Source organism: Desulfovibrio aminophilus DSM 12254 (assembly GCF_000422565.1).
Lineage (GTDB): Bacteria > Desulfobacterota > Desulfovibrionia > Desulfovibrionales > Desulfovibrionaceae > Aminidesulfovibrio > Aminidesulfovibrio aminophilus.
In genome coordinates this window covers 34,803-89,741 of sequence record NZ_KE383876.1, presented here as the reverse complement: position 1 = coordinate 89,741, position 54,939 = coordinate 34,803, and the positions used below count along the sequence as shown (strand labels likewise).

Sequence of the window (54,939 nt, the reverse complement as noted above, 5' to 3'; positions counted from 1 at the left end):
GGTCCGTGTCGTAGTCGATGGTCGCCTCGGGCAGGGCGAACTGCACGGCCGTGCTGTGGATCACGTCGCCGAAGAGGAGCAGGCCCTGGCCCTGGGAGCGGGCCCGGAAGCCGCAATGGCCCGGGGTGTGGCCGGGCAGGGGCTCGGCCGTCAGGCCCTCGGCCGGGATCTCGCCGGGGCCGAAGGGCTTCCACTTGCCCAGCCCGGAATAGGCCTCGGCCAGCGCCCGCAGGGCCAGGAGGGAGCGCTTGCGCTGTTCCGGGGCCGAGGCGAGCCGCTCGTCGCTCAGCCAGTAGTCGGCTTCGGCCGTCGCGGGCCGCGCCACGGCGTTGGGGAAGAGCGGCATGCCGTCCGAACCGGTCAGGCCCAGGACGTGGTCCGGGTGGAGGTGCGTCAGGAGCACGGTGTCCACCTGCCCCGGCTCGTAGCCCGAGGCGCGGAGGTTGGCGGGCAGCAGCCCGGCCCGGGGGCCCAGGGCGGTTCCCCCGCCCGCGTCCACCAGAATGAGGTTGCGGCCGGTGTTCAGGAGAAAGGCGTTGATGGCGGTGGGCTCCCCGACCTTGGGGTCCAGGCCCGCGTCCTCCATGAGGGCGGCCAAACGATCCGGGGGCGCGCCGTGGAGGATCTCCGGCCGGATCAGCCCGGCCCCGTCGTAGAGGGCCGTGACCTCGACGTCGCCCACCTGGAGGCGGAAGAAGCCCGGGGCCTGGCCCGGATGCTTGGGCGGAACCTGGGCCAGGGCCGGGACGAGGGGCAGGAGCTGGGCTGCGGCCAGCGCGGCGGCGGCGCGCAGGAAATCGCGTCGGCTGGGCATGGTGGCCTCCTCTCGCCGGGCGGCCGTGGCCGGGCCCGGGCACTTCCATACGAAGCTAGACCAGGCGCGGCCGGGGCGCAAGCGGAGGAAGAGGATGCCGGGGAGCGGAAATCGCCTCTTGACGCCCTTTTCCTGGACAATTCCGCTGAAAAATGCCCATAGTCGGGCCGTCTTTCCCCCTCATTCGCGGAATGGAACGTCTCACCCAAGGAGGCTCCATGCAACGACCCCCGTTCGACCGCGACCAGCGCCTCGCCTTGCTCGCCGACATGCTTCTCATCCGGGCCTTCGAGGACCGCGTCGCCAAACTGGCCCACGAGCAGGGCCGCCTGCCCGGAATGCAGATCACCTGCCACGGCCAGGAGGCCGTCGCCGCCGGGGTGGTGCGGGCCCTGACGCCCGAGGACGTCATCGTCACCAACCACCGCAGCCACGGCCACCTGCTGGCCCGGGGCGTGGACCCGAACGCGCTCATGGCCGAGATCATGGGCAAGCGCGACGGCCTCAACCGGGGCAAGTCCGGCACCCTGCACCTGGCCGACCCCTCGCGCAACGTGCTCATGACCTCCACCGTGGTCGGGGCCGCGCCGCCGCTGGCCGTGGGCGCGGCCTTCGCCCAGCGCTACCGGAACGAACGCGCCGCCACCTGCGTCTTCTTCGGCGACGGCGCGGCCGCCGAGGGCAGCGTGCACGAGGCTATGAATCTGGCCGGGGTCTGGAAACTGCCCGTGCTCTTCGTCTGCGAATCCAACTGCTGGGCCGGGGCCCAGGCCCACAAGGAACACTGCCCCATCGGCCGGATCGCGGATCGCGCCGCGTCCTACGGCATGACGGGCGAGGTGGTCGACGGCAACGACGTGGAGGCCGTGCATGAGGCCGCGCTGGACCTCCTGGAGGGCCGCCGCGCGGGCGAGGGCCCGGCGCTGTTGGAATGCCGGACCTACCGGATGCACGGCCACGGGGAGCACGACCCGCAGCACTACGTGGACAAGGCCGAGCTGGCCGCCTGGGCCGCGCGCGACCCCATCGGCCGGTACGCCGAGGTTCTGCTCCGCGGCGGGTTCGTGGCGTCGGCGGCCGAGATGGACGGTCTGCGGAGCCGGGCGGCGGCGGTCGTGGACGCGGCCGTGGCCTTCGCGGACGCGAGCCCCTATCCGCCGCCCGAGGAGGCCCTGGAGCACGTGTACGTCAACCCCATCGCGCGGGAGGTCTGAGACATGACCGTGAAGAGCATGGGACAGGCCGTGGCCGAGGCCCTGGGCCTGGCCCTGGAGATGGACGAGGGCGTGTTTCTGGCGGGCGAGGGCATCGGCACCTCCATCCACGTCAACCCGCATCTGCCGACCTTCGGACTCCTGGAGCGCTTCGGCCCCCGGCGGGTGCGCGACACGCCCGTGAGCGAGGCCGCCATCGCGGGTCTGGCCGTGGGCGCGAGCTGCATGGGGCTCAAGCCCGTGGTGGAGGTGATGTTCTTCCCCTTCATCACCCTGGCCTCGGACATGATCGTGAACCACGCGGCCAAGCTGCGCTACCTGAGCGGCGGGCTGTCGAGCTTCCCGCTCACCGTGCGGGTCAAGTCCGGCGCGTTCTCGGCGGGCTGCCAGCACTCGCACCACCTGGAGGCCTGGCTGGCCCACGTTCCGGGGCTGAAGGTCGCCTATCCCTCCAACCCGGCCGACGCCAAGGGCCTGCTCCTCTCGGCCATCTTCGACCCCGACCCCGTGGTGGTGATCGAGGAGATGCCGCTCTACTGGAGCATCCACGCCGAGGTTCCCGAGGGCGACCAGCGCGTGCCCCTGGGCAAGGCGCATATCGCCCGGCTGGGCGCGGACGCCACCCTGGCGACCTATGGCGGGGCGGTGCACGTGGCGCTCAAGGCCGCCGAGACGCTGGCCGAGGAGGGGGTGTCCCTGGAGGTCGTCGACCTGCGCAGCCTGCTGCCCCTGGACACGGCCACGGTGCTGGATTCGGTGCGCCGGACCGGCCGGTTCCTGGCCCTGCACGACGCCACGCGTTTCTGCGGCTTCGGCGCGGAACTCGTGGCCACGGTGGCCGAGGCCTGCCACGGCGAACTGAAGGCCCCGCCGCGCCGCATCGCGGCCCCGGACATCCCGGTGCCCTTCACTCCGCCGCAGGAGGCCTTCTACAAGCCGTCGGCGGAGGCGGTGGCCCGGGCCGTGCGCGAGCTGGTCCGGGGGTAGGGGAAATTGATGATTGTTATGGGACTTGGGCTGGAACAACTGTGATTTCTAGCTTGTTGCCAACAAGTGGTGCGGGGATTTGAACGGAAGACAGGGGAAAAGGTTTAGCTGCGAATTGCAGAATGCAGATATCAAATATTCCGCTGCAATGGACAGAGGATTTGTATGGGAAACAAGAAGCCAAGTGCAGAACAATTTGAAAAATTTAAATATTTTATAAGAATAGATAAGGATAGGAGAAAGAAAATAATTAAAGAGCTTCAGCTTGCTGTACAGAAGCCGCCAGTAAGTGATGAAATTTTAAAGAGGATTGAGTGGCTTGGTCCAACAGAAATTGAAGATGTTTTACGAAGTCATCCTGGGCACATTTTAGATGAGGCAATAAAAAGTATATTTATTGCGCTTGATATTTTTAATCGTTCATGGCGCGATCTGTGTAATGCAATAAATGAATTTAATTCGTTTTCTTGCGAAAAAAAATTTTCGCACCGGGAAAATAAGAATAAAATATTAGATATTCAGTCAAATGTGATGAAAGAGATATTTTGCATTTCATCTTCTGCATTAGCGCTTATTGCTGCTTCGCAAAAATTTGAATCAAAAATGTTTGTCAAAGGTTATCGTGAAAAAATTGAATCAAGATTTATAAATAATAAAGAGCATATATTTATAAAAGAATTACGCAATAACTTAAATCATGGATGCATAAAAGAAGCTGAATGGTGTATATCATATCGTGAAGGAGAAAAAGCAACCTCTTTTAGATTTTCAACGAAGGAATTGCTTTATGAAGGAGAATTCAACTCGTTGGCAAAAGATTACATTAAGTCTTGCGGAGAATATATTGATGTCAAACTCTTGTTTGATTCTTATGTGCAAAGCATAAATAGTTTATATTCCTGGCTAAAAGGCAATATTAATAATACACATGGAGAGCTAGCGGATTATAAACGTTGCATTGCTGCACATAGAACGAATTCTATACGTTGTTTTTGGCAGATGCTTTTTGTTCAACAATTTATACCTAGTAAAATTGATCCATATAAATATTTAGCAGATTATTTGTCGGATACTGAATTAGCTGAGGTTAGTGCGTTGCCACATAGGTCTAAACTGCAAGTTGATAGAATAATAGAAATAGTCGATAAGTATAACGCATGTAATGATGAAATTCGCTTGTTAGTATATCAGTTGTTTGGGCTTTAACGCTGGTTATATTGTTTGCTGTTTATGAAATGCAGTTTTTATAATGGTCGCTGATTTCGTTGGGGGAAAGATTATTTTGTTTTAGCGAAGCCTCTTCACCAATAATAAGCTTGGTCCGAAGGAGCGTCGGGGAGCGTCCCGAGCGCCAACGAAAAAGCCCCCGGATCGTTCCGGGGGCTCGTTGGTTTCTGGTGGCGTCCCCAACCGGATTTGAACCGGTGTTATCGGCGTGAGAGGCCGACGTCCTAGGCCACTAGACGATGGGGACACGCGACTTTCTGGTGGGCCGTACTGGGATCGAACCAGTGACTCTCTGCTTAAAAGGCAGATACTCTACCGTCTGAGTTAACGGCCCGCTCAAAAAGGAAACCTTGGATACCCGAGGCGGCGCTTCCCTGTCAAGAACTCATTTCCCCGGGCTGGGCGATTTTTTGGAATCGGCTTGCAATATGCCGGTATATCACCATTTTTTTTATTTTTCTTGCAATATTTTTCCGGCGTGCTAAAATACCCGCTCCGATCCCGAATGTATCGTTCACAAGGAGACGACCATGACCCGGAAAGACCGCACCGAAGGCATCTACAGCCGCCGCGAGGTGCTCGACGACTCGGAGCGCAGGCAATATTACCAGCTCCAGCTCAAGGAGCTGCTCTCCTACGCCTACCGCTACTCCGAGGACGTGAAGAAGCGCTTCGACCGCGCCCAGTTCAACGTGGACAAGTTCAAGACCCTCTCCGACCTCAAGCACATCCCGATCATCAAGAAGAAGGAACTCATCTTCCTTCAGAGCATGGGCCCGCGCCTGGGCGGCCTGCTGACCAAGGACCTCGGCGAGCTGCGCCGCGTGTTCCTCTCCCCCGGCCCGATCTTCGATCCCGAAGACCGCCATGAAGACTACTGGGGCTGGACCGAGGGCTTCTACGCCTGCGGCTTCCGCTCCGGCGACCTCGTGCAGCTGACCTTCAACTACCATCTGGCCCCGGCGGGCCTCATGTTCGAGGAGCCGCTCAAGAACCTGGCCTGCGCCGTGGTGCCCGCCGGTCCCGGCAACACCACCAACCAGCTGGAGATCATGCAGAAGCTGCGCGTGACCGGCTACGTGGGCACGCCCTCCTATCTCATGCACCTGGCCCAGAAGGCCGAGGAGATGGGCCTGTCCCTGCGCAAGGATCTCTTCCTGGAAGTCTGCTTCGTCACCGGCGAGAAGTTCTCCGAGAAGATGCGCACCCTCCTGGAGAAGAAGTTCGACTGCATCATGCGCCAGGGCTACGGCACCGCCGACGTGGGCTGCATCGGCTACGAATGCTTCCACAAGAACGGCCTGCACCTCTCCAACCGCGCCTTCGTGGAGATCTGCCACCCCGACACCGGCATTCCGCTCAAGGAAGGCGAAGTCGGCGAGATCGTCGTGACCGCCTTCAACAAGACCTATCCGCTCATCCGCCTGGCCACCGGCGACCTGGGCTACATCGACTCCGCGCCCTGCCAGTGCGGCCGCTCCAGCCCGCGCCTGGGCTCCATCGTGGGCCGCGTGGACACCACCGCCCGCATCAAGGGCATGTTCGTCTACCCCCACCAGGTGGAGCAGGTCATGGCCCGTTTCGAGGAGGTCAAGCGCTGGCAGATCGAGGTCACCAACCCCGGCGGCATCGACGAGATGGTCCTTTCCATCGAGGCCGGAAACTTCAAGCGCGAGGACGAGATGCTGCATCTCTTCCGCGAGAAGATCAAATTGCGCCCCGAGCTGAAGATCCTGGCCCCGGGCACGCTTCCGCCTCAAATTCGACCGATCGAGGACAAGCGCACCTGGGACTAGCCGGCTTCGCCGGGTTATGGAAAGCCCCCTGCGGGGGACTCCAGAAAGCAAAAGGCGGGAGAGGGCGACCTCTTCCGCCTTTTCGTCTTCCTGCCCCGCCCCCCGGCTTCGTCGCCGCCTTCGGCGGTTCATGGAACGGCCAGGAGGCTTTCGTCTTTCCGCAACAGGGGCCGAAGGCCCCCGAAAGGCGGACGCGAGATGTGTTTTCACGAGCCAGGCAGGGGCAAGTCAGGTCCGGCCCGGAGTATGGACACGACATGCGCCGCGACTCTCCAACTCTGAATCGGGAGTGAACCGCCCCTTGCCTTGTCGTGAAAACATGCGAGTGGACGTCCCCCATTTTCGCGGAGCCGCCTTCGGTTGTTTCCAGAACCGCCGAAGGCGGCTCCCGTCTCTCGTCTTTCCATGAACCCCCGAAGGGGGTTGTGCGGCGGCGATTTTCGCCTATGCTGCAAGCATGTTCCGCATCCGCCGCATCCACGACGACACGCTGCCCCAGGACCGCGAGGCCATCGCCACGGCCCAGTCCATCCTCCGCGAACAGTTCCAGCTCCTGAGCCGGGAGGAGATCGAGGAGCTGCCCGGCCTGCTGCGCGACCCCGTGGGCCACGGCTTCCGCACCGTGCTCTTCGTGGCCGACGTGCGCGGCAAGGTCCAGGGCTTCGCCCTGCTGATGCACTTCCCGGACCTGCGCTTCTGCTACCTGGACTTCATCTCCGTGCCCAAGGCCATGACCAGCCGGGGCCTGGGCGGGGCGCTCTACGAGCGGATGCGCCAGGAGGCCCGGGCGCTCAAGTCCTGGGGCCTGTTCTTCGAGTGCCTGCCCGACGACCCCGCGCTCTGCGCCGACCCGGGCGCCCTGGCCCAGAACCGCGCCCGGCTGCGCTTCTATGAGCGCTACGGGGCCCGGCCCGTCGCGGGCACGGCCTACGAGACGCCGCTCAAGCCCGGCGGCGACTGCCCGCCCTACCTCGTGCTCGACGCCCTGGGGCGGGAACGGCCCCTGTCCGGCCGCGCGGCCCGGCGCATCGTGCGCGCGATCCTGGAGCGCAAGTACCGGGACGTCTGCCCGCCGGAATACGTGGACCTGGTGGTCCGCTCCTTCCGCGACGGGCCCGTGGCCCTTCGGCCGCCGCGCTACGCCGCGCCCGCGCCCGCCCCGGCTCCCGGTCCGGCCGTGCCCCCGGACTTGCGCATCGCCCTGGTGGTCAACGACCGCCACGAGATCCACCACGTGCGCGAACGCGGCTACGTGGAGGCCCCGGTGCGCGTGAGCCGCATCCTGGAACCCCTGCGGCGCTCCGGCCTGTTCGAGGAGATTCCAGCGCGCCGCTTCCCGGACGCCCGGATCAAGGAGGTCCACGACGCGGACTACGTGGACTATCTCAAGCGCGTCTGTCTGCGCATCCCGGCGGGCCGCTCGGTCTATCCCTACGTCTTCCCCATCCGCAACCAGGCCCGGCCGCCCCGCGACCTCCCCGTGCGCGCGGGCTACTACTGCATCGACACCTTCACGCCCCTGAACCCCAACGCCTGGCGCGCCGCGCGCCGCGCCGCCGACTGCGCCCTCACCGCCGCGGCCGCCGTGGCCGACGGCCGACGCCTGGCCTACGCCTTGGTCCGGCCGCCCGGGCACCACGCCGAGCGCCGCAGCTTCGGCGGCTTCTGCTACCTGAACAACTCCGCCCTGGCCGCCCAGCACCTCTCGCGCCTGGGCAGGGTGGCCGTGCTCGACCTGGACTACCACCACGGCAACGGCACCCAGCACATCTTCTATTCCCGCGCCGACGTGCTCACCGTGAGCATCCACGGCCACCCGAGCTTCGCCTATCCCTACTTCAGCGGCTTCCGCGAGGAGCGCGGCGAGGGCCTGGGCCTGGGGTTCAACCGCAACTTCCCCCTGGGCGAGCGCGTGGACGGCCGCATGTACCGCAACGTGCTCCGCCGCGCCCTGGACGTGGTGCGGGCCTTCAACCCGGTCTTTCTCGTGCTGGCCCTGGGCCTGGACCCGGCCAAGGGCGATCCCACCGGCACCTGGACCCTCAGCGCCCGCGACTTCCTGGCCAACGGCCGCATGGTCGCGGAGCTGGACCTGCCCACCGTGGTCGTCCAGGAGGGCGGCTACCGCACCCGCTCCCTGGGCTCCAACGCCCGCCACTTCTTCCAGGGCCTCTCCGCCCCCTTCGGGGGTTCATAGCCGCCTTCGGCGGTTTATAGAAAACCGAAGAGGAACAGCGCCTTTCCGTGAATGGGGCCGAAGGCCCCCCCTTCGGGGGTTCATGGAAAGGCCAGGAGGCTCTCGTCCCCTGTCTTTCTGAAAACCGACGAAGTCGGCGGCAAAGCCGGGCCGAAGGCCGCAACGAAGGGGGCTAGGCGGGAAGGGGTTTCGGCATTATGATGTTCCTCACGGCCGGGGACGAGATCCCGATCCGCGGCCGGAGGCGAAACGCCGCTACTGGAGAACATCATGAACCGCTCATCGTCCCGCGTCCCCGTCCTGCTCGGCTTCCTCTTCTGTCTCGCGCTGCTGGCGGGCTGCGCCGCGAAACAGACCCACAAGCCCCTGGGCGTCACCTTCGTGCCCACGGACGGCGAATTCATCGCCCGGGACGGCTCCCGCCTGAGCCTTGGCCAGGTCATGGCCCTGGCCGCCGACGCGGACTACGTGCTCATCGGCGAAGGCCACAAGAACCCCTGCGACCACACCGTGCAGCAGCAGATCGCCTGGGCCCTGGCCCAGGGGCCGCGTCCCCCGGCCATCGGCCTGGAAATGGTCGCCGCCGACCGCCAGGGCGTGCTGGACGCCTTCAACCAGGGCCGACTCGGCGTGGACGACCTGTCCGGCCGCCTGGACTGGGACGAGCGCTGGGGCTATCCCTTCGAGCTCTTCGAGCCCCTGTTCCACCTGGCCAAGGACAAGCATCTGCCCGTGGCCGCCCTGAACGCCCCGCCCGAGATCGTGCGCAAGGTCGCCCGCGAGGGCCTGGACTCGCTCACCGACGAGGAGCAGGGCATGATCCCGGCCTACATCATCCGCCAGCCCGCCGAGCAGGAGGCCTTTCTCAAGGAGGTCATGCTCGGCCACGAAGGCAAGGACGCCAAGGACCCCGAGCAGGTGGACCGCTTCTTCCTGGTCCAGAGCCTGTGGGACACCCAGATGGCCGCCCGGGCCGTGTGGATGCGCCGCGAGTACAGGCGGCCCGTGCTCATCATCGCGGGCGCGGGACACGTGGACTTCGGCTGGGGCATCGCCCAGCGCCTGAACGTCCTGGACCGGGGCGCGGCCGTGGTCAGCCTGACCCCCTGGCGCGGCGTGGAGAACTTCGAGCCCGGCGTGGCCGACGCCTTCTTCTACTGCCCGAACATCTACACCAGCCGCATGGGCATGACCCTGGTGGAAGGCCAGGGCGGCGTCACCGTCAGCGAGGTCCGGCGCGGCTCCCGGGCCGACACGGCCGGACTGCGGCCCGGCGACGTGCTGGAGGCCTTCCAGGGCAAGCGGATGCGCAGCCTCATGGACCTGCACAAGGCCGGGCAGCGCGCCCACAAGGACGACGCGCCCCTGGTCCTCACCGTGCGCCGCGACGGCGAAGCCGTGCGCATCGACCTCGGCAGGCTCGGCCAAGGCGGGACGAAGTAGGGACACAGCCCCGAAAGCCCGGCCGGGCGGATTTTCGCCTTTCTGGAAACAGCCGAAGGCGGCGGCGCGCTCGTCCCGTGCAATCCCGCGCCGCGAAGGGCCTGTGAAAACACAAAAAGAAAGGCGGGAGATGCTCTCCCGCCTTTTTGGTTTTCCATCGCGGGTCGAAGGCCCCCGACTTGTGTCTTCTGAAGACCGGCGCAGCCGGCTAGGCGTTTTTCATCTGGTCCACGAGGCGCTGGAGTTCCTGGGCCATGGAGGCCAGTTCGGCCACTGCCTGGGCGGACTGGTTCATGGCCTGGGCGGTCTCGGCCGCGATGCGGTTGACCTCCTCGGTGCCCCGGCTGATCTGTTCGCTGGCCGCAGACTGCTCCTCGGAGGCGGTGGCGATGGCCCGGACCTTGTCGGCGGTGGACTCGACGCGGCCCACGATGTTGGTCAGGGCCTTGCCCGCCTCTCCGGCCAGCTCGGTGCTCTTGCCCACGGCCTCGCCGGAGGCTTCCATGCTCTTGATGTTCTGATGGGTGCCGGTCTGGATGCCGGATACCGCCTCGCCCACTTCCTTGGTGGCGGTCATGGTCTTCTCGGCCAGCTTGCGGACCTCGTCGGCCACGACCGCGAAGCCGCGTCCGGCGTCGCCCGCGCGGGCGGCCTCGATGGCCGCGTTCAGGGCCAGGAGGTTGGTCTGGTCCGCGATGTCGGTGATGACGTTCATGATCCGGCCGATGCCCTCGGCCTGTTGGCCGAGGTCGCCGAGGCTCACGCGCATGCGTTCGCTCTGGGTGTGGACCTCGTTGATGGCCGCGATGACGTTGTTCACCACGTCCGCGCCGCGCTGGGCCTCCTCGCGGGCGCTGTCCGCGTCTCCGGCGGCCTCGGAGGCGTTGCGGGCCACCTCCATGACCGAGGCGTTCATCTGCTCCATGGCCGTGGCGGACTCGGAGGTGCGTTCGCGCTGGTTCTCGGTGCCCCGGCTGGATTCCTCGATCTGGGCGGCCAGTTCCTCGGAGGCCGAGGTCACGCGCTCCACGATGGTTTCGATGCGCCGGGCCGCGTCCAACATGCCCTCGCGCTTGGCCTGCTCGGCCTGGCGGCGGGCGGCCTCGGCCTCGTCGGCCGCGACGCGGGCCTTGCGGGTCATCTCCTCGGCCTCGCGGGTCTTGGTGTTGGCCGTCTCGATCATGTCCTTGAGTCCGGCGACCATCTTGCGGAAGGCGTCGGCCAGGATGCCGATCTCGTCCTTCTGGCGCACGCCGATGTCGCGGTCCAGGTCGCCCTTGGCCACGGCCTCGGCCCCGGCCACGAGGGTGTTGACCGGGTTCACGATGGCGCGGGAAATGAGGAACACGGCCAGGATCACGAAGAGCACGCCGCCCACGCCGAGGATCAGGAGCAGGCGGGTCAGGGCGTCGGCGTTCTCCATGACGCGGGCCTCGGGGATGGTCACGCCGAAGCTCCAGGTGGTGTCCGTGTCGCCGATGCGGATGGGCGTGAGCACGTGCAGCATGACTCCGGCCGGGGTCTCCTGGCGGAAGCTGTAGGGACGTCCGGCCTTCACGGCCTCCAGCGCCTGGGCCGCGCTGGTCTTGCCCACGGCGGCCTCGGCGGGCTTGCCGATGAGTTCGCGTTTGGGATGGGCCACGATCATGCCGTCGGCGGCCAGGAGGTAGCCGTAGCCGGTTTCGAAGATCTTGATGGCCGAGGCCATGTCGGCCATTTTTTCCAGGGAGAGGTCCACGCCCGCCACGCCGAGGGACTTGCCGTTCATCATGACCGGCACGCCGAAGCTCACGAGCATGATGGACTTGCCGCCCACGTCGTAGCTGGTGGGCGGGGTGACGTAGGGCTTCTTGCCGCGCAGGGGCTTCTGGTACCAGTCCGAGCCCGGGGAGGGGCCTTCGTAGGTGGTGGTCACGCCGCCGGTGATCTTGGCGCCTTCGCGGTACCAGTAGGGGATGAGCCGCCCGGTGGCGTCGTGGAAGGCGTCCTTGCCCGCGTACTCGGCGTCCTTGCCGTCGAAGGCGTCGGGCTCCCAGGTGGTCCAGACGCCGAAGAGGTCGGGCGAGTCTTCCAGCACGGGTTTGAGCATGGCCTCCAGGGCCGCGCGGTCCACGCCGCCGGAGGTCTTGGCCCCGGCGAACATCTGGGCCAGACCCTCGGCCAGGCTCATGACGGAATCCAGTTCGCGGCCCACGGCGTTGCCGTGGCGCAGGCTCATTTCCTGGCCCAGGAGGGCGATGTCCGCCTCGGAGGTCTCCCGCAGCTTCTGGTGGATGAAGAAGATGGTCGCGGCGAAGACCGCGATCACCGCGAGGCAGACCGGAAGGAGTATCTTCCAGCGCATCTTCAGGTTGTTCAGCATGTGATCCCCCTTCATGAAGGTGAAGATTCAGGGACAGTTTAGCGCGGGGGCGGGATTCGTGTCCACGCTGGAATGAATGACATGTCTTATAATTCAGCCTGGTATATCATTTCGGCGATCGCCGCGCGGGTTTCGCGGTTGCTGCATTCCCGAAACATGCCGGATTCTCCTTGTCGAGTGGCGCGGGATGATTATAAAAAAAATCATGAAGAATATCATTTGTCCCTCCTGCTGGGCCGTGAACCGCGCCGACCCGCAACGTTTGGAGCGGGCCGTGTGCGGCAAGTGCGGCCTGCCCCTGGCCGGGGGCCACGCCCCCCTGCATCTGGACGCCACCGGCCTGGAGCGTCTGCTGCTCCGCGACTCCCTGCCCCTGCTGGTGGATTTCTGGGCCCCCTGGTGCGGGCCCTGCCGGGTGATGGGGCCGGCCTTCGAGCAGGCCGCCGGTCTGCTTGGGCCCACGGTGCGCCTCGGCAAGGTGAACACCGAGGAGCAGCAGGCCCTGGGCGCGCGTTACGGCGTGCAGTCCATCCCCACGCTGATTCTCTTCCGCGACGGCCGGGAGCTGGCCCGGCAGTCCGGGGCCATGCGCGCCGGGGACATCGTGACCTGGACCCGCTCGGCCCTGCGCTGAGGCCTGTTGCGGGCCCGGGTCCGGGGGTGCTATGCCCGGGGCCAGGGGCCGCGACGCACGGCCCGGGGGAGGAAGCATGTCCCTGCCCGAGCGCCATCGCCTTCTCGAAGCCGCCGAGGCTCTGCGCGGCAGCCACCCCATGGCCTTCACCGGCGCGGGCATGTCCGTGCAGAGCGGCATCCCGCCGTTCCGGGGCCCGGGCGGGCTGTGGACCACGATCGACCCCGCCCTGTTCGAGATCGGCGCGTTCCGCGCCCGTCCGCTGGAGTCCTGGCGGGTCATCAAGGAAATCTTCTTCGACACCCTGGGCCGCGCCCGGCCCAACGCGGGCCACGAGGCCCTCTCGCGGCTGGAGCGCGCCGGGCGGCTGTCCGGGATCGTGACCCAGAACATCGACGGCCTGCACCAGGCCGCCGGGAGCCGCGTGGTCTACGAGTTCCACGGCAACATGCGGCGGCTGCGCTGCCTGGAGTGCGGCCGGACCCCGACCCTGGGCGCGGTGAGCCTGGAGGATCTGCCGCCGCGCTGCCCGGCCTGCGGCGGGCTGCTCAAGCCGGACTTCATCTTCTTCGGCGAGGCCATTCCCGCCGAGGTTCAGGAGGCCTCGCTCTCCCTGGCGCGGTTCAGCAAGTGCTGCCTCGTGGTGGGCAGCACGGGCGAGGTCTACCCGGCGGCCTACATCCCCCAGGAAGCCCGCCGCCACGGCGCGACCATCGTGGAGATCAACGTCCGGCCCTCGCACTTCACGGACGCGGTCACGGACATCTTTCTCCAGGGCCCGGCCGCCGAGACCCTGGCGGCCCTGACGGAACTGCTGGGGGGCTCCGCCCCGTTTCAGAAAAGCTGAGAGGCGAGAGCCTCTTTGGTTTTCCATGAACCGCCGAAGGCGGCGCCGGTTTCCAGAAAGGCGGAGAGCTGAAAGCCTCTTGGCCGTCCCATGAACCGCCGAAGGCGGGAAAGGCGGAAAAAAGAGAAAGGCGGGAATCTGTCTCCCGCCTTTCCGTCTTTCTGGAACGCCCCGAAGGGGCCTATTGGCGCATGTCGTCGATGGTGGTCTTGAGGGTCTGGGCCAGCCGGGACAGGTCGGAGACGGCCTGGGCGGACTGGGTCATGGCCTCGGCGGTTTCCGAGGCGATGCGGTTGATCTCCTCGGTGGAGCGGCTGATCTGTTCGCTGGCCGCGGACTGTTGTTCGCTGGCCGTGGCGATGGAGCGCACCTGGTCGGCGGTCTTCTCGACCATCTCCACGATCTCGCGCAGGGCCTCGCCGGACTTCTCGGCGGTCTGGGTGCCGGCGGTGACGGCCAGGACCGTGGCCTCGGTGCCCTGGATGTTCTTGCGCGCGCTGTCCTGCACGGCCTTGATGTAGGCCCCGACCTCGCTGGTGGCGGTCATGGTCTTTTCGGCCAGCTTGCGGACCTCGTCGGCCACGACGGCGAAGCCGCGTCCGGCCTCGCCCGCGCGGGCGGCCTCGATGGCGGCGTTCAGGGCCAGGAGGTTGGTCTGGTCCGCGATGTCGGCGATGACGTTCATGATCTGGCCGATGCCCTCGGCCTGCTTGCCGAGTTCGGTCATGTCGGCCTTGAGGGTTTCGGTCTGTTCATTGATCCGGGTGATGGTGGTCACCACCTCGCCCACCAGCCGTTCGCCCTCCTGGGCCTTGTTGCGGGCGGTGTCGGCCAGTCCGGCGGCCTGGGAGGCGCTTTTGGCCACCTCCATGACCGTGGCGTTCATCTCCTCCATGGCCGTGGCGGCCTCGCCGGTGCGCGAGCGCTGCTCCTCGGAACCCCGGCTGGACTGTTCGATCTGGGCCGAGAGTTCCTCGGAGGCCGAGGCCACCTGGTCCGAGATCGTGTTGGCCTCCGCCGCGGCCTTGGCGATCTTTTCGTTCTGCTCGGCGATCTTCTTCTGCTGGGCGCGGATATCGGTCAGTTCGAACCAGACGGCCAGCACGCCGATGAGGTCGCCGTCCAGGTCGTTGATGGGCGTGCTCGTCACGTCGAAGATCTTCGTGGCCCCCTTGGCGCTGGTGTGGTCGATCTCGGCCTGGAGGCTGCGTTTCTCGCGCAAGGCCCTGGCCGAGATGGTGTCGCGCGCCGTATCGCCGTGGGCGAACTCGCCCGAGGTCTGGCCGAAGTAGTCGGCGGGCTTGCCGTTCTTGTCCAGGGCCTTGAGCATGTGCCCGTTGGTGAAGGTCAGGCGGTTGTCGCGGTCGAAGACGGCGCAGGGCAGGACGAAGCCCGCCAGGACGCCCCGGGCGAAGCCGAGCTTGTTCTTGAGTTCCGCCACCATGGTGCGGATGTTCTCGGCCAAGTGGGCGAACTCGAAGCGGAACCCCGTGGGCAGGACGGCCGTGAAGTCGTCCTTGGCGATGGCCGCGGTGAAGGTCTCGATGGCCTGGATGGGCCGGACCACGAGGCGGTTCATGATGAGGAAGATGATGCCGGTGAGCGTGAGGGCGGCGGCCGCGCCGATGCCGATGAGCATGTTGCGTTGGGTCGCGGCGGTCTCGGTGAGTTCGGAGACATAGGCGCTCATGCAGATGGCCCAGCCGGTGGCCGGGTCGGTCTCCACGGCCAGGTATTTGGACTCGCCCTTCCAATCATAGAAGAAAGCGCCGTTCTTGGTCGCCAAGGCCTTTTTGACGAAGGTCTGATCGGAGAGGTCCTTGAGCATGAGCGACTTGTCCACGGCGTGGGCGATGATCCGACCCTTGGCGTCGAGCATGAAGCCGTAGCCGTTTTCACCGAAGCGGGCGCGGTCGACGAACACGCCGGTGAAGGTCTCCCAGCGGGGGTAGATGCCGATACCGCCGATGATCTTGCCGGAGTCGTCGCGCACGGCCTTGACGGCCGTGAGGATGTGGACGTGGCCGCCGCCGCTCTTGGCCGTGATGATGGTCTTGCCCAGAAAGAGGTCCTGGCCGGACATGACGGCCTGGAAGTAGTCCCGGTCGGCGCGGCTCTGGCCCGACAGGTCCTGGCCGTCGGCGTTGACCCCGGCGATGACCAGTCCCTTGTCGTCGAAGACGATGATGCTCCAGACGTTGGGATTGGCCCGCAGGGTTTCCGCCAGGCGCTTCCGGGCCGGGGCCGTGTCGCCGGAGAAGGCCTCGCGCACGAGGCGTTGCCCGGCCAGGGACTGGATCATGCCCTTGGCGTTCTCCACATAGAGGCCCAGGGAGTCGCGGGCGGAGGTGGCCGACTGGCGCATGGCCTGTTCTTCCAGGCTCAGGGCCATGTGGTAGGAGGAGTCGGTGACGTAGAGGATGATGGCGGCCATGGTCAGAACCAGGGCCAGGGCCACGGAGGCGATGAACACGGATGCGAGACTCTTGCGGAACATGCGTTTCCCCTGAAATGAAGAGAAGGTGAGGAAGTGGCGTTGCGCCGTGCGCTCCCCCCGATGGCAGCGCGGCGGCAGGGAAAATCCCTATCAGAAGATCTGCGGCAGGCAAGGGGATGTCTGTCACAATTTTGAGAAAATAAAGCTGTCTTGAGGAATCATTGCGTTGCAAGGGTATTCTGTATCGCGAAAAAAAAGCTGGTGCCGATTGCCTCCTCGCTCGTCATTTTTGGGGCGTTTTCGCGCGTCAAAGGGGGCACTCGCTCATATTTTCCAATCGAATATTCCTGAATCGAAGGAAATAAGGATCGCCTATCCCATTTTCGAGGAAAGGGAGGGTGGCGGGAGAGGCGAAAGCCTCTTGGCTGTTCCATGAACCCCCGAAGGGGGCGGCGAAGCCGGTCTTCAGAAAGACAGGGGATGGGAGCTTCTTCGGTTTTCTACGAACGGGCGAAGCCCGCGCCGAGGAGGCGGTCGGGGACCAGGGTGAGGACGCGGTCGCAGGCGTTGACGAACAGGTCCAGGGGGTGGTGGCTGATGACCAGGACCTGGAGGTTGAGACGCTTGGCGATCTCGGCGATGCACTTCATGAAGCGGGGCACCAGGGCGGGCCGCAGCCAGCAGTCCTGTTCGTCGAGGACCAGGAAGGGCCGGTGCCGGGCTGGGTCGAGCTGGGACAGGGCGATGAGCCGCAGGCCCACGGAGAGGATGTTGCAGACGCTGCCGCCCTGGCCGTGGAGGATGTCCTCCAGGTTCTCGGGCTGGTCCCCGGCGTGGATCTGGAAGGTGACCTGGAGGCGGTTGTTCTTGACCTCGCGCAGGCTGGTGACGGTGCGGTCCTGGCCCAGGATTTCGCGCACGGCGTAGGTCAGGTTGGCCTCGATCTCGTCCAGCAGCTCGCCGAACAGGGCCGTGGCCAGGTTTTCCAGGGTGCGGGCCGCGCGGGGCGCGAGGTCCAGGAAGGCCGCGAGGGCGGCCTCCTCGGCGCGGACGCGGCCGTGCTCGGCGGCCAGGGATTCGGCCCGGGCCTGGAGCCGGTCCAGACGGCGCTCCAGGGCGCGCGCGTCGGGCATGGGGGAGGCTTGCGGATCGTTCACCGGCGTTCGTCCCGCGAGGCTTGGGCCTCAATGGCCGAGAGGCCGTCCTGGATGCCTTGCAGATGCTTGCGGTAGTCCTCCACCAGACGCCGGTTCTCGGCCCGGCGTTCTTCCAGGAGGCGTTCCAGCTCGGCCGGGTCGGCGGTGCCGAACTCGGCGCGGGCGGCCTCCTCCAGCTCGGCGATGCGGCGGGCCAGATGGGCCTGGTCCTGCTCCAGGCGGACCTTCTGCTCCTTGAGTCCTTCGTAGCGGCGGCGCAACGCCTCCAGCTCGGCCTCCAGGGCCTGGTCCTCATTCTGCTTCGGAACCATGCACGACCTCCTCGTACAGCTCCCAGACGAGCGCGCTCTCCGGGAGTTCGGGGTTCAGGTTGGCTTGCAGGAACTGCTTCAGCCCGGTGCCCTCGCCGGTGCGCCGCCAGGCCAGACGCTCCAGGCCCTGGATGAAGCGGGATTCGCCCTCGGTCTCCTGCTCCTCGGGCGGGAACTCCTGGTCCGGGAAGACCTGTTCGAAGGGCAGGAAGGGCAGCTCGCGGCGCTCCAGGCCGTCGCGGCCCGGGGCCCAGAAGAACACGGCCGGACGGCGCTCCTGGGAGCGGCGGGTGAAGGTCAGCCGGGTGGTGTTGCCGGGGTTGACCCAGAGCGTGGTCCCGGCGCGCACGTCGGGCTGGGGCCGGTGGATGTGGCCGTTGACCACCAGGTCGATGCCCGGCAGCTCGTGGATGCCGTGGGCCCGGGTCTCGAACTCCGGGAAGCGGATGTTGTGGTGCGTGAGCCAGACCACGGTTCCGGGATCGCCGGGGGCGCGCTCGAAGCGCGCGGGCAGGGGAGAGCCGTCGGGACTCGCGCCGATGAGGGCTTCGCCGCCGGGGGTTTCCAGGACGAAGGCGGGCCCGGGCTCGTCCAGGAGCCGCACGGCCCCGGCCTCGGCCAGCACGGAGAGGGACACGTCGCTGGTGAGCCGGGCCAGGTGCTTGTCGTGGTTGCCCACCAGGACGAAGGGCCGCTGGGGCGTGAACAGGCGCATGAGCGCCACCAGCAGGGCGTTGGAGTTCTCGCGCGGCCAGTGGAAGAGGTCGCCCAGGAGCACGGGCAGGGCGTCCAGCTCGCGGGCCAGGCCGAGCCAGGCAGCCAGCTTGTCCAGAATCTGCTCGCGGTAGCCGGGCAGGCGCTGGCCCGGGGGCGTGTCGGCCACGTGGGGGTCGGCGGCGAAGAGCAGGCCCGAGGCCCGGACGCGGGGCAGGCTCATGCGTCCTCCCGGATGAAGCGGTGCAGCTCCAGGCCCGCGCCGCAGGTGGGACAGACGCCGACGGCGTCGAGCCGGGCGGCTATTTCGGCGCGCAGGGTCTCGAGCCGCGCGGCGCAATCCTCGGAGGCCTTGCGGGCCGCGTCCTGGGCGGCCCGGGACTCGGACAGGCGGCGCAGGATCTCGGCCAGGGCGTCGGCCTTGCGGACGGTTGGGGATTCACGCAGCCCGGCCAGAGCCGCGAACCGGCCGGAGAGGGCTTTTTCCTTGGCCTTCAAGGCCCGGATGCCCTGGGCCAGTTCCGCGACGCGGAGTGTGGAGGCCGGAGCCGGGGCCTCGGCCAGGGGGGCCAGGGCGGCGGTTCGGGCCAGCACGGCCGCGCGCTGCCGGAGCAGGCCGCGCAGCTCGGCCAGAATCCCGGCGGGCCGCGCGGTCGCGGCCGGGGTGGCGGGTTCCGAAAGGGTCGCCAGGGCGGTTGCCCTGGCCTGGGTCGATTCGCGGGCGACGCGGGCGGAGCGCAGGTCGCGGCCGAGGGCGGCGAGACGGTCCACGGGCGCGGGCGCGGGCGGGGCGGCCAGGGGCTCCAGGACGCGGGCGCGGCGGGCGGCGGCCTCGGCCCCGCGCTTCAGCTCCGTGCGCCGGGAGAGCCAGTCCTCCAGGGCCGGGATGCCCTCGCCGGAACGGCGCAGCAGTTCTTCCTTGTCGCGGGCCTCGGCCAGGGCCAGATCGAGGTCCGGCAGGCCGGAGAGGCGGTCCAGGGCGTCCTCGATGGCCGACAGGCGGGCGGTCGCCTTGGCCTGGTCCCGGCGGGCGTCGGCGGCGCGGCGCTTGAGCGAGTCCTGCATGGCCAGGAGGTGGGCGCTCTCGCTGGAGGCGGCGAAGAAGGCGGCCGCGGTCGAGGGCGGTTCGTCGAGCAGAAAGATGGGGCGGCGCTGGTTGCCGAGATGCACGTCGATGGCGTCGTCGCGATTCTCCAGGACCACGGTCTCCAGGCGCAGGGCCTCGCGAATTTCATCGGGCACGCCGCCGCGCCCGAGTTTCCAGAACTCCTCGGGGGCCTCGGCCCCGGGCCGCCAGAGCTGGTAGCCCGCGCCGGCCTTCTTCCTGATCCAGACCACGCGCGTGCCGTCGTCCAACTCGACGCTCACGCGGGCCTCCTTGGCCCCGTGGCGGATGACGTGGCGCGGTGTGGGGTTCTGGGCCAGACAGCGCAGGGCCTCGACCACGGCGGACTTGCCCACGTTGTTGGGGCCGGTGAGGGCCGTGACGCCCGGGCCCAGCTCCAGCTCGGTGCGGGCGTGGGCCATGAAGTTTTCCAGGACGAGGCGGGCGATCATCTACGGGTATCTCGGCGTGTCCTTGATGCGCAGCCAGTAGGCCTCCGGGCCTTCCTCGCGCATGCGCTCGTTGTTGGTCCGCCAGCGTTCGGCCAGGGCCGGGGGCAGGCCGTGGGCATCGCAGGGAAAGTCGTCGCACTGGAAGCAGAAGTCCAGGCCTTTGTCTCGGATGCAGGCGTGCACCCCGCAGGCCTGGAACAGGCAGCCGGACTGGCGGCAGCCGCCGCAGGAGCCGTGGCCCAGGAACTCCAAGAGCCGGGCGAAGGCCGGGTAGTCGGCGAAGACCGGGTTCATGGCCGTGAAGCGCTCGGCGTAGGGCGCGAAGTCGGGGCCCAGGGCGCGGATCAGGGACTGGGCCGCCTCCTGCACGGGGCCGCCGGAAAAAGCCAGGCAGGCGCCGCAGTTCAGGCCGCAGGGGGCCAGCCGGGCGAGGTGCGCTTGTCGCATGGGGTCACTCCTTCATTGCCGCCCGATTGCACCCCAGAAACGGGCAAAAGGCAAGGGCCGCCTCCGTGTGCGGGGCGTTCGGCTCCGGGCCTTGGTAGAGCAGGAGCGGCGGCTCCGCGACGAGCCCCGGCGCGCCGCCGCGCACGGCCTCCAGGAGGAGCGCCCGGGCCGGGGTCTCGGCGTGGCCGTGGACGAGGCGCAGCCGCTTGGGGGCCAGGCCGTGGGCCCGGCAGGAGGCCAGCACGGCCTCCAGGCGATCCGGGGTGTGGAGCAGGAAGAAGCGGCCCCGCGCGCCCAGGGCCCGGGACGCGGCCGAGGCGAAGGCGTCCAGCCCGGCGTCCAGTTCGGCCCGGGCGCGGGCCTTGTCCGGCCCGGGGCTCAGCCGCCCGCTTGCGGGATCGCGCCAGGGCGGGTTGCACGATACGAAGTCATAGGGCGTTTTGTTTGACGTTCTGTATGACGATACGTCTTCGTTCAGTATGTTGAAGTGCTGTTGGAGTCCGAGACGTTCCGCATTGATCGATGCGTGGCGCGCCATTTCCGGGTCGATATCCAGGCCCGTGATCCGCAGATTCTGGTCCGGGTGCAGGAGGAGCAGGGCCAGCCCCACCACCCCGCAGCCGGCGCCCAGATCGAGCCCCAGGCGGTCCTTGCGGCGGATTCGCGCAAAGGAGGCCAGGAGCAGGGAGTCGACCGAAAATCTATGGCCTGTCTTGCTTTGCGACAGTCCGCGCGGGAAGGCGGATCGCCGCATGCGGATACAGTCATCCATGCCGGAGCCCCAACATTGCGTGATCGCTGATTTTTCTTTTTCCGCCGCCGGAATGGGGCCTGTTTTCGGGCCTGATCCGGCGAACGATCATCACGCCCCGCCCGCGCGGCGCGGGAGCCGGGAGCGGAGCATTCCGGTGAACAGCCGGGCCTCGTCCATGCCCAGCAGCCGCCCGCCGAGCACGTAGAGCGCGATCCAGAACGGGATGCCCCCGAGCCAGACCCAGACGGGCGCGCCCGCCGTGGCCAGGGCTCCCAGGAAGACCAGGGCCGAGAGCCCGAGCATCCGGGCCAGGGTGGGCCAGGGCAGGAGGTTCCCGACGTGGCCGCGCATGATCCAGGCCAGGGCCGCGAAGTTCACGGCCGAGGACGCGGACACTGCCAGGGCCAGCCCCACGTGGGCCAGAAACCGCATGAGCAGCGCGCCCAGGCCCACGTTGACCACCATGCAGACCGCCGCCACGAGCACCGGCGTGCGCGTGTTTTCCCGGGCGTAGAAGGCCGAGGCCAGGGGCCGGGCCAGGGCCGCGAAGGGCAGGCCCAGGGCGAAGGCCCGCAGGGCCATGGACGTGGCGGCCACGTCCTGGGGATCGAAGCGCCCGCGCCCGAAGAGCAGGCCCACGATGGGCTCGGCCAGGGCGATGAGCCCGGCCATGGCGGGCAGGCTGATGAACAGGGTCAGGCGCATGGTGGAGGAGAGCACGGAGCCGAATTCCCGGTCCTTGCCCGTGGCGGCCAGGGCCGAAAGGCTCGGCAGGGCCGCCGTGGACACGGCCAGCCCGAACACGCCCAGGGGGAACTCCACCAGCCGGTCGGCGTAGTAGAGATACGAGATGCTGCCCACCGGCAGGAACGAGGCCAGGAGCGTGCCGAGCAGGATGTTCAGCTGGTAGACCGCCGCGCCCACCACCGTGGGGAGCATGAGCCGTCCCATGCGCTTGACCCCCGGGTCGCGCCAGGAGCGTTCGCCGCGCCAGGTGAAGCCCCGGGCGCGCAGGGCGGGCAGTTGCGAAAGCCATTGCAGCGCGCCGCCCGCCAGCACGCCCCAGGCCAGGCAGTGGGCCACGTCCAGGCCGAGCCGCCAGCCGAGGAGCGCGGCCGCGATGAGCGCCACGTTGAGCACCACGGGCGAGAGCGCCGGGGCCGTGAAGTGGCCCAGGCTGTTCAGCACGCCCATGCACAGGCCCACGCCGGAGATGAGCAGGATGTACGGGAAGCAGATCCGCAGCAGGTTGGTGGCCATTTCCAACTGTCCGGGATTGTTCCCGAAGCCCGGAGCGATGGCCTGGGTCAGGGGCCCGGCGAAGACCTCGCCCAGGATGACCACCGCGCCCACCACGGCCACGAGCCAGAGCAGGGTCGAGCGGGCCATGACGAAGGCCGTCTCCTGGCCCAGTTCGGCCTTGCGGCGCTGGAACACCGGGATGAAGGACATGGTCATGGAGCCTTCGGCGAACAGGCGGCGCAGGACGTTCGGCACGCGGAAGGCCACGAAGAAGGCGTCCGCGCCGAGGCCCGCGCCGAGCGTGGCGGCCACCACGGCGTCGCGGATGAAGCCGAGGATGCGCGAGAGCAGGGTGGCGGCGGCCACCACCGAGGCGTTTTTGGCGATCTGGCGGTCGGCGGACTGGGTCATGCGGATTCCTGGAGGCGGGCGCGCCCAACCCCCTGATTCCGCAGCTAGCCTATTTTCCGACGATTGCCTACAAAAAATCGAGACTTTCTTTATCCCCCCGCTGGGGCACGGAAACGCGGAGAGGCGGGAGTCTCTTGGCTGTTCTGGAGACCGCCGAAGGCGGGGGGCCTTCGGCCCCATTTACGGAAAGGCGGGAAGAGAGGAGCCTCTTGGCTGTTCTGAAGCCCCCCGAAGGGGGGCGGCGAAGGCGGCAGGCTAGAGGCGGCGCAGCCATTCGGCGAAGAACGGGTCCACAACGCGCCAGAGGCCCGCGTCGTCCTTCTCGATCAGGTCGCGGCTGACCAGTTGCTTGCGCGAGTAGGCGGTCGTGGATGCGCCCAGGGCCCAGCGGGCCAGGTAGTCCGCCGCCAACGGGGCGGAGGTGGGATCGGCGGCCAGGGCCCGGAGAAGCTGGATTTGCGGGGCGGGCAGGTCGCGCACCTGGGCCTCGTGGCCGAAGCGCTCCTGGTCCTGGACCATCTCCCGCGCCGTCGTGGCGTCTTCCGGGGTCAGCCGCTGCCCGGCCAGGGCGAAGGCGTGGAAACCCAGGGCCTGGGCGTACCAGGAATATCCGGCGGAGAGGTCGGCCAGGGTCGCGGCCGCGGCCTCCGGGCACTCCTTGCCTCCGGCCGCGCAACGGGCGCGCAGGAAGGCGATCAGGTCCGCGCGCGGCAGGGGCGGCAGGGCGTGGAGCAAGGCGCTCTGGTAGAACGGGCGCTTCCGGGCGGTGAACATGCCGAGCAGCACGGAGCGGCGGCTGCCCACGAAACAATAGGCGGCGCGCTGGCCTTGGATGTGCGTGCGCAGCAGCGCCTCCACGCGGCCGTCGCCCAGTTCCGAAATCTCCTGGAATTCGTCGAGCGTCACATGAACCGGGGTTTCCCCACGGGTCAGGAAGGCGTCCAGATCTTCCAGAACCCGCGCGAACACGTCGAGCCCGGAATCCCGGCGGGAGGCGCGTTCCACGGACAGGCTCACTCCGCCTTCGGGGGTCGGCGTGAAAACCGGCCGGAAGGACCGGAACACGCCGATCCAGCGGCGGCCTTTGTCCAGCAGGGATTCCCTGGAGTGCAGGGCTTCGAGGACCTGTCGGGCGAGCCGGTCGGCCAGGTCGTCCACGGACGTGACCGCGTAGCAGTCGCAGAAGACGGTCAGGAATCCCCGGCCCGCCAGTCCGGCCTGGAGGCGGCGGCAGAGCGAGGTCTTGCCGTAGCGGCGGGGCGAGTAAAGCACCACGTTCTGGCCCGCCTCGGCGTAGGCGGCCAGGTCGGCCAGATCCTTCTCCCGGTCGCAGAACGGCTGGTCCGGGCCCAGGGTCTTGAGCGTGAAGGGGTTGGACATGCTGGTTCCTCCCGGCGCTTTCGTTATTGCAATACTCTTGTTACAAATAGTTTGCAACAACAAGTCGGCAACGCCCCCCGGCTTCGCCGGATCATGGAAACGCGGAGAGCCGGGAGCCTCTTTGGTTTTCTGTAAACCGCCGAAGGCGGGGGCCTTCGGCCCCATTTACGGAAAGGCGGAAGAGAGGAGTCTCTTTGGTTTTCTGTATACCGCCGAAGGCGGCGGCGAAGGCGGGGGGCGTCCACTCGTATGTTTTCACGCCAAGGCAAGGGGCGCGCCGACTCCCGGTTCCCGGTCAATTCCCGGCTCTGCATGTCGTGTCGGCGGGTCGGGCCGGGCCTGACTTGCCCCTGCCTGGTTCGTGAAAACACATCTCGCGTCCGCCTGTCGGGGGCTTCGCCCCATTTCAGAAACGCGGAGAGGCGGGAGTCTCTTGGCTGTTCTGGAGACCGCCGAAGGCGGCGGCGAAGCCGGGCGCCGCTATCGGGTCCAGGCCTCAGGCCTGGCGGGGGGGGGCTGGGGGCGAGGAGCCCCCAGGGATTCAACTCTTGCGCAGAGCGCCGAAGGGGGTCAGGACGTGGGCAGGCCGAACTCGGCCACGAACGGCGGCAGGTCGCCGCGCACGGCGAGGCCTTCGGGCCCCCGGTCGATCTCCAGGTCGCCGCGCAGCGCGGCCGACAGGCCCCGTTCCACGGCCAGGGGAACACCCTGGACCTCCAGCAGGTCGTCACCTTCTCGCGGCCCGTCCAGGGTCGCCGCCAGGCGTCGCCTGGCCCCGCCTCAGCCCGCCGTGAGGGAGATCCGCAGCCGTTCCGCGCCGGAGGCGGGCAGCAGGAATCCGATCTCGTCCAGGGCCGCGCTCGTGAACCGGATGGTCATGGACAACTCTCCAAGTCTGCTTATCCTTACGCCTCAGGCACCCTAGCCCAACAAGGACCAAAAATCATGCCCGAACTGCCCGAGGTGGAGACCATCGCCCGGGGATTGGACCCCGCCCTGCGGGGCCGCCGCATCCGTTCCGTGGACGTGCTCGACGCCATCAGCGCGCCCCAGGGGCCCAAGCCTTTCGCCAAGCGGCTGGCCGGACGCCGCGTCCTGGCCGTGCGCCGCAGGGCCAAGCTCCTGCTCCTGGACCTGGAGTCCGACCTCGTGCTGGCCGTGCATCTGCGCATGACCGGCGGCGTCACGGCGGACCTGGACACCGACGAGGTGCGCCGCTTCGCCCGCATCCGCTTCAACCTCGAGGACGGCGGGTTCTTCGTCTTCACCGACATCCGCCGCTTCGGCTCCTGCCAAGCCTTCGCGCCCGAGGAGCTGACCGCCTGGCCGTTCTACGCCTCCCTCGGCCCGGAGCCCCTGGACATGTCCCCGAAGCTCTTCGTCGAGCGCCTGGGCGCGGGCTCGCGTGCCGTCAAGGCCGCGCTCCTGGACCAGACCACCCTGGCCGGGGTGGGCAACATCTACGCCGACGAGTCCCTGTTCCGCGCCGGAATCCGGCCCCAGGACAAGACCTCGGTCCTCTCGGCCCCCCGGCTGCGTCGTCTCCACAAGGAACTCCAACAAGTCCTCACCCAGGCCATCCGCGAGAACGGCTCCTCCATCCGCGACTACCGCGACGCGGGCGGCAACGCCGGGGCCTTCCAGAACCACTTCAACGTCTACGGCCGCGCGGGCGAGCCTTGCCGCGTCTGCGGCGCCACCCTGCGCGGAGCCAAGGTCGGCGGCCGAAGCACCACCTACTGCCCCAAATGCCAGCCGCCTTCGGCGGTTTAGAGAAAGGCCGAGAGGCTCTCGCCTCTTCCGCCTTCCTGAAAAGGGGGATCATGGAAAGGCCGGGAGGAACTCGTCGTTCAGCCTTTCCGAGAACCCCCGAATGGGGGGGCAACCGTGGGGATCGTGGGCGAGCCCCGGGACCGTGATCAGGGTGCACGGCGCGTCGGGAGGGAGACGGCGGGCGAAGGAGGCCGCCAGTTCCGGCGGCGCGATCCGGTCCTCGCCGCCGGAGAAGTGGACCTGGGGCACGCCGCCCAGGCGCGGAGCCGCGTCCGCCGGGTTCAATGAGCCCGAGAGGGGGGTCACGCCGTGCAGCCGGGTCCAGAGTTCGTGGTCCAGGACGCCGCAGACCGTGACCAGCCCGGCCACGTCCGATCGCCGCGCGGCCAGCAGCGCCGCCACGGCCCCGCCGCCGGAAAAGCCCACCAGCACCACCTTCCGGGCTCCGGCCGCCGTCTTGAGCCGGTCCACCAGTCCGTTCTCGGCGGCCAGCACCCGTTCCGAGAACCGGCCCGTGGTCCAGTCCGCGGCGACGCAGGGCTCGTCGGGGCCGTACTGGCAGGGCCGCCCGGCGTAGGCCACGGCCGGGGAGTCGTCCTTCAGGGCCAGGATCAGGGCCGCGGGCGTGTGCGGCGTGGGGTCCAGGGACGGCCGGGTCCGCATGGAATAGGCGTTGCCGTCGCCCTCGACGTAGATCCAAAGCACGTCCGCCCGGCCGCGCAGCCAGGCCCGCGCGGGCAGGGGCCGGTCCACGGACAGCTCCCGCCAGTCCGCCCGGTTCTCCAGGGCCGCTGGAGCCCGGCGGCCCGGAGCGCAGCCGGACAACAACAGGAGCGCGACCAACAACAAGGGAACGGAGCGGCGCATGGCCTCTTCTACCGGCTTCGCCGGTTCAAGGAAAGGCCGGGAGACGCTCGGGGCTTCGCCTTTCTGAAAATCCCCGAAGGGGGGCGAAAAAAAAGCCGCCCGGCGTGAGGGCCGGGCGGCGGGTGGTCAACTGGAAAGTCGGAACTTCCAACTACCAGCGGGGGCGACGCTCCTCGCGGGGCTTGGCCTCATTGACCTTGAGGGTGCGGCCGCCGAAATCGGCGCCGTTCAGGCTGCGGATGGCCTCGTCAGCCGCGTTGTCCTCCATCTCCACGAAACCGAAGCCGCGGAAACGGCCGGTCTCGCGATCCATGATGAATTTGACGGAAGACACTTCGCCGTAACGGGCGAACAGGTCGCGGGTCTGGTCCTCGGTGGCGCTGAAGGGAAGGTTCCCGACGTAAATAGACTTCATAAACCCCAAACTCCTTAAAAAAGAGAACAAAATTTGCCTTCCGGCCCACTCGGCTCCGTGCCAAGCGGAGACAACCGGAATCCGGCAGAAAGCTGACCCATATGCGGTCGGAAAATATCAGTCAAGAAAATTCGCGATTTTCCCCAGGGGGGTGGAGTATGAAAAGTGCGCCATGCCGGAGGTCCGGTCGGTTCCCGGCTCGATGGCCTGGGGAATTCATTCATGGCGCACGCGCTCTGTCGTGGCGGGGGCGGCTCTATCCGCCATATGGTGAAAAGCCTCTGCTTCTATTTCGCCCCTCCCTCCGTTTCGGTTCATGGCCGAACGGCCTTCCAGGGACTTTGCCGTTGATTCGACTGTTACGCTGACGCGCAACGGCTGTCCATGTTTTTTATCGTCAACGGCGGCGCGGGGTTGGAGGCGGAGAAGCGGGTGGTCCGGGGAATGCGGAGGGATTCGGGACGGTTCGTGTGGCGATTTGGTGAAGGGGGAGGAAAAACAAAAGGTTGTGAGCCGATTCCGGTGTCTTTCCGGCATTCCCCTTTTCTCTCTGGACCCAGGGGGATTTTTTCGGCTCACTGCGCTCTTTCAGGGCTCGGGGCGGCTCGATCCGCCATTCTGTCGGTAAACCACTCGGCGTTTATTCCTCTCCACCCTCCGTTGGGGTTCGTCCTATGACCTCGGGAGGTCCGTCCTCCCGGTTAGACACAAAATAAGCATCATCGGCCCCCAGTCAATGCGGGCCGCACGATATTTTTTCAATCTGAGTGATTTCAAGTACTAGAAAAAATCCAGACTTTTTCGCCACAGGCGATCAGGTCCACAGGCCCTGTTTCGCCCGGTGTTCGCGCAGGCGGTCGAGCACGGAATCCGGCACGCAGAGGGAGCCCTTGCCCCGGCCCAGGAGCAGGCCGGGCTTGACCGCGCCGTGGTAGTCGCTGCCGCCCGAGGGCAGAAGCCCCAGCCGCCCGGCCAGGGCCGCGTACTGGTCCATCTGGCGCGGGGAATGCTCGGGATAGTGGACCTCGATGGCCTCCAGGCCCAGGTCGCGCAAATGGCGGACCACCGGCTCCAGCTCGGCCGGGGACAGGCCCAGCAGGCCGGGATGGGCCAGCACCGGGGTGGCCCCGTCGGCGCGCAAGGCCTCCAAGGCCTGGGCCGGGGTGAGCTTGGCCTTGGGCGCGTAGGCCTTGCCCCAGCGCCCCAGGTAGCGGCGGAAGGCCTCTTCCAGCGAGGTCACGGCCCTGCGCCTCAGAAGCGCCTGGGCGAAGTGCGGACGGCCCACCACGCCCCCGGCCAGCTCCCGGACCTCGTCGTAGGTCACGCCCGTGCCCAGGGCGGCCAGCTTGTCGGCCACCTCGCGGTTGCGGTCCTCGCGGGCGTCCAGAACCCATCGGAGCAGCCGGAGCAGGTTCTCCGGCCGTTCGGGCAGCCAGAGCCCCACCAGGTGCAGCGGCCCGGAACCCGGCGGCGCGGAGGCCGACAGCTCCACCCCGGGGACCACGCGCAGCCCGGCCTCGGCCCCGGCCCGGCGCAGCTCGTCCAGGCCGCCCACGGTGTCGTGGTCCGTGAGGCCCAGGGCGGAAAGTCCGGCGGCCAGGGCCTTGCGCACCATCTCGGCGGGCGAATCCGTGCCGTCCGAGGCCGTGGAGTGGGTGTGCAGGTCGATGCTCATGCGCGGCACGATAGGCCGGAACCGCTTTTTGGTCCATCCCGGCTTGCGGGTGCGCCCGACCGGTGCTATCACACGAAAATGGAACGCCTTCTTCTCGTGGACGACGCCGAGGCCCAGCGGGCCATCGCCCTGCTTTTTCTCAAGGGACTGCCCTGCGAGGTGGACGAGGCCGTCGACGGGGCCCAGGCCCTGGAACTGTTCCGGGCCAACGCCTACGTCCTGGTTCTCCTGGACCTGGAGATGCCCGGGATGAACGGCCTGGACGCGGCCCGGGCCATGCGCGCCCTGGAGGCCGCCGAGCAGCGCCACCACACCCCCATCCTGGCCCTCACGGCCCACGAGGACGAGGGGCACGCCCGGCAGTGCGCCCAGGCGGGTTTCGACGGGATTCTGGTCAAGCCCCTGCGCCGTCCCGATTTGCGCGAACTCGTGTCCAGCCGCCTGCCCGTGTTCTGAACGTTATTTTTTCCCGCGATTCCTTCCCCCCGCCCGCCTCGCCGCGCTATGCTCCGAAAGCGCTCCCTTGAACCGCGCGGAGGCGGAGATGGCCAAGAAGACGGAAATCCTCCTGGAGACCGGCACCAACGAACTGGAAATCCTGGAGTTCCACATCGACGAGCAGACCCCGGCCGGGCCCGTGCCCTGTCACTTCGGGGTCAACGTGGCCAAGGTCATGCAGGTCATCGAGAGCCCCCGGCTCACGCACCCGGAATCGGCCACCCACGCCTCCTTCCTGGGCGTCATTCCCTTGCGGGACCACATCCTGCCGGTCATCGACCTGGCCGTCTGGCTCGGCCTGGACAAGGCCGCCCACGACCAGGAGGTGGTCATCGTCACGGAGTTCAGCCAGGCCGTCACCGGCTTCCTCGTCTCCGGCGTCACCGAGATCCACCGCGTGGGCTGGCCCGAGGTCATCCCGCCGTCCAAGGCCCTGGGCCGCGTGGACACGGCCAGCATCGTGGGCTTGGTGGAACGCGAGGGCCGTTTCATCCAGCTCCTGGACCTGGAATACATCCTGGCCGACCTGGACCCGGCCTGCTCGACCCGGGCCTGGAGCACCTCGGCCCACGCCGAGGCGCGCTACAGCGCCCTGGTGGCCGACGACTCCGCCACCATCCGGACCATGCTCCAGAACAACCTGGAGGCCGCCGGATTCGAAGTCCTCATGGCCAACAACGGCTCCGAGGCCATGGACAAGCTCCAGGAGGTCAAGAACGCGGCCCACGACTCCGGCAAGCCCGTCACCGATTTTCTGGACGTGCTCATCTCGGACATCGAGATGCCGCTCATGGACGGGTTCACCCTGACCAAGTCCGTGAAGAACGACCCCGTGCTCAAGACCCTGCCCGTGATCCTCTACTCCTCCATCATCACCGACGAGCTGCGGCACAAGGGCGAGAGCGTGGGGGCCGACGCCCAGGTGGCCAAGCCGGACCTGGACCAGATGGCCCGCACCGCGATCACCCTCATATCCGGGGCCGGTGTCGTCGGTTCATAGAAAGGCGGAGAGACGGGAGCCTCTTGGCCTTTCCGCAAGCCTCCGAAGGGGGGCGCTCCGCGAAAATGGGGGGCGGCCCCTCGTATGTTTTCACGCCAAGGCAAGGGGCGCGCCGACTCCCGATTCCCGATCGATCCCCGGCCATGAGTGTCGTGTCGGCACGTCGGGCCGGGCCTGACTTGCCCCTGCCTGGTTCGTGAAAACACATCTCGCGTCCGCCTGTCAGGGGGCTTCGCCCCGTTTCAGAAAGGCGGAGAGACGGGAGTCTCTTGGGTTTTCTGTAAACCGCCGAAGGCGGCGGCGAAGCCGGGGGGCGGGGAGCCCCCGATTTCGTCTTCTCCCGTCCCTCTTGGCCTTTCTATGAACCCCCGAAGGGGGAGAAGGCGTGGCCGGAGCGATGGATGAGGCCGAGTCGGGCGAGGTTGAGGAGGTCGCGGCGGGCGGAGTGGGAGGAGCGGCCGCGGTAGAGGATGCCGAAGGGGCGGGTGGCGAGGATCTGCTGGAGGGTGAGGGGGCGGCCGTGCTCCTGGAGGAGGTGGAGGAGGTCGAGCTGGCGGGGGGTGACGCGGCGCTGGTCGAGGAGGGCCTGGAGGTGGTGCTCGGCGGTGAGGCGGGCCAGGGGGGCGATGAGGCGGGTCTTGATTTCGGTGAGCTGGTCCAGGAGGCCCTGGAGGTGCTGCTCGAGGTAGGCGGTGAGGTCCATCTCGTGGCGCAGGGAGTCGAGGAAGGCGCGGAAGGACTCCAGGGGGGCGCGGTGCTCGTGGATGGCCGGGAGCCAGGCGAGGCGGCGCAGTCCGGCGGCGGAGAGGATCAGGGCGTGCAGGGCGCGGATGGCGCGGTGGTTGCCGGTGTCGAAGGGGTGGATGCAGGCCAGGTGGAAGGAGCAGATGGCGGCGCGGAGCAGGGGCGGCTCGTGGCGCAGGGGTTCTGAGTTGATCCAGGCGGTGAAGCGTTCCATGAGGCGGCGGATGTCCTGGACCTGGCGGGGAGGGACGTAGGCGCCGCCCTGGGATTCGTCGCCCACCTCGATGGAGCGGGTGCGGTACGCGCCGGGCTCGGATGCGGGGTAGGGCAGGCCCTCGGTGATGCCGGCGTGGAGCTTGCGCAGGTGGGCCTCGGCCACCTCCAGGACGCCGAACTCGCGGCGGGGCCGGGTGAGGGGCCGCAGCACCCGGGCGAGGTTGTGGACTTCGCGGGCGGCGGGGTCGGCGGGGGGCTCGGGGGCGTCGAGGATGAGGGCGGCCTGCTCCGGGGGCAGGGCGTTGCCGGAGAGGGCGGCCGAGCCGAGGATGGAGCGCAGGCGGAGGTCGGCGTCGAGGGCTTCGGCGGTTTCGGGAAGAACGGGGAGTTCGGCCAGGAGCCCGGCCAGGGTCTGGACCCGGGCCAGAACGGGCTGGACCCGCACGCGGTCGTGGCGGCGCGAGAACTGGAGGGTTTCCGCGCTGAGCACCAGGGATTTTCCGCGCATGATTCCGCACCTTTTTTTGCAAATAAAAGAATCTGTACTGATAATGGCTTGATAGAAAAATATGCAACGAATTGCAATCGATTTTCCGACATTGATTGCAAACAGGAAGCGGTGCAGGTCGCTCCTTGGCCGGGTTCGGGCTTGGCCTCGGCGGCTCTTTCCATTATGTATGAAGCCATGCGTGAGCCCATCCCGGGACGTCATGAGCGGGGGCGTCCGTCACCCGCCCCGGCCGCGGCGGTCCTGATCCTCGTGCTCGCCCTGGCGGCGCATCCGGCCTTCGTTCCTCCTGCCGGGGCGAGCGGCCACGGCGCGCCCGCGCCCCGCATGGGCGACACCCGGCAGGCGGCTCCGGAGAATTACAGCCACGGCGCGGAGGGCTTCTGGTCCCCGGCGAACATGCCCAAGGACGGCCACCTGACCTGGCCCGCCCAGCGCACCCGGCCGCCGGTCTTCTTCTCCCACGCCCGCCACATTCACGGCGGCCGCACCGCCTGCCGGAGCTGCCACCACAAGGAGCCCGCGAGCTGCTCCGCCGAGGCGGCCTGCCATTCCCTGATCACCCGCGAAGACGAACCGCCCCGATCCCTGCACCGGGCCTTCCACCTGCCGGATTCGCCGCGCAGCTGCCTGGGCTGCCACGCCCGCTTCAAGGCCAACTACCTGCCGCACGGGCCGCTGGAATGCGGCCGCTGCCACCGCTGATTCCCCGCACCGGCTTGCCGGGGGACGCGCCCCGTTTCCGGCGACCGTGCGTCGCGCGCTTGCGGCGCGGCATTCTTCTGGAGCTTTTCCGATCGGATAGGCTCCCGTCCACAACACAACAGACGAAACGCAATGCAAAAGAAAAAATACATCAGGCTATTGAATGCGCTTTTGGAACTCAAATAGGCTATTCTATTGTAAAAATATAGATTATACTGGACTTCCGCATTGGCGATGCACTATAGGTTTCCGACTGTGGCGCGGGTGAAGAAGGACGATACATCGCCCGGCCCTGGAGGAAGAACATGGTGCGTTGCATGATCCTGATGCCCCGCGGGGACGGGAGCCTGCCCACCGCCGGAGACCTGCGGCGGCTGGGCTTCCGATTGTCCGACGCCGTGGGCCGGGATGGGGTCGGGGCGGAACCCGGAGACGGGCGGCCGCCGGTCGAGGGAGACAAAGACGTTGACGAGCGGTTGTCATCTGACTAAATATTCATGCATGAACAGCCGATTGACCTCAGCCGGGATGGCGCGCCGGGACAGCGGGGGACGTTGCGGGGATTGCCGCAACCTCGCCGGAGGCTGCTGCGAGGCCGCCTCGGAGGCGTTGCGCGCGGCGGGCTGGCCGGGGGTGGCGGTGCGGCCGCCGTCCTGGACCTCGGCCGGGTCGTGCCCGGGGTTTGAGCCGAGCGAGGACTGCCTGGCCGAACTGCGCGAGGCGGCCGAGATCCGCGCGGCCGCCGACCGCGTGGCCCGGGCCAAGGGCTTCCCGCCGGGGTGAAAAAAGGCGTCGGAACGGGACGCGCCGCGTTTACAGGCGGACTTGCCCGGTGTATGAAAATGGTATGAAATCCGCCCTGTATCCGTTCCGGGCGCGGCTTCCGCTCCTGCTCGCCATGCTGGCGGCCGTCCTGATCCTGGGCGCGCCCCCGGCCCGCGCCGAGCGCCGCCCGCTGGTGCGCGCGGCCCTTTCCGGCCTGCCGCCCGGGGCCTTCCTGGACGAGAGGGGCCTGCCCCGGGGTCTGGCCGTGGACGTGCTGAGCGAGGTGGCCCGGGCCGAGGGCTGGGATCTGGAGTGGGTGCCCTGCTCCGGTCAGGAATGCGTCGGCCTCATGCGCCAGGAGCGCGTGGACGTCCTGCCCTACATCGCCCAGACCGGGGAGCGGGCGGAATTTCTCGACTTCAGCCGCCGCAAGTACCTGCGCACCTGGGGGGCGGTCTACACCCGCCCCGGTGAAAAGCCCGCGAGTCTCATGGACCTGGCCGGGCGCACCGTGGCCCTGACGCGCGGTTCGCGCACCGCCCAGGGATTCCTGGAGCTCATCGAGGAATACGGGCTCTCCGTGACCCCCCACTGGGTGGACACCCAACCCCTGGTGCTGGAGGCCGTGGCCCGGGGCGAGGCCGGAGCCGGAGTGGTCTGCCGCCTCTACGGCGAGTATGCGGCCCCGGGCTACGGCGTGGCGGCCGCCTCGATCACCTTCATGCCCACCTTCAAGGCCGCGGCCGTGCTCAAGGGCCGGAACGCCTGGATCATCAAGGGCTTCGATCGCCAGATGGACCGTCTGGTCCTGGACCGGGGCTCGGTGCTGCACGCCTCCCTGGAACGTTGGCTGAACCGCGACCAGGGGCACCCCCTGCCCGAGTGGTTCGGCATGGGCTTGATCCTGGGGCTGGCCGTGGTGGCCGCGGCCCTCATCCTGGCCACGCTCTTCGGCCTGCGCGCCGGACGCCAGCGCCGCGACCTGCTCACCGTGGAGGCCCGCGAGCGCGACATGCGCCAGGAGGTGGAGGACCGCCGCAAGACCGAGGCCGCCCTGCTGCGCAACCGCCAGCGCTTCGCCCTGGCCGCCCGGGCGGGCAAGGTCGGCGTCTGGGAGCGCGATTTCGTCCTGGACCAGACCTACGTGGACCCGGTGTTCAAGGAGATGCTCGGCTACGAGCCCGAGGAGGTGCCCGACGACCTGGGCCGCATCGCGGAACTCATGCGCGCCGCGGATCGCGAGGGCGCGCGCGAGCACTTCGAGCGCTTCATCAGGAGCGGCCGGGCCGAGTTCGAGGTGGAGACCCAGCTCACCCACCGCGACGGCGACTACCGTTGGGTCGAGGTGCGCGGCACCTGCGTGCGCGACGCCGACGGCCGCCCGTTGAAGGTCATCGGCGCGGTGGTGGACATCACCGAGCGCAAGCGGCTGGAGATGGCCCTCATCCGGGCCAAGGAGGAGGCCGAGGCCGCCAGCATGGCCAAGGGCGAGTTCCTGGCCAACATGAGCCACGAGATCCGCACCCCGCTCAACGGCGTCATGGGCATGCTCCAGCTCCTCCAGCGCACGCCCCTGGACGGCAAGCAGCGCAAGTACGTGGACACCGCCCTCAACTCCGGCCAGAACCTCCTGTCGGTCATCAGCGACATCCTCGACCTCTCCAAGATCGAGGCGGGCAAGGTGGAGATCGCCCACGAACGCTTCAACCTGCCCGAGCTGCTGGACTCCGTGCTGGACATCTTCCGGCCCCAGGCCCTGGAGAAGGGCCTGACCCTGACCTGGACCGCCGAGGGCGACATCCCGCGGGAGGCCGCGGGCGACCCGGGCCGCCTGCGCCAGGTGCTCTTCAACCTCGTGGGCAACGCCATCAAGTTCACCGAGGCCGGATTCGTGCATGTCCTGGCCGCCCGCAAGCCGGGCCTCGAGCCCGAGGGCCGCGTGCGCCTGGACTTCGAGGTCGCGGACACCGGCGTGGGCATCCCGGTCCACATGCTGGAGAAGATTTTCGACTCCTTCACCCAGGCCGACGGCTCCTTCTCGCGCAAGTACCAGGGCACGGGCCTGGGCCTGGGCATCGTCAAGCGCCTCGTGGGGCTCATGGGCGGCGAGGTGCGCATCGAGTCCGAGCCCGGCCGGGGCACCAAGGTCATCCTGCACATCCTGGCCCACGCCGCCGTCGAGGGCGACGCGCCGCCCGCGCCCCCGGCCCGCTCCGGCTCCCCCCTGGGCAAGCCCCAGGGCCTGCGCATCCTCCTGGCCGAGGACAACAAGATCAACCAGCTCGCGGCCATGAGCTTCCTGGAGGAGGCCGGGCACTCCGTGACCCTGGCCGAGAACGGGCGTCAGGTCCTGGACCTCCTGGCGCACGGAACCTACGACTGCGTGCTCATGGACATCCAGATGCCCGAGATGAGCGGCCTGGAGGCCACCCGCCGCATCCGCGAGGGCGAGGCCCCCAAGGCCCGCGACATTCCCATCGTGGCCATGACCGCCCACGCCATGAAGGGCGACCGCGAACGCTTCCTGGCCGCCGGGATGAACGGCTACATCGCCAAGCCCGTGAGCCTGGAGGAGTTCGACGCCGTGCTCGGCGCCATCCTGGCGCCCGCGGATCAGGCATAGGGAAGGGGGCTTCGGCCCGGCTTCGCCGGAGTATGGAAAGCCAGAGAGACGGGAGCCTCTTGGCCTTTCTGTAGACCGGCGAAGCCGGGCGCTCCGCGAAAATGGGGGCGTCCACTCGCATGTTTTCACGACAAGACAAGGGGCCGCGCCACTCCCGGTTCCCGTTCAACCTTTGGCGGCGCATGTCGTGTGGGCGCTTTGGGCCGGGCCTGACTTGCCCCCGCCCGGCTCGTGAAAACACGCCTCGCGTCCGCCTTCCGGGGGCCTTCGGCCCCATTTACGGAAAAGCGGGAGAGAGGAGTCTCTTTGCCTTTTCGTAACGCGCCGAAGGGGCCGAAATTTGCATGCCTCCCGGAAGGGTGACGGGAAACCGTCGTCCATGGCCGACCGGCCTTCTTTACAAAAAGGTCGAAACAGGCTAGCGAGTTTCTTTAGATGGAGAGACCGATGAAACGTCTCGTGGCCCTCCTTCTTTTGGCCTGCCTTCCGGCGCTGTCCGGCTGCATGGTCGTCGGCGCCGCCGTGAGTGTGGGCGGCTATGTTCTCGGCGGCCCGGTGCAGTATGCCGGGACCGCGCTTTCCGTCTGCGAGTACGGCTACGAGATGGCCGTGAACGACAAGTCCCCCGACGAGGTGATCCAGGACAAGATCGCCACCGTGGTCGACATCCTGGACGGCCCGGACTACGTCGGCCCCTGGGAAACCGGCCTGGACCGCGAGGGCCACGCGCCCGTGGCCGCGGCCTCCCTGGCTTCGCTCTCCGAGACCTACGGAGTGGCCGCTCTGCCCGAGGCCGCGCCCGAGGCCCACGAAACCCTGCCTTCGCCCTTCGACTCCGTGCTGCTGGCCGATCTGGCCGCGCCCGAAACCGTCCAGGCCGCCGCGCCCACGCCCCGGCCCGCGCCCGATCCCGCCGCCACCACCCCGGCCCGGGTTCCGGCCCCGGTTCCCGTTCCCGCTCCCGTCCTGACCGACTGGCCCACCCTGGCCGCCGCCGAGGCCGCCGCGATCCCGACCCAGGAGTCCTCCTGGTCCGTGCGGCTGCCCGTCACCAACCCCATCCTCTAGGGGGGGGCTTCGGCCCGTTTCAGAAAGGCGGGAGGCCGGGAGCCTCTTGGCCTTTCTGTAGACCGGCGAAGCCGGGCCTTTCTGTAGACCGGCGAAGCCGGGCGGCCCGTTTCGGGAAGACGAAAGACGGGAGCCTCTTCGCTTTTCTATGAACCGGCGAAGCCGGGCGGGCCCTCGGGTATTTTCACGACAAGGCAAGGGGCCGCGCACTCCCGGTTCCCGTTCAGCCCTCGGCGGCGCGTGTCGTGTCCGTTGTCGGCCAATGTCGTCTTGCCCCTGCCTGCTCGTGAAAACACTCCTCGCGTCCGCCTTTCAGGGGCTTCGCCCCGCTTCAGAAAGGCAGGAGGCCGGGAGTCTCTTGGCCTTTCTGTAGACCGGCGAAGCCGGGAGCCTCCCCCGTGTTTCCGTGAACCGGCGAAGCCGGGCGTTGACAGAACGGGCGTTTGTCCGTCAAATGGGGCACTTTTGTCACACCGCCCATTCGGCCGACCTTGGAGGAGGGATGCCCGGACCCAAGGACTCGCCCACGGCGGAGGCCCCGGCCTTCGCCGCCCGCCTGCTGGAGGCGCTGCCCCTGGGGTTGGCCGTGCTCGACGCCTCGGGCCGTGTGCTCTACGCCAATTCCGCCTTGCGCCGTTTGCTGCGGCGTTCCGATGACGATCTTTCGGGCCGCGATTTCGTGGAGCTGGGACCGGGGGCCGAGGTGGCCCTGGACCCGCATCCTCCGGGTCTGGCCATGGCCCGGCTGAAGACCCCGGACGGCCCCCGCGACGTGTTCCTGGACGTGGCCCAGTTGCCCGAGGCCCCGGACGGAGCGGCGCGGGTGGTGCTCGTGCGCGGGCCGGTGGAGCGCCTGGCCGAGGAGCGTCTGCGCCGGGGCCAGGCCCTGGCCCGGGTGCTCCTGGACGCGGAGGACGACGCGGCCCTGCTTCTGGACGTGGACGGCACGGTGGTGGCGGTCAACCGTTCGGGCGCGACGCGTTTCAACAGCACGCCCGAGGAGATGCACGGCCGCAGCCTGGCGGAGTTCGTCCCCTGGAACCTGTTCGAGGACCGGCTCGCGCGGATGCACGACGTGTTCTGTCTGGGCCGGGGTCTGCGCTTCGAGGACGAGCGCGACGGCCGCCGCCTGGAGCACAATCTCTGGCCCGTGCTGGGCCGGAGCGGCGAGGTGGCGCTGGTGGCGGCCTTTTCCCGCGACATCACCGAGCAGCACGCCCTGGCCCGGCTGCGGGAGGACGTGGAGCGCATCGCCCGCCACGACATCAAGTCCCCGCTCACGGGCATCGTGGGCCTGGTGCGCACGCTGCTGCGCGACGGCGGGTTGTCCGAGCGCCAGCGGGCCCTGCTCACGGCCATGGGCGAGGCCGGGGAGCAGGTGCTGAACATCCTGAACACCTCCCTGGATTTGCTGCACATGGAGCAGGGCGACTACGTGCTTTCGCCGGAGCCCGTGGACCTTTCGGAACTGCTGGGCAAGGTGGAGAGCCTGCTCGACCCGCTCATCCGGCGCAAGCGGCTGACCCTGGTCTGGCGGCGCGAGGGCCGGGCCTGGCCCGGCGGCGAATCCTGCCCGCTCATGGGCGAGCCCCGGCACCTGGAGACGCTTTTCACCAATCTGATCAAGAACGCGGTGGAGGCCTCGCCGCCGGACAGCCGGGTGAGCGTGAGCCTGGAGCCGGAGCAGGAGTGCTGGGCCCTGACCATCCACAACCGGGGCAGCGTGCCCGAGGCCGTGCGCGACCGCTTCTTCGAGAAGTACGCCACGGCGGACAAGCCCGGAGGCACGGGCCTGGGCACCTACTCGGCCCGGCTCATCGCCAAGACCCACGGCGGCTCGGTGCGGATGCGCACCTCGGACCCCGAGGGGACTTACGTGACCGTGCTCCTGCCCCGCGCCTGCCCGCTCTGATCCGCCATAGTCGGCGATCGTCCGTCTTGTATTCAGGCAAGTTGCGAAAGGATCGTCAGCTGTCGGTCGGCATCTTCGCCGCCTTTCCATGACCCGGTGAAGGCGGGCGTCATGCGGTCCAGGTGGTCGCGCATGGCCCGCGCGGCGGCCGGAGCGTCGCCCGCGGCCACGGCGGCCAGCACGGTTTCGTGGGCCACCAGGGCGGCCATGCGGTGGGTTTCGCGTTCCAGGAGGAAGGCCTCGCGGGTCTCGGCCAGGCGTCCGGCGATGTCCTCGACCATGCCGAGGAGCAGGGAATTGCCCGCGATGCGGGCCAGGCAGGCGTGGAAGGCGGCGTCCGCGTCGCGGCCCGTGCCGCCGGAGGCCACCTCCCGGCGCTGGCAGGCCAGGAGCATGCGCAGCTGGGCCAGGTCCGCCGGGGCGGCCTTGCGCGCGGCCATCTCCGCGATGGACGGCTCCAGAATCCGGCGCACCTCCAGGATCTCGACCAGCTCCCGCCGTCCCAGGGCCAGGCCCTCCAGAAAGACTTCGGCCGCCCGGTCGCGCCCCTCCGGGGAGAGGACCGCGCCGCCGCCGGGCGGGGTGTGCAGGAACCCGGCCCCGGCCAGGGCCGCCAACGCGGCCCGCAGGGCGAAGCGGCTCACGCCCAGGGCCTCGGCTAGGCGGCGTTCCGGGGGAAGGCGGCCGTCCGGGAGGAGCAGGCCGCGCAGACGCGCGTTCAGGGAACCCGCCGGGGACGCCGGGTCGTCCTGGTCCTGGGAAACGACGGTGCTCATGGGCGCATCCTTGTCTGCTCGAAGAGTGCCCCCGTCCCCGTGCCGGTGTCAAGACGCGACGCGACCGGGGCGCGGCCCGGGCGAACATTAACCCGCCGCCGGTCGTCGTCTTCGGTCGGTCTTGTATTTTGAATGGTTGGGAGTTTCGTCGTGAAGCGTCGGCGGCGCTAGATCTCGGCGCCGCCGGGGTCCGCGGCCAGCAGGCCGAAGAAGCAGTCGGCCCAGTGCAGGGACGCCTGGTAGGCCTCGGCGGCCTGGGCCGCCTCCAGGCCCAGCTCCCGGCACAGGGCCCGGGCCGCGCTGAAGTCGGAGTTCTCCAGGGCCTGGGTCAGGGCCAGCCAGGGCGACAGGTCGTTGTCCTCGCCGCAGAGGGCCAGGCGCACGGCGTCGGGCAGGGGCAGCCGGTCCACGATGTGCTCCATGGGCATGTTGAAGATGGGCTCCAGGAGCGAGAACAGGCCCATGAGGAAGAGGATGTCGGCCTGGTCCGGCCGGTCTCCGGCCTGGGCCGCCAGCTCCAGGAAACGCGCCCGCTGGGCCGAGAGGTAGGCCAGTTCGCGGGTGCGCGCGGCGGGCACCAGGTCCGTGAGCAGCAGCAGCCGGAGCCAGGCCCGGATGGGCTTCCAGCCCGCCAGCACCACGGCCTGGCGGATGGAGGCCACCTTCTTGGCGAAACCGAAGCTGGCCGAGTTGAGGAAGGTCAGCAGCCGGTAGGTCAGGGACACGTCGGCCTCGATGGCCTGGGTCAGGGCCGGGAAGTCCGGTTCGTCGTGTTCGATGACCTTGAAGAGCCGCAGGCGGCTTTCCTCCAGCGACGAGATGGTCCGCGCGGAGAGGGTCTGCGGCTTCTTGAAGAAGAAGCCCTGGAAGAGGTGGAAGCCCAGTTCCCGGCACAGCTCCAGCGTGCCCTGGTCCTCCACCCGCTTGGCCAGCAGCCGGACGGGCCACTTGCCGGCGGCCCGGGCCAGGGCCGAGAGTTCGCCCGCCTCGCGGCCCAGCACGTCCACGCAGAAGATGTCGGCCAGCGCGTACTGGGCCTCGCGCGCGGGGTCGGCGCTGTAGTTGTCCAGGGCCAGGGTGTAGCCGTCGCGCTTGAGCCCCAGCAGGGAGTCCAGGTACTCCGGCCCGGGGTCGGCCAGCTCGGCCACCAGGACCACCGTGGTCTCCGGCGGCAGGGCGTGGGCCACCCCGCCGATGACCGAACGCTCGGGGAAATGGATGAGCACGTGCTTGTCCGGGGCGCAGGTGTCCGGGCACAGGGGCGCGTTGGCCACCACCCGCAGGGTGGCGTCGAAATCGTCGCTGAACACGGCCCGGTCCGCGTCGCCCGCGTCGCGGTAGAGCAGGGCGTAGCCCCAGGTGGAGAGGTCGCGGCCGAACACCGGCTGGCGCGCCACGAAGACCGTCTCGTAGGGCGTTTTCCCGTTGCCGCCCGTCTGCGGCTGGTGGAAATGGCTCGCGCGTGTCATTCTGAGATGCCCCGTGTCCTACTTGTCGTCCATTTGCACAGGGAAATCAAGTGCGGGCCATTCTCATTGACGCCGACTCGAAACCGACGCTATGAAAAGGTTGGTCCACATCCAGAAGCGGGGAGCCATGCCCTATTATCTGAAGCACCATTTCGACCCGGACTTCAACCACCTCAAGCTCGCCCCCAGCGAGCGCGAGGACGGACGGCTGGACCATTACAACCTGAACTACGTGCAGAACGTGCTCAAGGGCGACCTCCTGGCCGAATGGGTCGAGGTGCCCGAGGCCGACGCCTCCGAGCTGGACCAGCGCTTCATCTATCCCAAGAAGCTCTTCCCCAAGGGCTTCCGCGTCGAGGCCGATCCCGAGAATCCCGACCGCCTCCTGGCCGCCGACGACGGCTACGTCTTCTACGACGCCGGGCTCATCCGGGTGAAGAAGCTCCTCAACGTGCGCCAGGACGTGGACTTCTCCACCGGCAACGTCTCCTTCGTCTCCAACATGGTGGTCCACGGCTCGGTCATGCCGGGCTTCAAGGTCCAGGCCAAGAACGTGCTCGTGCGCGGCAACGTGGACGCGGGCACGGTCACGGCCCTGGAATCCATCGTCTGCGAGGGCGGGGTCAAGGGCGGCGGCAAGGGCTTCCTGGACGCGGGCAAGACCGTCAAGCTGAACTGGTGCGAACGGGCCCTGGTCCACGCGGGCCTGAACGTGCTCATCGACGCCCACTGCCTGCACAGCCGTCTCTACGCCGGGCGCAGGCTGCACGTGCGCGGCCGGTTCATGGGCGGTACGGCCTTCTGCCACGATTTCGTCTGCGTGGAGGGCGGCCTGGGCGGGCCGGGCGAGGTGGAGACCCAGCTCGTGCTCGGCTACAACCCCCGCCTGCTCTACAAGGACCGGCTGGTGATCTACAGCCTGCGCGCCCTGGCCGAACGGCTCCGCCAGTACGAGATGCAGGCGGGCCGGGGCAAGGCCGCGGCCGAGGAATACGCCCCGCTCATGGAGGACTGCCGGGTCCGCATGAGAACCTACGAGGACGCCCGCAAGCGCATTTGGGAACGCATCACCGCGGGCGAACGCCTGGATTCCTGCCGCGTCATCGCGCCCGGCAGGGTCATGCCCGGGGTCGAGATCAGCATCGGCCCGGCCTACCTCTTCGTGGACCAGGAATACGAGAACGTCCACTTCCGCTACGAGGACGGCGAGATTATCGTCGGTTCCCCCGCCCTGGCCTGATCTGGCGCTGAAAAGCTCGCGCCGACCGCGTTGCCGCGCGAAGGCCGGACCCTCGCGTAGGCTTGCTACGCGTCGGGCCCGGCCTTCGTTTGCGCCTTGTCGGCTCGGCTTTTGAGCGCCGGCCCCCCTTCGCCCCCTTCGCCCTCTTCGGGGGGTTTCAGAAAGGCGAAAAACCGGAAGCTTCTTGGCTGTTCCATGAACCGGCGAAGCCGGGGGCCTTCGGCCCGTTTCAGAAAGGCAAAAAGGCGGGAGCCTCTTGGCCGTTTTATGAACCGGCGAAGCCGGGAAGCCGGGGGCCTCTTGGCCGCTCCGTGAAGCCTCGAAGGGGCCTTTACAGGGGGAGGGAACGGCGAGAGACTCTTGGCCGTTCCATAATCCGGCGAAGCCGGGCGAAGGCGGGGGAGTGGTGTTCAACGAAGTTTCGAAGCGGGGTTTGGCCCCGTATCTGGCGGGTTCCGAGGTGGTGGATCTGGACCATCCCGAAGTGGCGGCCCTGGCCCGGAAGCTGTCCGGCGGCGGGCTCGCGGCCACGGCCGTGCGCTGTTTCGAGTTCGTGCGCGACGAGGTGAGCCACACCCTGGACGCCGGGCTGGACGGGCCCGTGACCTGCCGGGCCTCGGAGGTTTTGGCCGCGCGCACGGGCCTGTGCTACGCCAAGAGCCATCTCCTGGCCGCGCTCCTGCGGGCCGACGGCATCCCGGCCGGGCTCTGCTACCAGCGCCTGCGCCTGGGCGGGCCGAACGGTCCCCTGGGCCTGCACGGCCTGAACGCCCTGCTCCTGCCCGGCGCGGGCTGGCTGCGCGTGGACGCCCGGGGCGACAAGCCCGGCGTGGACGCCCGCTTCGAGCCGCCCGGCGCCACCCTGGCCTTCCAGCCGCGACTGCCCGGCGAGGCCGACCTGGCCGGAGTCTGGCCCCAGCCCTGGGAATCCGTGACCGCCTTTCTCCGTTCCATTCAGCGGTTTTCAGAAAGGCGGAAGGCGGAAGCCTTCCCCGTCTTTCCATAACCCGGCGAAGCCGGGGGGGCCTTCGGCCCGCTTCAGAAAGGCGAAAAGACGGGAGCCTCTTGGCCTTTCTGTAGACCGGCGAAGCCGGAGAAGGGGGGCTATTTGAGGATGTAGTTGAGGGGGTTGGTGGGATTGCCGCCGACGTGGACCTCGTAGTGGACGTGCGGGGCCACGCTGCGGCCGGTGCTGCCCACGAGTCCGATGATGTCGCCGCGGAACACGGTCTGTCCTTCCTTGACCAGGATCTTGGACATATGGCCGTAGCGGGTGTGGATGCCGCCGCCGTGGTCGATCTCCACGCACTGGCCGTAGGTGGAGAACCATTCGGCCAGGACGACGCGGCCCTGGGCCGTGGCCTTGATGCGCGTGCCGGTGGGCGCGGTGATGTCGATGCCCTTGTGGAAGCGGCCCTTGCCGGTGAGCGGGGAGGCGCGCCAGCCGAAGCGGGAGGTGAACCGGCCGCGCGAGGGCCAGATCACCGGGATGCGGGCCAGGCGTTCCTGCTGCGCGGACACGGCGTGGAACAGGGTCTGCTGGGAGGCCTCCTCCAGGAGCATGGAGATTTCCAGGTCGCCGAGGCGTTCGCGCATGTCGCGGAGCAGGGACTGGGTGTAGAGGAGCTGGAGCGGGTTGCGGTAGGGGCCGGGCAGGGGGCCGCCCATGCCGTCCACTTCCGGTTCCGGGCCTTCCGCCAGGGAGAGCATGACCCGCAGCTTGGAGTCGAACTCCGCGATGCGGCCGAAGGAGTCCTCCATGGACTTGAGCTGGAACGAGGCGGCATAGATGCGCTTGCGCTGCTCCATGACGGCCTGGCGGTTGGCGTCCAGCAGGGAACGTTCGCGGGCCTTGGTCAGGCTCAGGGGCAGGAACACGGCCGTGGTCCCGAACAGCAGGGCCAGCAGGCACACGACCAGGGCCGTGTGCCAGCCGCGCAGCCGGAAGGTCAGCCGGGGCTGCCCCTGGCTGTTCAGGCAGACGATCCGGTATTCCTCGAACAGCATCCAGTCCCCGGCCGGATCAGAACAGCTCGACCAGCTTTTCGGAGAGCGTCTTGCCGACGTTGAAGCCGCAGGCCGAGAGGGGGCAGTCCTGCTCGGCGCGGCAGCCGGGCACGGCCAGCCGCTCCACGAACACGTCGCGGGTCTTGTCCTCGTTGACCACGTGCACGGCCAGGAGCATGAGGGCCTGACAGCCGGGCTTCGCCCCCTCGGGCTGGGCCCAGGAATGGTAGTCCTTGGCCCAGGCGAAGGGGAAACTGCCGTCGAAGGCGTCGGGCACGGCCAGGGTCTGGGCCGGGGCCTGGTCCTTGCCGCCCGGGACCGGACAGGCCGGAGCCGCGCAGAGCACGTGGATCTCCATGGAATAGTCGGCCTTGCCCGAGAGCGCGTGCTCGTAGCCCTCCAGCTCGATGGCGCGGACCGCCTGCTGCTCCAGGTAGACCACGCCGGAGGCGGTGGGGACGATGGCCTCGGGACCGACCACCCAGTCGCGGACCTTGACCAGGAAGGTCTTGCCGGGCTGGGCATGGAACTCGGACATGTCCCGGACCGTGTGCCTGCCCTCGATCCGGTCGTAGCTCGCGCCCCGGTCGTAGGCCGGGTTCCAGCCCGGGGCGAGGTTCTTGGTCTCGGTCTTCTTGAGGTTCTTGTCCTCCGCGCCGGGCTGCTGCTTGAAGTAGGCGCAGCCGGGGAGCAGGAGCAGGAGCAGGAGCAGGGTGAGCCAGTGACGCATTGTGATCCTCCACGATGAGCGACGGGAAGCAAACGAATAAACCATGCGGACCGGCTGGGCAAGCACGGCCGCTTGCCCCGCGCGGGTTCTTGGGATAACAGCCTGAAACATCGCGCATTCCCGGGGGGGGCATGAAACTTCTGCTGGTGGACGACGAGCCCGTCGCCTTGCGCTTCCTTTCGGGAGTGCTGGCCGGACGGGCGCGGACCGAGACCGCCCCGGACGGGGCCTCGGCCGTGGCGGCCTTCGCCCGGGCCCTGGACCAGGGCGAGCCCTTCGACGCCGTGATCCTGGACATCATGATGCCCGGCATGGACGGCATCGAGGCCGCCCGGCGCATACGGGCCCTGGAGCGCGGCCGTGGCCGCGAGGGGGCCTGCCGCCTGCTCATGCTCTCCTGCCTGGACGACGCCGAACACCAGATCATCTCCCAGTATGACGCCGGGGCCGACGGCTACCTGACCAAGCCGGTGGATTCCGCCGATCTGCTGGCCGCCCTGGCCAACCTCGACCTGCCGGAAAATCCGCTGGACGGGGCCGAATGAACGCGCTCCTTTCGCCTGAAGGCTTTCCGGTCCGGCATCTGGGCATCGGCGAGGGCGGGGTCTTCGACAGCCCGGCCCGGGTCCACGTGCTCCTGGGCTCGTGCGTGGCCGTGACCTTCCATTCCCCCTCGCGCGGCGTCGGGGCCACCTTCCACGCCCTGCTGCCCGCGCGGGCGGAATTCGCCCGGCAGGGCCAGGACGACGGCCCGTTCCGCTACGTGGACTCGGCCATCGCGGAGCTGCTTCACCGTTTCGCGAGCCTGCGCTGCATGGCCGACCTGGAGGTGAAGGTCTTCGGCGGGGCCAACTCCCTGGTCCAGGGCGAGTTCGGCATCGGCATGAAGAACGTGCGCACGGCCTTCGCCGGCCTGGCCTCGGCCGGGCTGCGGGTTACGGCCTCCAACGTGGGCGGCACGCGCGGCCGCAAGCTCGTGTTCCTGCCCTCCACCGGCGACGTCTACATGAAGATCCTCTCCGAAACGCCCGTCCACGGCATGCGCTCCGGCCCCGCCCCCTTCGGGGGTGTTTAGAAAGGCGAAGAGCCGGAAGCCTCTTGGCCTTTCCGTGAACCCCCGAAGGGGGCCGGTTTCCGGAAAACCAAAAAGGCGGAAGAGGAACCCCTCTCCCGCCTTTCCGTAAACCCCCGAAGGGGGTCAGAGGGAAAGGCCCATTTTTTCGAGCATCTTTTCCGCGAGTTCCCTGAAGTCCTCGCGTGCGTCCGCCACGGCCTGGGCGTGAGCGCCGATGGCGCCGTCGGCCGAAGTCAGCTCGAAAATGGGCTTGCGCGCCTCTTGGGCCATGGGGATGAGGCTGCGGTAATGCTTCAGCGTGGCGAGACAGTCCGGGTCTTCGGATGGAGTGCTTGCCGTGGTCTTCCCGCCCAACAGGCAGTCGTGATAGGTCGAGGGCATCCTGTTGATCCACTTGTCGTATGCCTTGACCGGGCGACTCAGTCGCACGCTGTGTTGTTGGGCGATGTAGCCGAGAGGCCGCATTTCTCCCCCCGGGAGCGCGAAACTATGGGAGGGCCAGTTTTCGAAGCGCTTTTTCCATGAGGCGCGCCAGGAGCGCAGAGTGGGGCCGAGGTTTTTCAATCCTTGAAGGGAGAAGAGGTCGGCCCCCAGGGGGATGGCGACATATTCGGAGGCGATGAGGGCAGAGCGGTTGATCGCGCCCAGGTTCGGCCCGACGTCCATGACGATGAGGTCCGCCTCCACCTGCTCCGCCGCCAGTTGCGCCTCTTGCCAGAAGGCCGTGAGGATGCGGAACGGGCGGTATAGGTTGTTGTCCCCCATGCTGTCGGCCCAAGCGGTGGAGAGGGTGTCTTCAAAAGACGCCAACGCCACGTCGCCGGGCAACAGATAGAGGCCCTGGGTCACTTTCTTGAGTTCCGGAAGCAGGAGATCACCGACTTCCGTGAGCGGTTTGATGGCGCGATAGATGGTTTGCGCGCCGGTTTCCACGTCCCAGAGCTGCTCCAGCTCATCCTCGTCGAGAAATCCGGCCGTCAGGTTGGCCTGGGCGTCCAGGTCCACGGCCACCACGGTGAGCCCCAACTCCGCGAACATCCAGGACAGGTGGTAGACCAGGGAGGTTTTGCCTACCCCGCCCTTGTTGTTGAAGAAGGTGAGGACCGGGATGCTCATGGGCGTCTCCTGATGGTCGCGAGGACATAATTCTGTTCAATGGAAAACTGGAGATCCGGATTGCCGTTCCTGCGCAGTTCCGCCTTCGCGATCTGGATGCCCACGCCGAAGCGCTGCACGAAGCCCATCACCCGCATGGCGTCGGCCAAATTGGGATTCCGGTAGTCCGTGATTCCCGGCCGGCCGAAGTTCTCCCGCGTGACGGTCCCGAATGGTCCGCCTGGGTTCAGGATTTCAATGCGGTCGTCGAACCAGTTGATCCGGACCGGAGCGTTCGTGTTTTCGTAAGTGCGATGCATCACCGCGTTGCGGACCAACTGTTGCAACGCGGCCCGGGGATAGGGCGTCGTCCGCGTTTCCCGGTCGGAGGAGGTGATGTCGACGCCCGTGCGGTTGTGGGAGTCCATCTTTTCATCAATTCTGCGCAGAAGCTGGCCCAGCGGGCCGTCCACGAGCACTTCGTCGAGAATCGGGTCGGAGAGTTCAGCGCCGCCGATGCGGAGGAATTGGACATACGCGCCGGGTATCCAATCCCTGGGCGTGAGCCCGAGAACCAGAACGCCGAGGATCGTGGGAATGGGGGAGTCCACCGAGGCGATCATGCGGCATGAGGCCAGCCGTTGCTCATAGCTCCGCTGGTTCGCGGCCAGGATGTCCGGGGCGAAGGCGTTGGGCAGATATTCTTCCACGAACAGCAGCTTGCTGAGTTCCTTCAAATCGCAGGAGGGAAGCGGCTGAACATCGAAAGGGAGATCGCGGCCCCGCCGTTTTTCATTCAGGACTCGTTCATCCTGAGCGGTCGCGAGGCAGAGGCGAGGGCCCACGCGGAGCCATATCCGCCCTCTGTAGCGCACGGGCGGGGCATCTGACGGCTGCACGAAAACAACCGCCAAGTCGGCGTTTTTCAGATGTCTCTTCTCAACGATGATCGACGGCGGGGGCAGAATATTGCCGTCCGTCTTGATGTCGGAAAGAGTTCGGAGCAATTCGTCGGTGATCGCCAAGCCGCTCGGATTGCCGTCGTCCTTCGCTCCCACGAATAAGACTCCCGGCTTTTCATGGCCCGGGAGGTCATTGGCGAAGGCGCATATTGACTGTCTTCCCTTATCAGGCGCGTCTCCCTTCCAGGACTCCTTGCGTTCGGCAAGGTCGGATTCGAGATCGTCGAGCAGGGCTTCAAGTTGCTTGTCCGAGTAAGTCATCATCCTCTCCAGCGAAGCGGTTCCGCCTGTTCGGGAAAACTCGCCGCATGAAGCATGGTACGTTGGGCCGGTCCATTCCGCAAGCTCCGGGCCGGCTTCGTCGGTTTCCGGAAAACCAAAAAAGGCGGCAGAGGAACCCCTCTCCCGCCTTTCCGTAAACCCCCGAAGGGGGTCAGAGGGAGTATTGGTCGCGGATCAGGTCGTAGACGCCCTTTTCCCTGAGCTTGGCCGTGGGGGCCAGGAAGGTGGCCGTGACGGTGCCGGGGTTGCGGCCGATCTGGATGTTGCCGGTGATGGTGGCGCGGTTCATGACCTCGGGCACGGTCGTGTCGAGGAAGGCGGCGGCGCGCTTGAGGGCGCAGTCGGTGGCCGCGTTCAGGGTCGGGCCGCTGCCCACGAAGGAGATGGGCGCGGATTCCTCCAGGGTCACGCCGCGCTCTTCGGCCATGCGCCGGGCCAGGGCCTTTTCCTCGGCCGAGAAGGGCCGGGCCAGGAGCGGCAGGTCCTCGGCCAGGGGCAGGATGATCGGGCCGCCGCAGGTCACGCCCTTGAGCACGCTCACGCGCATGGCGATGACGCCGGAGACGTCGGCGGTGTGGCCCGCGATCTCGCCGTCGCCCTGCATGGCGTGCATGTCGCCCACGTAGACCCCGCCGCCGGGCACGCGCACCGGGGCGATAAGCACCGCTCCGGCGCGCACGCGGTTGATGTCCATGTGGCCGTCGGTCACGTCGGCGAGCTGTTCCTGGGTGATGGCGTACTCGTGGGGCGCGCCCACGAGGAAGGAGCCGAAGTCCTGGGCGTTGTGCGAGTCCGGGGTGGGCCGCACGGGCACCACGCCGAGCTGGCCCACGAAGGGGATCATGCGCGCGGCCACGCCCGGGATGTCGCAGGGGGCCAGGGCCACCACCGGATTCTGGATGGAGTTGTCCGGCGTGGCCATGAATTTCCTGGCCTCGGCGGCGGCTTTTTCGGCCGCGGCCCGGTCCAGGGTCAGGCCCATGCGCCGGGTCTCGTCGAAGGCGATGGTGTAGCCGTTGGTGAATTCGAAGGGCGCGGCGGAGGCCCCGCAGGCCGCGCACTTGATGCAGCCCTTGCCCGTGCCCTCCACGCGCGTCGCCGGGTAGAGCGCGCCGCAGCCCGGGCACTTGCCCGCCACGTAGGGGTCGCCCAGGCAGCAGTCGCCGTGGATCAGGTCGTTGCCCGAGGCCGTGCCCGCGCTGGTCACGTCGATGGACAGGATGCGGATGGCGATGGAGTCGCCGGGCTCGGCCCCTTCCACGAGCACGGGTCGGCAGACCTCGTGGCCGCCCCGGATGGCCGGGGTGAGCATCGGACCCCAGCAGCCCGGGGCCGTGTTGGCCACGATGACGCCGCCGTCGCGCACCGGGCCGAGCATGGGCACGTCCGGTCCCAGGATGCCGTTGGTGAAGGTGTTGACGAAGATGGTCTCAGCGGCCATGTCGAACCTCCTTGGGCCGCCGTCTCGGGGATCGCGTGTCGGGGTTTCCGCGTCCGACGGGCGCGGAAGGGGTCGGTCGCCCGGGCGGCCTTGTGAATCCACCCTATCCGCCCCGCCTCCCTCCGTCCAGGGGGCCCCGCCCCCATTTACGGAAAGGTGGGGAGATGAGAGCCTCTTGGCCTTTCTGTAAGCCCCCGAAGGGGGTTGTCAGGGGGCTGGGGGTGTGAGACACGGCGGTCATGCGAAAGGCGCTGGGTTGGGTGGTCAAGGCGTTGGCCGTGCTGGCGGCCTATGTGCTGCTGGTGGCGGCGTGGTACGCGGTGGTCCCGGACGTGAAGGGGCTGGCCAAGGCCAAGCCGGGCAAGACCGCGTTCATGCTTTATCGCGAGGACCAGTGGGCGCGCGAGGGCCGCAAGACGACCCTGAAGTGGAAGTGGACGCCGCTGTCGTCCATGTCGCCCGCGCTGGTCAAGGCCGTGCTCATTTCCGAGGACGACAAGTTCTGGTCCCACGAGGGCTTCGACTTCGACGCCATGCGCGACGCCCTGCAAAAGGATCTGGAGGAGGGGCGGCTGCGGGCCGGCGGCAGCACCATCAGCCAGCAGTTGGCCAAGAACCTCTGGCTCTCGCCCAGCAAGAGCCCCATGCGCAAGATCAAGGAGGCCGTGCTGGCCTGGCGGCTGGAGCGCGAGCTGTCCAAGAAGCGCATCCTGGAGATCTACCTCAACGTGGTCGAGTGGGGCGACGGGGTTTTCGGGGCCGAGGCCGCGGCCCGGGCCCATTTCGGCGTCTCCGCCTCCGGCCTGTCCACGGAGCAGGCCGTGCGTCTGGCCGTGAGCCTGCCCAACCCCATCCGCTTCGATCCGGCCGGGAACTCCGGCTTCGTGCGCAAGCGCGCGGCCATCATCCTTTCCCGGCTTCAACGCAGGGGCTACCAGCCGCCGCCTTCGTCGCCGCCTTCGGCGGATTTCAGAAAGGCGGAAGAGGGGAGTACTGAGAAGGCCGCTCCTGTTCCGTCCGCTCCTGTTCCGCCCGCGCCTCCGGCCGCCGAGTCCGAGCGCGACCGCCGGGAGGACGCCGTGGTCCGCGAGGCCCTGGACTGGGTGCGCCAGAACGTGGAGCAGGACGGCGGAACGTCGGGCGGGGAGTAAAGGGAACCGCCCGAACGGCCGAAAAGGCTCCTGGGAGGTCGCCCCATGCGCGCCGTGTTGTCCGTTTTCGTCCTGTTCCTGATCCTCGGCATGGCCGACGACGGTTTCGCCGCCTCGGCCTGGAAGGCCAAGGAGCAGGAATGCATCGCGCGCTGTCCCCAGTTTCCGCGCTTCGGCGGCCTCGAGGACCAGAAGGCCTGGACCGAGCGGATCAGGAAGCAGCGGGAATACGACACCTGCTACATCGGCTGCGTCAAGGGCCAGATGAGCGCCTGGCGCAGGCCCCTGGGCCCGCCCAAGGACGGCTCCCAGGCCTACTTCAAGCGCAACGCCTTCTGATTGTCCCCTTTCTCGCGCCGCGCCGGGGTGGTCAAAAAAGATTTGTTGTTTCGGCGTGATGCAAAATCAAGAGAAATTCTAGATTTTTTCTAACGCCACTTTCCAGGCTGTGGCGGGTCATGGAAAGGCGGAAAATCGGGAGTCTCTTGGCTGTTCTGTAGACCGGCGAAGCCGGGGGGGCGCAAGGGAGATGGGCGACCGGAGGCGGTCGTCTGGGGGTGGCGGCGGGACCGCCGTTGCGGGGCGCGCGACGGAGGGTTAGAGCGCGTCCTGCATGCTCTGGAAGAACTCGTCCTCGTCGTAGAGCTCGGGGTAGTCCTGCTGGAACTTCCCGGAAGCGGCGAAGAAGGCGTCCCAGCCCGTGATCTCGTTCACCTTCTCGCCGTTGGCGAAGCACTTGAAGATGGTCCCACGCGGGCATTTGGTCAGGTTGATCTCGAAACTGCCCGACGGCATGAGCGTGGACCACACCGCCGAGTAAGCGCTCTTGTCGCCCTCGGTCTTCTTGTACTTGTTGAAGAACTGCTCGAACGTCCGACGGATCTCGTCGCGGTCCATGAGAGTTTCCTTCCTCCTCCTGGCAGATATTCGGTACGTATTCCGGCTTGTTAAAAAATTCCCGAGCTCGTGTCCAGTGTCCGGGCTTGGCTTTATACAAGAAAAACGCTACCGCCGCCTTCGGGAGTCCCGGGAAAAGGCCCGGGACGAAGGGCGGGGGCCGCCTGGGGGTTTCCATACCATGACGCGGGAGAAGCAGATGGACGTCCGACGGGGCGCGGTGGTGGACTTGTCGCATCCGTTGCAGGCGGGAATGCCGGTCTGGCCGGGCGATCCGGGCGTGTTCATGGAGACGCGGACCACGGTGGAGGTGCAGGGCTATCGGGTGCGGCGGCTGGAGCTGAACGGCCACGCGGGCACGCACCTGGACGCCCCGGCGCACGTGCTCGCGGGCGGCGCGGGGGTGGAGGCCGTTCCCCTGGAGCGCTGCCTGGGCCCGGGCGTGGTGCTCGACGTGCGGGGCCGGGACGTGGTCCGGGCCGGTGATCTGGACGGGATCGACGGCGCGGCCTTCGCGCTGCTGCGTTCGGGCCACGACCGGCATTGGGGCTTGCCCGCGTACTACGAGGCGTTTCCGCGCCTGGACGCGGACGCGGCCCGGAGGCTGGCGGCGGCGGGTCTGCGCGGGGTGGGGCTGGACTGGCCCTCGCCGGACGGCCCGGAGAGCGCGGAGCTGCCCGCGCACAAGATTCTGCTGGACGCCGGGCTCGTTCTGGTCGAGAACCTGCGTGGACTGGAGCGGCTGCCGGAGCGCGGCTTCCTGTTCCTGGCCGCGCCCCTGGCGCTGGCCGGGGGCGACGGATCGCCCGTGCGGGCCTTCGCGCTGCTCGGGTGCGGATGAAGACGCGACGGCGAAGAGATGAAGAGACGATGAAGAAGAACAGTCTGACGCTGGTGTATGTCCTGCTGGTGGCCTCGGTGGCCATCTGGGGCGCGACCTGGATCTCGGGCCGGATGCTGGCCCGGAGCATGGGCCCATTCTCGGCGGCCTTCCTGCGCTTCGTGTCCGCCTCGATCTTTCTGTTCTTCCTGGTCTGCCGGGAGGAGAAGCGCCTGCCCCGGCTGGCGCTGAGGGACCTGTTCGGCACGGCCCTGCTCGGTTTCTTCGGCGTGGCGCTCTACAATTTCCTGTTCTTCTCGGGCCTGAAGACGGTCCCGGCGGGCCGGGCCGCGCTGATGATCGCCTGCACCCCGGCGGTCATGGCCCTGTTCGCCGCGCTGTTCCAGGGCGAACGGCTGGGCTTGTCGCGGATATGCGGCATCCTGACCTCCTTCCTGGGGGCCTCGGTGATCCTTTCGGGCGGCAACCCGCTGAGCCTGTTCCTCCACGGAATCCGGCCGGGGGACGCCTTCATCCTGGGCTGCGTGGGCTCCTGGGCGGCCTATTCCCTGCTGGGCGGCATGGTCATGCGCCGGATGACGCCGCTTTCGGCCGTGGCCTGGTCCTGCTTCCTGGGCACGCTCATGCTTCTGCCCCCGGCGGTGATGAACGGGGTCTGGGAGGACGCGCTGCGCGCCGGGCCGGTGGACTGGGGCAACATCATCTTCCTGGGCACCATCGCCACGGGCCTGGCCTTCACCTGGTACTACAAGGGCATCCAGGTGCTCGGCTCCTCGCGGGCCGGGGTCTTCCTGAATCTCGTGCCGGTCTTCGCCCTGATCCTGGGCCACCTCATCCTGGACGAACCCCTGGGCATCTCCCTGGCCACGGGCGGCGTGCTGGTCCTCTTCGGGGTCTGGCTCACCAACCGCAGGCCCGCTGGCTGACCGACCCGCGGAAAAGACGCGACGGCCTTGCCCGGACGCGGCTTCCGGGGTAGAATGGGGCATGGTGCGGAATCCGTTGCCTCCGTGGTTCGTCGCCGCCCTGGCCCACGGACTGGGCGGGGTCGCCGTGGTCCTCTCCGGGGATCTGTCGGCGGACCGCTTTTCCGTGTACCGCGCCGGGCTGAGCTGGTTCGCGGCCCTGCTCCTGGCCGGATGGCGGAATCTCGTCCAGGGAGCGGCCCTGACCTTCGCCCGGGCCGCCCTGCTGGGCCTCGCGGCCGGGCTCCTGGCCCACACGCTGTTCCTGGCGGCGTCCTTCACGATCCTGGGCACGGGCCTGGGCTCCACCACCATGGAGCAGTTCGGCGCCCTGCTCATCCTCGTGGCGCTCTGGCTGCCCGCGAGCCTCGGGCTCTACGGCGCGGCCACGCTCTTCTGCTCGCTCTGCACGGCCCTGCTGCTGGGGGCCTGGCGCGGGGAGGCGGCGGAGGGATAGGGCGGCTCGCGGCCGGGGCGTGCGTCCTAGAAGGCGTAGCCCAGGTTCAGGCCCAGCCTGCCCGAGAGCGAGTCGCCGGAGGCCAGGCACGCGGCCTTCGCAAACTCGCTGCCGCTGAGCTTGGGCACGTAGGACAGGTATTCCACCCCGCCTTCCAGGCCCAGGCTCCAGGAACCCAGGAGCAGGTCCAGCCCGCCCTCCAGCCGGGCCCTGGCCGCGATCTCGGAGTGGTCGTCCGAGGCGGCCGAGTCGCCCGGGACGAGGCTCGAACTCACCTGCCGCCCGTCATAGCGGGCCTGGGCCAGGGCCCCGCCCAGGCTCCCGTCCAGCCGCGCGCGGAGGAACTCGCCGCCGTACTGAAGCCGCAGCCCGGCCGTCAGGCCGTGGTAGGAGGCGTTCAGGCGGTCATACTGCTGGATATTGATCCCTGGAAACGCGATTTGGTAGGCGGACAGGGAGTAGTGCTGGTCCAGCTCCATGCCGAAATACCCGGCATAGGGGCTCAGGCGCAGGTTCTCGTTCACCGGGATGTCGCGGCCGGCCAGCAGCTCCCCGCCGAACTGGTCCACGCGCAGGGTGGTGGAGCTGTGCACGGGCGCGCCGACGAACAAGGCGCCGGCCGCCACGTTCAGGCTCGCCCAGCCCGCCTTGGGGAACACGTCGTCCTGGCCGGCATCCAGGGAGGCGCTGAAGCCGCGGGCCTCGATGAAGCAACCGTCCTCGGTCTTCCAGCCCAGGGTCAGTCCGCCCATGGGCCCGTCCGCGTCGCCGTCGTGGGCGCGCAGCGACGAGGTGAAGGGCGTGGCGATGAGCGGGGCGTAGTCCGGGAGATCGATGAGGAAGGCTGAGGC

Annotated in this window: 50 protein-coding genes and 2 tRNA genes (1 of these 52 cut by a window edge); 25 read left to right on the top strand and 27 right to left on the bottom strand. The window is 68.0% G+C overall.

Going from position 1 to position 54,939, the window contains the following annotated elements:
* On the bottom strand, nt 1-814 hold the 5' portion of the coding sequence (locus H587_RS0114870) for an MBL fold metallo-hydrolase (protein WP_027176907.1). 164 nt of this gene lie to the left of the window's left edge; only the first 814 of its 978 coding nucleotides appear in the window; its start codon is at nt 812-814; the stop codon falls past the left edge of the window.
* Between the two features lie 218 nt (nt 815-1,032).
* Between H587_RS0114870 and H587_RS0114865 the strand changes: the two genes are divergently transcribed.
* The 3 genes from H587_RS0114865 (at nt 1,033) to H587_RS20700 (ending at nt 4,221) form a co-directional block, all read left to right on the top strand.
* Complete coding sequence (locus H587_RS0114865) at nt 1,033-2,028, top strand: thiamine pyrophosphate-dependent dehydrogenase E1 component subunit alpha (protein ID WP_027176906.1); 996 nt, start codon at nt 1,033-1,035, stop codon at nt 2,026-2,028.
* Between the two features lie 3 nt (nt 2,029-2,031).
* Nucleotides 2,032-3,015 carry an alpha-ketoacid dehydrogenase subunit beta gene (locus H587_RS0114860; RefSeq protein WP_027176905.1) on the top strand — a complete coding sequence of 328 codons (984 nt, stop codon included), beginning with the start codon at nt 2,032-2,034 and terminating at the stop codon, nt 3,013-3,015.
* A 165-nt stretch (nt 3,016-3,180) separates the two neighbouring features.
* Nucleotides 3,181-4,221, top strand: coding sequence for a hypothetical protein (locus tag H587_RS20700; RefSeq protein WP_156904584.1), 1,041 nt, complete (start codon nt 3,181-3,183; stop codon nt 4,219-4,221).
* A 192-nt stretch (nt 4,222-4,413) separates the two neighbouring features.
* On the opposite strand, the gene H587_RS0114855 is transcribed toward H587_RS20700, so the two are convergent.
* Nucleotides 4,414-4,489, bottom strand: a tRNA-Glu gene (locus tag H587_RS0114855).
* Nucleotides 4,490-4,500: 11 nt separating this feature from the next.
* A tRNA-Lys gene (locus H587_RS0114850) sits at nt 4,501-4,576 on the bottom strand.
* A 196-nt stretch (nt 4,577-4,772) separates the two neighbouring features.
* Here H587_RS0114850 and H587_RS0114845 point away from each other — a divergent pair.
* The 3 genes from H587_RS0114845 to H587_RS19040 all read left to right on the top strand — a co-directional run bounded on the left by H587_RS0114845 (nt 4,773) and on the right by H587_RS19040 (nt 9,678).
* Entirely contained in the window at nt 4,773-6,038 is a 1,266-nt protein-coding gene (locus tag H587_RS0114845) for a phenylacetate--CoA ligase family protein (RefSeq protein WP_027176904.1), read from the top strand.
* Between the two features lie 457 nt (nt 6,039-6,495).
* Nucleotides 6,496-8,235 (top strand): histone deacetylase, encoded by a 1,740-nt coding sequence (locus tag H587_RS0114840; RefSeq protein ID WP_027176903.1) that lies wholly within the window; start codon nt 6,496-6,498, stop codon nt 8,233-8,235.
* A 270-nt stretch (nt 8,236-8,505) separates the two neighbouring features.
* Nucleotides 8,506-9,678 carry a ChaN family lipoprotein gene (locus H587_RS19040; RefSeq protein ID WP_034609588.1) on the top strand — a complete coding sequence of 391 codons (1,173 nt, stop codon included), beginning with the start codon at nt 8,506-8,508 and terminating at the stop codon, nt 9,676-9,678.
* Between the two features lie 208 nt (nt 9,679-9,886).
* Here the strand turns inward: H587_RS19040 and H587_RS0114830 are convergent, their stop codons facing one another.
* The gene (locus H587_RS0114830) at nt 9,887-12,040 is read right to left on the bottom strand and encodes a methyl-accepting chemotaxis protein (RefSeq protein ID WP_027176902.1); all 2,154 of its coding nucleotides are present in this window, start codon (nt 12,038-12,040) and stop codon (nt 9,887-9,889) included.
* A gap of 205 nt (nt 12,041-12,245) precedes the next feature.
* Here H587_RS0114830 and H587_RS0114825 point away from each other — a divergent pair, with 205 nt between their 5' ends.
* Both H587_RS0114825 and H587_RS0114820 read left to right on the top strand, forming a co-directional pair.
* Complete coding sequence (locus H587_RS0114825; RefSeq protein WP_027176901.1) at nt 12,246-12,674, top strand: thioredoxin family protein; 429 nt, start codon at nt 12,246-12,248, stop codon at nt 12,672-12,674.
* 76 nt (nt 12,675-12,750) lie between these two features.
* Nucleotides 12,751-13,521 carry an SIR2 family NAD-dependent protein deacylase gene (locus H587_RS0114820; RefSeq protein ID WP_027176900.1) on the top strand — a complete coding sequence of 257 codons (771 nt, stop codon included), beginning with the start codon at nt 12,751-12,753 and terminating at the stop codon, nt 13,519-13,521.
* A 181-nt stretch (nt 13,522-13,702) separates the two neighbouring features.
* On the opposite strand, the gene H587_RS0114815 is transcribed toward H587_RS0114820, so the two are convergent.
* From H587_RS0114815 to H587_RS21300, 10 genes are all read right to left on the bottom strand, one after another.
* Nucleotides 13,703-16,018: a methyl-accepting chemotaxis protein gene (locus H587_RS0114815; protein ID WP_027176899.1), complete on the bottom strand. Its 2,316-nt coding sequence runs from the start codon at nt 16,016-16,018 to the stop codon at nt 13,703-13,705.
* Nucleotides 16,019-16,458: 440 nt separating this feature from the next.
* A complete protein-coding gene (locus H587_RS0114810) occupies nt 16,459-17,091 on the bottom strand; it encodes a P-loop NTPase family protein (RefSeq protein ID WP_027176898.1) in 633 nt (210 codons plus the stop codon).
* 20 nt (nt 17,092-17,111) lie between these two features.
* Entirely contained in the window at nt 17,112-17,426 is a 315-nt protein-coding gene (locus H587_RS0114805; protein WP_027176897.1) for a hypothetical protein, read from the bottom strand.
* Nucleotides 17,407-18,363 carry a metallophosphoesterase family protein gene (locus tag H587_RS0114800; protein ID WP_027176896.1) on the bottom strand — a complete coding sequence of 319 codons (957 nt, stop codon included), beginning with the start codon at nt 18,361-18,363 and terminating at the stop codon, nt 17,407-17,409. The genes H587_RS0114805 and H587_RS0114800 overlap by 20 nt, the downstream gene beginning before the upstream one ends.
* A complete protein-coding gene (locus H587_RS21310) occupies nt 18,360-19,697 on the bottom strand; it encodes an AAA family ATPase (protein WP_034609585.1) in 1,338 nt (445 codons plus the stop codon). The genes H587_RS0114800 and H587_RS21310 overlap by 4 nt, the downstream gene beginning before the upstream one ends.
* Complete coding sequence (locus H587_RS0114790; protein WP_027176895.1) at nt 19,698-20,144, bottom strand: DUF3795 domain-containing protein; 447 nt, start codon at nt 20,142-20,144, stop codon at nt 19,698-19,700.
* A gap of 4 nt (nt 20,145-20,148) precedes the next feature.
* Nucleotides 20,149-20,916, bottom strand: coding sequence for a tRNA1(Val) (adenine(37)-N6)-methyltransferase (locus tag H587_RS21305; RefSeq protein WP_027176894.1), 768 nt, complete (start codon nt 20,914-20,916; stop codon nt 20,149-20,151).
* Between the two features lie 90 nt (nt 20,917-21,006).
* The gene (murJ, locus tag H587_RS0114780) at nt 21,007-22,551 is read right to left on the bottom strand and encodes a murein biosynthesis integral membrane protein MurJ (RefSeq protein WP_027176893.1); all 1,545 of its coding nucleotides are present in this window, start codon (nt 22,549-22,551) and stop codon (nt 21,007-21,009) included.
* Between the two features lie 255 nt (nt 22,552-22,806).
* The gene (locus H587_RS0114775; RefSeq protein ID WP_027176892.1) at nt 22,807-23,931 is read right to left on the bottom strand and encodes an AAA family ATPase; all 1,125 of its coding nucleotides are present in this window, start codon (nt 23,929-23,931) and stop codon (nt 22,807-22,809) included.
* Nucleotides 23,932-24,501: 570 nt separating this feature from the next.
* Nucleotides 24,502-24,624 carry a hypothetical protein gene (locus tag H587_RS21300; protein WP_281167647.1) on the bottom strand — a complete coding sequence of 41 codons (123 nt, stop codon included), beginning with the start codon at nt 24,622-24,624 and terminating at the stop codon, nt 24,502-24,504.
* Nucleotides 24,625-24,876: 252 nt separating this feature from the next.
* Between H587_RS21300 and mutM the strand changes: the two genes are divergently transcribed.
* Nucleotides 24,877-25,704 (top strand): bifunctional DNA-formamidopyrimidine glycosylase/DNA-(apurinic or apyrimidinic site) lyase, encoded by an 828-nt coding sequence (gene mutM / locus H587_RS0114760; RefSeq protein WP_027176891.1) that lies wholly within the window; start codon nt 24,877-24,879, stop codon nt 25,702-25,704.
* Between the two features lie 48 nt (nt 25,705-25,752).
* Here mutM and H587_RS19030 read toward each other — a convergent pair whose 3' ends face one another.
* The 3 genes from H587_RS19030 to H587_RS0114745 all read right to left on the bottom strand — a co-directional run bounded on the left by H587_RS19030 (nt 25,753) and on the right by H587_RS0114745 (nt 28,661).
* Nucleotides 25,753-26,571, bottom strand: coding sequence for an alpha/beta fold hydrolase (locus H587_RS19030; protein WP_051202960.1), 819 nt, complete (start codon nt 26,569-26,571; stop codon nt 25,753-25,755).
* Between the two features lie 151 nt (nt 26,572-26,722).
* Complete coding sequence (locus H587_RS0114750; RefSeq protein WP_027176890.1) at nt 26,723-26,986, bottom strand: RNA recognition motif domain-containing protein; 264 nt, start codon at nt 26,984-26,986, stop codon at nt 26,723-26,725.
* An 814-nt stretch (nt 26,987-27,800) separates the two neighbouring features.
* Nucleotides 27,801-28,661 carry a PHP domain-containing protein gene (locus H587_RS0114745; RefSeq protein ID WP_034609583.1) on the bottom strand — a complete coding sequence of 287 codons (861 nt, stop codon included), beginning with the start codon at nt 28,659-28,661 and terminating at the stop codon, nt 27,801-27,803.
* A 78-nt stretch (nt 28,662-28,739) separates the two neighbouring features.
* On the opposite strand from H587_RS0114745, the gene H587_RS0114740 reads away from it, so the two are divergent.
* Nucleotides 28,740-29,117 carry a response regulator gene (locus H587_RS0114740; RefSeq protein WP_027176888.1) on the top strand — a complete coding sequence of 126 codons (378 nt, stop codon included), beginning with the start codon at nt 28,740-28,742 and terminating at the stop codon, nt 29,115-29,117.
* An 88-nt stretch (nt 29,118-29,205) separates the two neighbouring features.
* Entirely contained in the window at nt 29,206-30,159 is a 954-nt protein-coding gene (locus H587_RS0114735; RefSeq protein ID WP_027176887.1) for a chemotaxis protein, read from the top strand.
* A gap of 358 nt (nt 30,160-30,517) precedes the next feature.
* On the opposite strand, the gene H587_RS0114730 is transcribed toward H587_RS0114735, so the two are convergent.
* Entirely contained in the window at nt 30,518-31,627 is a 1,110-nt protein-coding gene (locus tag H587_RS0114730; protein ID WP_027176886.1) for a Fic family protein, read from the bottom strand.
* Nucleotides 31,628-31,804: 177 nt separating this feature from the next.
* On the opposite strand from H587_RS0114730, the gene H587_RS19025 reads away from it, so the two are divergent.
* The 5 genes from H587_RS19025 to H587_RS19920 all read left to right on the top strand — a co-directional run bounded on the left by H587_RS19025 (nt 31,805) and on the right by H587_RS19920 (nt 38,700).
* Nucleotides 31,805-32,332 (top strand): cytochrome c3 family protein, encoded by a 528-nt coding sequence (locus tag H587_RS19025; protein ID WP_169432794.1) that lies wholly within the window; start codon nt 31,805-31,807, stop codon nt 32,330-32,332.
* A gap of 501 nt (nt 32,333-32,833) precedes the next feature.
* Nucleotides 32,834-33,115, top strand: a complete 282-nt coding sequence (locus tag H587_RS0114715; protein WP_169432793.1) for a hypothetical protein — start codon at nt 32,834-32,836, stop codon at nt 33,113-33,115.
* A 64-nt stretch (nt 33,116-33,179) separates the two neighbouring features.
* A complete protein-coding gene (locus tag H587_RS19925; RefSeq protein WP_051202958.1) occupies nt 33,180-35,720 on the top strand; it encodes an ATP-binding protein in 2,541 nt (846 codons plus the stop codon).
* A gap of 447 nt (nt 35,721-36,167) precedes the next feature.
* Nucleotides 36,168-36,788: a hypothetical protein gene (locus H587_RS0114705; RefSeq protein ID WP_027176883.1), complete on the top strand. Its 621-nt coding sequence runs from the start codon at nt 36,168-36,170 to the stop codon at nt 36,786-36,788.
* 502 nt (nt 36,789-37,290) lie between these two features.
* Entirely contained in the window at nt 37,291-38,700 is a 1,410-nt protein-coding gene (locus H587_RS19920) for a PAS domain-containing sensor histidine kinase (RefSeq protein ID WP_051202956.1), read from the top strand.
* 32 nt (nt 38,701-38,732) lie between these two features.
* On the opposite strand, the gene H587_RS19010 is transcribed toward H587_RS19920, so the two are convergent.
* A complete protein-coding gene (locus tag H587_RS19010; RefSeq protein ID WP_051202954.1) occupies nt 38,733-39,476 on the bottom strand; it encodes a FadR/GntR family transcriptional regulator in 744 nt (247 codons plus the stop codon).
* 167 nt (nt 39,477-39,643) lie between these two features.
* On the bottom strand, nt 39,644-40,945 hold the full coding sequence (locus tag H587_RS19005) for an EAL and HDOD domain-containing protein (RefSeq protein ID WP_051202952.1): 1,302 nt from the start codon (nt 40,943-40,945) through the stop codon (nt 39,644-39,646).
* A gap of 127 nt (nt 40,946-41,072) precedes the next feature.
* Here H587_RS19005 and H587_RS0114685 point away from each other — a divergent pair, with 127 nt between their 5' ends.
* Together H587_RS0114685 and H587_RS19000 are read left to right on the top strand one after the other, a co-directional pair.
* A complete protein-coding gene (locus H587_RS0114685; RefSeq protein WP_027176882.1) occupies nt 41,073-42,185 on the top strand; it encodes a FapA family protein in 1,113 nt (370 codons plus the stop codon).
* A 406-nt stretch (nt 42,186-42,591) separates the two neighbouring features.
* On the top strand, nt 42,592-43,191 hold the full coding sequence (locus H587_RS19000) for a transglutaminase-like domain-containing protein (RefSeq protein ID WP_211219521.1): 600 nt from the start codon (nt 42,592-42,594) through the stop codon (nt 43,189-43,191).
* A gap of 98 nt (nt 43,192-43,289) precedes the next feature.
* Here the strand turns inward: H587_RS19000 and H587_RS21295 are convergent, their stop codons facing one another.
* A complete protein-coding gene (locus tag H587_RS21295; protein ID WP_027176881.1) occupies nt 43,290-44,192 on the bottom strand; it encodes a M23 family metallopeptidase in 903 nt (300 codons plus the stop codon).
* Nucleotides 44,193-44,208: 16 nt separating this feature from the next.
* Entirely contained in the window at nt 44,209-44,922 is a 714-nt protein-coding gene (locus tag H587_RS20905) for a hypothetical protein (RefSeq protein ID WP_027176880.1), read from the bottom strand.
* A gap of 131 nt (nt 44,923-45,053) precedes the next feature.
* Between H587_RS20905 and H587_RS0114665 the strand changes: the two genes are divergently transcribed.
* Together H587_RS0114665 and H587_RS0114660 are read left to right on the top strand one after the other, a co-directional pair.
* The gene (locus H587_RS0114665) at nt 45,054-45,467 is read left to right on the top strand and encodes a response regulator (protein ID WP_027176879.1); all 414 of its coding nucleotides are present in this window, start codon (nt 45,054-45,056) and stop codon (nt 45,465-45,467) included.
* Nucleotides 45,464-45,997: a chemotaxis protein CheD gene (locus H587_RS0114660; RefSeq protein WP_027176878.1), complete on the top strand. Its 534-nt coding sequence runs from the start codon at nt 45,464-45,466 to the stop codon at nt 45,995-45,997. Before H587_RS0114665 ends, H587_RS0114660 begins: the two co-directional genes overlap by 4 nt.
* Before the next feature lie 123 nt (nt 45,998-46,120).
* On the opposite strand, the gene H587_RS0114655 is transcribed toward H587_RS0114660, so the two are convergent.
* From H587_RS0114655 to H587_RS0114645, 3 genes are all read right to left on the bottom strand, one after another.
* Nucleotides 46,121-47,113: a ParA family protein gene (locus tag H587_RS0114655; protein WP_027176877.1), complete on the bottom strand. Its 993-nt coding sequence runs from the start codon at nt 47,111-47,113 to the stop codon at nt 46,121-46,123.
* Complete coding sequence (locus H587_RS0114650) at nt 47,110-48,315, bottom strand: ATP-binding protein (RefSeq protein ID WP_211219520.1); 1,206 nt, start codon at nt 48,313-48,315, stop codon at nt 47,110-47,112. Before H587_RS0114650 ends, H587_RS0114655 begins: the two co-directional genes overlap by 4 nt.
* 172 nt (nt 48,316-48,487) lie before the next feature.
* Nucleotides 48,488-49,777 carry an acetamidase/formamidase family protein gene (locus tag H587_RS0114645; protein ID WP_027176875.1) on the bottom strand — a complete coding sequence of 430 codons (1,290 nt, stop codon included), beginning with the start codon at nt 49,775-49,777 and terminating at the stop codon, nt 48,488-48,490.
* 239 nt (nt 49,778-50,016) lie between these two features.
* Between H587_RS0114645 and mtgA the strand changes: the two genes are divergently transcribed.
* Nucleotides 50,017-50,928 (top strand): monofunctional biosynthetic peptidoglycan transglycosylase, encoded by a 912-nt coding sequence (mtgA, locus tag H587_RS18995; protein WP_051202949.1) that lies wholly within the window; start codon nt 50,017-50,019, stop codon nt 50,926-50,928.
* A 45-nt stretch (nt 50,929-50,973) separates the two neighbouring features.
* On the top strand, nt 50,974-51,267 hold the full coding sequence (locus H587_RS0114635; protein WP_027176874.1) for a hypothetical protein: 294 nt from the start codon (nt 50,974-50,976) through the stop codon (nt 51,265-51,267).
* A 258-nt stretch (nt 51,268-51,525) separates the two neighbouring features.
* On the opposite strand, the gene H587_RS0114630 is transcribed toward H587_RS0114635, so the two are convergent.
* Nucleotides 51,526-51,825 (bottom strand): hypothetical protein, encoded by a 300-nt coding sequence (locus tag H587_RS0114630; RefSeq protein WP_027176873.1) that lies wholly within the window; start codon nt 51,823-51,825, stop codon nt 51,526-51,528.
* 199 nt (nt 51,826-52,024) lie between these two features.
* Here H587_RS0114630 and H587_RS0114625 point away from each other — a divergent pair, with 199 nt between their 5' ends.
* The 3 genes from H587_RS0114625 to H587_RS0114615 all read left to right on the top strand — a co-directional run bounded on the left by H587_RS0114625 (nt 52,025) and on the right by H587_RS0114615 (nt 54,088).
* Entirely contained in the window at nt 52,025-52,666 is a 642-nt protein-coding gene (locus tag H587_RS0114625; RefSeq protein ID WP_027176872.1) for a cyclase family protein, read from the top strand.
* A 29-nt stretch (nt 52,667-52,695) separates the two neighbouring features.
* On the top strand, nt 52,696-53,592 hold the full coding sequence (locus H587_RS0114620) for a DMT family transporter (protein WP_034609579.1): 897 nt from the start codon (nt 52,696-52,698) through the stop codon (nt 53,590-53,592).
* A 61-nt stretch (nt 53,593-53,653) separates the two neighbouring features.
* Nucleotides 53,654-54,088, top strand: coding sequence for a hypothetical protein (locus tag H587_RS0114615; protein ID WP_027176870.1), 435 nt, complete (start codon nt 53,654-53,656; stop codon nt 54,086-54,088).
* Between the two features lie 26 nt (nt 54,089-54,114).
* Here H587_RS0114615 and H587_RS0114610 read toward each other — a convergent pair.
* Nucleotides 54,115-54,939 (bottom strand): hypothetical protein (locus tag H587_RS0114610; protein WP_027176869.1); only part of this gene is annotated, 825 nt, incomplete at its 5' end.

What these genes read in the sequence shown, in the direction of transcription:
- H587_RS20905 (WP_027176880.1), bottom strand. Translation starts at nt 44,922, where the DNA reads ATGCGTCACTGGCTCACCCTGCTCCTGCTCCTGCTCCTGCTCCCCGGC.
- H587_RS19925 (WP_051202958.1), top strand. Translation starts at nt 33,180, where the DNA reads ATGAAATCCGCCCTGTATCCGTTCCGGGCGCGGCTTCCGCTCCTGCTC.
- murJ (WP_027176893.1), bottom strand. Translation starts at nt 22,551, where the DNA reads ATGACCCAGTCCGCCGACCGCCAGATCGCCAAAAACGCCTCGGTGGTG.
- H587_RS21295 (WP_027176881.1), bottom strand. Translation starts at nt 44,192, where the DNA reads ATGCTGTTCGAGGAATACCGGATCGTCTGCCTGAACAGCCAGGGGCAG.
- H587_RS0114830 (WP_027176902.1), bottom strand. Translation starts at nt 12,040, where the DNA reads ATGCTGAACAACCTGAAGATGCGCTGGAAGATACTCCTTCCGGTCTGC.
- H587_RS21310 (WP_034609585.1), bottom strand. Translation starts at nt 19,697, where the DNA reads ATGATCGCCCGCCTCGTCCTGGAAAACTTCATGGCCCACGCCCGCACC.
- H587_RS0114745 (WP_034609583.1), bottom strand. Translation starts at nt 28,661, where the DNA reads ATGAGCATCGACCTGCACACCCACTCCACGGCCTCGGACGGCACGGAT.
- H587_RS21305 (WP_027176894.1), bottom strand. Translation starts at nt 20,916, where the DNA reads ATGGATGACTGTATCCGCATGCGGCGATCCGCCTTCCCGCGCGGACTG.
- H587_RS19920 (WP_051202956.1), top strand. Translation starts at nt 37,291, where the DNA reads ATGCCCGGACCCAAGGACTCGCCCACGGCGGAGGCCCCGGCCTTCGCC.
- H587_RS19005 (WP_051202952.1), bottom strand. Translation starts at nt 40,945, where the DNA reads ATGACACGCGCGAGCCATTTCCACCAGCCGCAGACGGGCGGCAACGGG.
- H587_RS0114635 (WP_027176874.1), top strand. Translation starts at nt 50,974, where the DNA reads ATGCGCGCCGTGTTGTCCGTTTTCGTCCTGTTCCTGATCCTCGGCATG.
- H587_RS19010 (WP_051202954.1), bottom strand. Translation starts at nt 39,476, where the DNA reads ATGAGCACCGTCGTTTCCCAGGACCAGGACGACCCGGCGTCCCCGGCG.
- H587_RS0114660 (WP_027176878.1), top strand. Translation starts at nt 45,464, where the DNA reads ATGAACGCGCTCCTTTCGCCTGAAGGCTTTCCGGTCCGGCATCTGGGC.
- H587_RS0114630 (WP_027176873.1), bottom strand. Translation starts at nt 51,825, where the DNA reads ATGGACCGCGACGAGATCCGTCGGACGTTCGAGCAGTTCTTCAACAAG.
- H587_RS0114840 (WP_027176903.1), top strand. Translation starts at nt 6,496, where the DNA reads ATGTTCCGCATCCGCCGCATCCACGACGACACGCTGCCCCAGGACCGC.
- H587_RS19025 (WP_169432794.1), top strand. Translation starts at nt 31,805, where the DNA reads ATGCGTGAGCCCATCCCGGGACGTCATGAGCGGGGGCGTCCGTCACCC.
- H587_RS19040 (WP_034609588.1), top strand. Translation starts at nt 8,506, where the DNA reads ATGAACCGCTCATCGTCCCGCGTCCCCGTCCTGCTCGGCTTCCTCTTC.
- H587_RS0114620 (WP_034609579.1), top strand. Translation starts at nt 52,696, where the DNA reads ATGAAGAAGAACAGTCTGACGCTGGTGTATGTCCTGCTGGTGGCCTCG.
- H587_RS0114705 (WP_027176883.1), top strand. Translation starts at nt 36,168, where the DNA reads ATGAAACGTCTCGTGGCCCTCCTTCTTTTGGCCTGCCTTCCGGCGCTG.
- H587_RS0114860 (WP_027176905.1), top strand. Translation starts at nt 2,032, where the DNA reads ATGACCGTGAAGAGCATGGGACAGGCCGTGGCCGAGGCCCTGGGCCTG.
- H587_RS0114865 (WP_027176906.1), top strand. Translation starts at nt 1,033, where the DNA reads ATGCAACGACCCCCGTTCGACCGCGACCAGCGCCTCGCCTTGCTCGCC.
- H587_RS0114665 (WP_027176879.1), top strand. Translation starts at nt 45,054, where the DNA reads ATGAAACTTCTGCTGGTGGACGACGAGCCCGTCGCCTTGCGCTTCCTT.
- H587_RS0114820 (WP_027176900.1), top strand. Translation starts at nt 12,751, where the DNA reads ATGTCCCTGCCCGAGCGCCATCGCCTTCTCGAAGCCGCCGAGGCTCTG.
- mtgA (WP_051202949.1), top strand. Translation starts at nt 50,017, where the DNA reads ATGCGAAAGGCGCTGGGTTGGGTGGTCAAGGCGTTGGCCGTGCTGGCG.
- H587_RS0114825 (WP_027176901.1), top strand. Translation starts at nt 12,246, where the DNA reads ATGAAGAATATCATTTGTCCCTCCTGCTGGGCCGTGAACCGCGCCGAC.
- H587_RS20700 (WP_156904584.1), top strand. Translation starts at nt 3,181, where the DNA reads ATGGGAAACAAGAAGCCAAGTGCAGAACAATTTGAAAAATTTAAATAT.
- H587_RS0114810 (WP_027176898.1), bottom strand. Translation starts at nt 17,091, where the DNA reads ATGCCCGACGCGCGCGCCCTGGAGCGCCGTCTGGACCGGCTCCAGGCC.
- H587_RS0114655 (WP_027176877.1), bottom strand. Translation starts at nt 47,113, where the DNA reads ATGAGCATCCCGGTCCTCACCTTCTTCAACAACAAGGGCGGGGTAGGC.
- H587_RS0114685 (WP_027176882.1), top strand. Translation starts at nt 41,073, where the DNA reads ATGCCCTATTATCTGAAGCACCATTTCGACCCGGACTTCAACCACCTC.
- H587_RS0114615 (WP_027176870.1), top strand. Translation starts at nt 53,654, where the DNA reads ATGGTGCGGAATCCGTTGCCTCCGTGGTTCGTCGCCGCCCTGGCCCAC.
- H587_RS0114715 (WP_169432793.1), top strand. Translation starts at nt 32,834, where the DNA reads ATGAACAGCCGATTGACCTCAGCCGGGATGGCGCGCCGGGACAGCGGG.
- H587_RS0114775 (WP_027176892.1), bottom strand. Translation starts at nt 23,931, where the DNA reads ATGTCCAACCCCTTCACGCTCAAGACCCTGGGCCCGGACCAGCCGTTC.
- H587_RS0114650 (WP_211219520.1), bottom strand. Translation starts at nt 48,315, where the DNA reads ATGACTTACTCGGACAAGCAACTTGAAGCCCTGCTCGACGATCTCGAA.
- H587_RS0114645 (WP_027176875.1), bottom strand. Translation starts at nt 49,777, where the DNA reads ATGGCCGCTGAGACCATCTTCGTCAACACCTTCACCAACGGCATCCTG.
- mutM (WP_027176891.1), top strand. Translation starts at nt 24,877, where the DNA reads ATGCCCGAACTGCCCGAGGTGGAGACCATCGCCCGGGGATTGGACCCC.
- H587_RS0114750 (WP_027176890.1), bottom strand. Translation starts at nt 26,986, where the DNA reads ATGAAGTCTATTTACGTCGGGAACCTTCCCTTCAGCGCCACCGAGGAC.
- H587_RS0114790 (WP_027176895.1), bottom strand. Translation starts at nt 20,144, where the DNA reads ATGCGACAAGCGCACCTCGCCCGGCTGGCCCCCTGCGGCCTGAACTGC.
- H587_RS0114800 (WP_027176896.1), bottom strand. Translation starts at nt 18,363, where the DNA reads ATGAGCCTGCCCCGCGTCCGGGCCTCGGGCCTGCTCTTCGCCGCCGAC.
- H587_RS0114625 (WP_027176872.1), top strand. Translation starts at nt 52,025, where the DNA reads ATGGACGTCCGACGGGGCGCGGTGGTGGACTTGTCGCATCCGTTGCAG.
- H587_RS0114845 (WP_027176904.1), top strand. Translation starts at nt 4,773, where the DNA reads ATGACCCGGAAAGACCGCACCGAAGGCATCTACAGCCGCCGCGAGGTG.
- H587_RS19030 (WP_051202960.1), bottom strand. Translation starts at nt 26,571, where the DNA reads ATGCGCCGCTCCGTTCCCTTGTTGTTGGTCGCGCTCCTGTTGTTGTCC.
- H587_RS0114730 (WP_027176886.1), bottom strand. Translation starts at nt 31,627, where the DNA reads ATGCGCGGAAAATCCCTGGTGCTCAGCGCGGAAACCCTCCAGTTCTCG.
- H587_RS0114740 (WP_027176888.1), top strand. Translation starts at nt 28,740, where the DNA reads ATGGAACGCCTTCTTCTCGTGGACGACGCCGAGGCCCAGCGGGCCATC.
- H587_RS0114815 (WP_027176899.1), bottom strand. Translation starts at nt 16,018, where the DNA reads ATGTTCCGCAAGAGTCTCGCATCCGTGTTCATCGCCTCCGTGGCCCTG.
- H587_RS0114805 (WP_027176897.1), bottom strand. Translation starts at nt 17,426, where the DNA reads ATGGTTCCGAAGCAGAATGAGGACCAGGCCCTGGAGGCCGAGCTGGAG.
- H587_RS0114735 (WP_027176887.1), top strand. Translation starts at nt 29,206, where the DNA reads ATGGCCAAGAAGACGGAAATCCTCCTGGAGACCGGCACCAACGAACTG.